We start from the raw sequence: 56,858 nt of genomic DNA on the forward strand, positions 1-56,858 counted from the left end.
TTCATGTAGTACTCGTCGCCGTTGCACGTCGTGTGGTCTCCCAACTGGGCGATCTGCTGGTTGCGCGCGTTGTCGAAGCCGCCCTTGTCGCAGTCGTGCTTCGCGTACGAGTACCAGTTGTACGTGCCGCCGCAGCTGCCCACGTTCTTGCCGCCACACTTCGCGTAGCTGCACAGCATCGTGTAGCCGCGGTTCTGCTCGCCCATCACCGTGCGCTTCAGCGTGACGCTGGTGGGGTTCTGCGCCCACATGCCCACCGCGCGCCGCAGATACATGGCCTCCGGCGTCGCCGCGTCGCCCGCGGGCAGGCCCTGGTTGAGCGCCTGGTAGAAGGCCGCCAGCACGTCGCGGTCCGCGTCCACCACCTGCGTGTCCTGCGCGTTCTGGTCCGCGAAGCCATCCAGCGTGGACACACCCGAAGCGGGGTCCATCAGGCCGGTGAGCGTCAGGCCGTGCGTGCGCACCTCCAGCCGGTACACCCCGGGCTCCACCTCCCGGGAGGAGAAGGACACGTCCTGCCCCCAGGTGCCCCGGGTCAGGCCTGCCTCCGAGCTGAGCGTCAGCCCTTCGGGGGAACCGGGAGCAGCGGACGGGACGTCCGCCCCCGCGCCACCACAGCCCCACAACAGCAACGCCGCGACCGCACCGAGTGCCTTGCGCATCTGTCTGTCAACCTCCGGCCAGGAGACCTGCTTGGACAACGAAGCAGCCGCTGGAGTACCGGGCGGCCGGGCGCCGCTCAAGGCGAGGTGCGTCACGGTGGGGAGGCAGGCTCCAGGACCCACCCCCTGAGGGCAGGCCCGCCGTTCACGGCGGACAGGCGCGCAGGGGCGGGGATGTGGCATGACGGGCCGGCGTTTCGCGTCGTCCCTTTTGGAGGAAGTCCCTTTGAAAATCCCCGCGCTCACCGTCATCGCGGCGCTCGCCGCGACGGGTTGCTCCAACGGCAGCATCAAGAACAACCGCGAGGCCCAGGCCCGCATCGCGGCCAACGCGTCCAAGCCCCAATTGGAGCCCTTCAAGGGCTCCGAGCCGCTGGCCGGCACGCCAGACACCTTCAAGGCCCTGTGCAAGGCGGACCTGGAGCGCGCACAGGCGCAGGTGGTGGCGCTCAAGAAGTTGGACGCGAAGTCGAACGGGCAGGCGGTGCTCAAGGCCTACGACGAAGCGCAGACGGCCATCATGAACGCGGCCAACCGCGCGAGCCTCACCCAATCCGTGCACCCGGATCCCGCCCTGCGCGACGCGTCCCGTGAGTGCGAGCAGCAGGTGGACGCGGCCAACGTGGCGGTGTCCCAGGACCGCGGCGTCTATGACGCGCTGTCGCTGGTGGACCTGTCCAAGGCGGACGCGCCCACGCAGCACTGGGTGAGCCGCGCGCTGCTGGAGTTCCGCCGCGTCGGCGTGGACCGCGACGAGCCCACGCGCCAGAAGGTGAAGGAGCTCAACGAGGAGATCCTCAAGCTGGGCCAGCAGTTCGGCAAGAACATCGCGGAGGACATCCGCAAGGTGGCCTTCACGCCCAAGGAGCTGGACGGGCTGCCGGAGGACTACAAGAAGGCGCACGCGCCGGGCGCGGATGGCAAGGTGGTCATCACCAGCAACTACCCGGACTACTTCCCGTTCATGACGTACGCGAAGAACGCCAAGGCGCGCGAGAAGCTGTGGCGCGCCTACCGGCAGCGCGCGTTCCCGAACAACCAGGCGGTGCTCGCCCAGCTCATCGAGAAGCGCAACGAGCTGGCGACGCTGCTGGGGTACGCGAACTGGGCGGCCTTCACCACCGAGACGCGGATGACGCGCACGCAGCAGGCGGCTGCGGACTTCATCGACCAGTTGGCGCAGTCCACGGAGGCCCGCGCGAAGAAGGAGATGGCGGAGCTGCTGGCGCGCAAGAAGAAGGACGTGAAGGGCGCCACCGTGGTGGAGCCGTGGGACCACGACTACTACGAGGACCGGGTGCGCGCGGAGCGCTTCGGCTTCGACTCGCAGACGGTGCGTCCCTACCTGGAGTACGCCCGGGTGAAGGACGGCGTGATGGGCATCACCTCCAGCCTGTGGGGCGTGACGTTCCAGCCGGTGAAGGACGTGAAGACGTGGCACACGGACGTGGAGGCCTACGACGTGCTGGAGGGCGGCAAGCCCCTGGGCCGCGTCTTCCTGGACATGCACCCGCGCGACGACAAGTACAAGCACGCGGCGCAGTTCGACCTCATCACCGGTGAAGCCGACAGGCGTCTGCCGGAGGCCGTGCTGGTGTGCAACTTCCCGCGCCCCGGCGACCTGATGACGCACGACGAAGTGGAGACGTTCTTCCACGAGTTCGGCCACCTGATGCACACCGTCTTCTCCGGTCACCAGAAGTGGACGCCCATCTCCGGCATCTCCACCGAGCGCGACTTCGTGGAGACGCCGTCCATGCTGCTCCAGCAGTGGGCGCAGCAGCCGGAGGTGCTCAAGAGCTTCGCCAAGCACCATGAGACGAACGAGCCCATCCCCGCGGAGCTGGTGGAGAAGCTGCGCGCGTCGAAGGAGTTCGGCCAGGGCCTGTGGGCACGCCGGCAGTTGTTCCTGTCCGCGGTCAGCCTCCAGTACTACTCGCGCGCGCCGGGCTTCGACACGTCCGCCGTCCTCTCCGAGCTGCAGAAGAAGCTCAGCCCCTTCCGCCACGAGTACCGCGACGGCACCCACTTCGAGGTCGCCTTCGGGCACCTGGATGGGTACTCGGCCGCGTACTACACGTACCTGTGGTCGTACGTCATCGCGAAGGACCTGGAGTCGGAGTTCCAGAAGGCCGGCTACCTGGACCGGGACACGGCGATGAAGTACCGCCACACCGTGTTGGATCCGGGCGGCTCCAAGCCCGCCGCTGACCAGGTGAAGGACTTCCTCGGCCGGCCCTACGCCTTCGATGCCTTCCGCGCCTACCTGGACGGCAGCGCGAAGACGACGGGCACCGCGAAGGACTCGCAGTAGCCGTCGGCCGTGGCGCGGTGGCCTCCTTGGCCACCGCGTCGCCCGCCTGACCCGCCCCGCAGGGCTGGAGTCGGCGCGGCGCCCACGCGACCCACACACCGCCCCTCATCGCGGAACTTCTCTTCCCTTCCGGAACCGCACCGGTCGCGCACCCCTGCCCCGGGGATGGAGCCCGCCGTCGGCCCGTCAACGCCGAGGGGCTGGTGAGGCTTTTGCTTGAAGCGCGCTCGCCACGGACTCGTGGGGAGGCCCGGTTCAGGAGGACGCGACGTGACAGCCTGTCGTCAAAGGCGGAGTCGGAGCTGGCGGGGGATGGGGCTCGCGGTGTTGCTGCTCGCGAGCTGCGACGCCTCCGTGCCCCGGGCACGCGTGCTGCCTGGACCGGACGCAGCGCGCCCGGTGGATCCGCAGGACGTCCTGTGCCGCTCCCAGTCGCGCGACCCGGGTCGCGTCACCCTGCACCGCCTCAACCGCGCCGAATACGACAACACCGTGCGCGACCTGCTGGGCGACACGAGCGCGCCCGCGCGCGACTTCCCACCGGACGACCACGGCTTCGGCTTCGACAACAACGCGGACGTGCTCAGCATGTCCCCGCTGTTGATGGAGAAGTATTCGCACGCGGCGGAGCAGCTGGTGGAGCGCGCGTGGGCGAAGGGCACGCTGCGCACCTGTGCGCTGGACACCGGGGCGCCGGAGGCGTGCGCGCGCGACCTGCTGCGGACCTTCGCGCGGCGCGCCTGGCGAAGGCCTGTGTCCGAGCAGGAGGTGGAGGGGCTCGTCGGCTTCATCGCGGTGGCTCGGCAGCAGGGCGACGCGCCGGAGGTGGGGGTGAAGCTGGCCCTGCGCTCGGTGCTGGTGTCGCCGCACTTCCTCTTCCGCGTGGAGCTGGACCCCGTGTCCCCGTCCCACGCGCAGCACCCCATCAGCGACCTGGAGCTGGCCAGCCGCCTGTCGTACTTCCTCTGGAGCAGCATGCCGGATGAAGCGCTGCTGACGGCAGCGGAGGGCGGTCGGCTGCGCGACCCCGCGGTGCTGGAGGCGCAGGTGCGGCGCATGCTGGCGGACCCCAAGGCCCGGGCGCTGGTGGACAACTTCGCCGGGCAGTGGCTCTACACGCGCGCGCTCGACTTCGCCCAGCCGGAGGCGCGCTACGGCTTCGACGAACCGCTGCGCCAGGCGATGCGGGAGGAGACGAAGCTGCTCTTCCAGGAGTTCATCACCGGAGACCACCGGCTCAAGGACCTGCTGGACGTTCCCTTCACCTACGTGAACGACCGGCTGGCGAAGCACTACGGCCTGCCCCCCGTGGGCACCGACGCGATGACGCGCGTGAGCCTGGAGGGCCACCCGGAGCGCTCGGGCCTCTTCGGCAAGGGCGCGCTGCTCACCGTCACCGCCAACGCGGACCGCACCTCCCCGGTGAAGCGCGGCGTCTGGGTGCTGGAGCAGTTGCTGTGCAAGGGCCCTCCGCCCCCACCGCCTGACGCGGGCGGCCTGGCGCCGGCGGTGGACCCCACGCTCAACATCAAGGAGCGCATGTGGCAGCACCGCGCGGACCCCACGTGCGCGGGGTGCCACACGCTGATGGATCCGCTGGGCTTCGGCATGGAGAACTTCGACCCGGTGGGGCGCTGGCGCGTGAAGGAAGAGGGCGGTGCGATGGTGGACCCCAGCGGGGAGCTGCCCGGAGGCAAGGTGTTCAACGGCGTGGTGGAGATGCGCGCCGTGGTGAAGCAGGACCCGGCCCTGTCCGCGTGCATGACGCGGCACCTGCTGTCCTACGCGCTCGGCCGGGGCGCGGAGCCGGAGGACCACTGCAACGTGCGCGACATCTCCCAGCAGGCCGAAGCCCAGGGCGGCCGACTCACCGACTACATCCTCGCCATCGTCCGCAGCGACGCGTTCCAGAAACGGGGTGGCGAAACGGAAGGTTCCACGCCATGAGCCGCCAGCCTCTCCTGTCTCGTCGGACCCTCTTGCGCGGCATGGGCGCGCTGATGGCGCTGCCCCTGCTGGAGGGCATGCGCCCCGGCGTGGCCCGAGGCGCGGCCGCACCGGCCCCGCGCCGCTTCGCGGTCTTCTACACGCCCTGCGGCATCCACATGCCCAAGTGGACGCCCGCGGGCGTGGGCGCGGACTGGTCCCTGACGCCCACGCTCGCGTCCCTGGCGCCCGTGAAGGACGACGTGCTGGTGCTGAGCGGGCTGGACAACCTGCCGGGCAAGCCCGACGGCGACGGGCACCACGCCGCCGCGACGTCCGCGTTCCTGAGCTGCGTGAAGGCCCTGAAGACGGAGGGCTCCAACATCCGCACCGGCATCTCCATGGATCAGCTGATGGCGAATGCGCTGGGCAAGGCCACGCGCTTTCCGTCGCTGGAGCTGGGCATCGACCAGGGCAAGGGCATTGGCAACTGCGACTCCGGCTACGCGTGCCCGTACGCGAACAACATCGCGTGGGCGGGGCCCTCCACGCCCGTGCCCAAGGAGACGAAGCCCCGCGCCGCCTTCGAGCGGCTGTTCGCGGACTTCGACCCCGACGCCACCCAGGCGGAGCTGGCGAAGCGGCGTGCATATGGCCTGAGCATCATCGACGCCGTGCGCGCCGACGCGAAGGCGCTGGAGGGCCGGCTGGGTACCACCGACCGGCGCAAGCTGGACGAGTACTTCACCGGCGTGCGCGAGCTGGAACTGCGCGTCAACGCGATGGAGGGCGCCGGCCCCACGTGTGGCGCGGGCGTGGCCCCCGTGGACACGATGGACGTGCGCGAGAAGACGAAGGCGATGATGGACCTCATCGTGCTCGCGTTCCAATGCGACCTCACCCGCACGTGCACCTTCATGCTGGGCAACGCGCGCAGCCAACGCGTGTATTCGTTCCTGGGCCTGTCCGGTGAACACCACGCGTACTCGCACCACCAGAAGGCCCAGGCCAACTACGACGCGCTGGCCAAAATCGACAAGTGGGAGGTGGAGCAGTACGCGTACCTCCTCCAGCGCATGAAGGGCGTGCAGGAGGGGGAAGGAACGCTGCTGGACCACAGCGCGGTGTACTTCTCCAGCGAGGTCGCCGACGGCAACATGCACGAGCACAAGAACCTGCCCATCCTCCTCGCGGGACGCGCGGGCGGGGCCCTCTCCCCGGGCCGGCACGTGCAGTACGGGGACGTGCCGCTGGCGAACCTCTACATCTCCCTGCTGAACATGTTCGGCGTGCCCGTGAGCACCTTCGGGGATGGCACGGGACCCCTGACCGGGCTGGGCGGGTAGCGCACGGGAGCAGGCACCCGCTCGGGCACCCCGGGGGCCGCCTGCTCCGTTCACTTCCCCTGCGCGGCGGGGGCGCGGCACGGGATGATGGGGCCCATGCCTCTTCTTGTGCTCCGCCGTGGGCTTGTCGTGGTGTTACTGACCCCGCTGCTCGGCTGTGTCTCCACCGCGACGCCCACGCGTCCCGCGCCTGCCTCCGCGAAGAAGGGCGCGACCACCGCCGCCGCGCGCAAGGTGCCCCCGACCACGACGACACCGACGCCACCGGAGGGCCCCCGCAAGCCCGTGCCGTCCGCCGCCGACCTCAAGCGCGACATGGTGGCCGCGCACAACCAGGCGCGGGCCCAGGCCTCGCGCCCCACGCCGAAGCCCGCGCTGCCCGCGCTCACGTGGTCCGACGAAGCCCTGCGCAAGGCGGAGTCCTACGTGAAGGAGTGCCGCTTCGAGCACAACCCGGACCGGGGCGCGTTCGGAGAGAACCTGGCCGCCGCGACGCCCGACACGTGGACCACCGCGCAGGTGGTGAAGAGCTGGGCGGACGAGTCCGCCGACTACGATTACGCGCGAGGCACCTGCAAGCCGGGGAAGATGTGCGGCCACTACACGCAGGTGGTGTGGCGCAACACGAAGGCGGTGGGCTGCGCGACGCGGCTGTGCACGAAGAATTCGCCCTTCGGGAAGGACGTGGGCACGTGGCAGCTCTGGGTGTGCAACTACGCGCCGCCCGGCAACTGGGTGGGCCAGAAGCCCTACTGACGCCCTGCTGACGCCCTACCGAGCCGCGAGTGTAATCACCTCGATGCCGTCCTTCGTGCCCACCGCGAAGCGACGGTTCGCGGGGTCCATCGCGAACGGCGGAGGGGCCGGCAGGTGGTGGCGGATGCTGCCCAGCGCCACGCCCGTGTCCAGGTCCTCCCAGCGCTGCACGACGCGGCCGGTGGCGCGATCCACCAGCTTCGGATGCTTGAAGAAGTCCACCACATGCGCCGCGTCCACGACCATCAGCGGGCCGGCGGGCTCCTCCAGGGGCACCTCCGACAGCACCTTGCGTTCCGCGAGCGAGTACGTGCCCAGGTGGAAGGTGTCACCGTCTCTGGATTCGTCCACGCGGACGAAGACGAGCGTGTCGCGCGCACCGGAGGCCGCGGACGTGAAGAACAGGCCCCCTTCCTCCGTGTCGGCCAGGAGGTTGCCCTTCTCCAGTGACGTGGGGTCCTCCAGCGCCCGGGACACATCGAACACGGACACCGCGTCCACCGGGTGCCAGATCCACCCCGCGCTCGACAGGTAGCGCCCGTCCGGGCTGAACTGGAGCCGCGAGTGGAAGAAGTCCACTGCGTCATTCGTGCGCTTCGTGAGGCGCTCGCCCGTCGCCACGTCCTCCAGTTCCAGCACGCAGTAGGAGTCCGGACAGTGGGCCAGCAGCGTGCGGCCACTGGGGAGCGTGTGCAGGGCGACGGGGTAGTCGAAGACGTGCGCTTGGTAGAAGTCGCGCTGGAGCTGGCGCATCACCCGGGTGCCCTCCAGCAGCAGCCCCGTCGTGCCCAGCGATTCGTACAGCACGCTGTAGCGCCCGTCCGGGGACACCACCGCGCGGTCGAAGCGGTAGGCGAAGTTCACGTGCGGGTCGAAGCAGGTGCCGTCCAGGTGGTAGCGCACGCCGCCACCCACCGGGTCCACGAGCGCTTCGCCGCTCCAGCACAGGGAGGTCACGGCACAGCGCGTCTTCAGGGTCTGTCTCTGGAAATCCATGGCCCCCGTGACGGGGGCCACCCGAGCACCCTGACGCCCGGCCCCGGAAGGGTTCAGGCCGGGATCATCGTCAGGAGCTGCTGCGCCTGCGCGCGCAGCTCCTTGTCGTCGCCCTTGAGCACCTTCTGGATGTGATACCGGGCCCGCGAGGGGTCGCTCAGGCGCAGGGCCAGCGCCATGTTGAAGTGCGTGGGCGGATCCGCCGGGTGCGCTTCCAGCACCGGGCCGAGCACGCGCGCGGCGAGCGCCGGTCCCTCCCCGGGAACATGCTCCAGGTAGTGCACCGCCAGGTCGTTGGAGGCGCCCGTCTCCGTGGGCGCGAGCGCCACGGCCTCTTCCAGCAGCGCGCGCACCCGGGCGCGCTGGCCCATGACGTCCAGCGCCCGAGCGAGCTGCCGGCGCGTCTCCACCGAACCGGGGTCCAGGCGGAGCACTTCCTCGAAGAGGGGCACGGCCTCCGCAAGCCGGCCGGCGAGCAGCGCGGCCATGGCGTGCAGGCCGATGAAGTCGGGGTTCTCCGGCGCCAGTTCGCGCAGCCGGATCGCGGCGGCCAGGGCGTTCTGCGTCAGGCCGCCGAGCAGCGACAGGTTGAAGACCTCTTCCCAGAGGAACGCGTCGTCCGGCGCCAGCGTCAGCGCGTCGCGCAGCTCCTGCAGGGCCAGCCCCAGGTCGCCCGTCTCCAGATACGCCCGCGAGCGATCCCACTGCGCGCGGTAGGACTCCTTCACCATCGTCACCCTCCGCCGGGGCAGGCCTCCGCCGGAGGACACCCGGATGGGACGCTCAGCCCCGGAACACCTTGTGGAACAGCCGCATGAACATGCCCGACTTGGGCGCGGTCTCCGGGCGGCCGGACTGCTGGTGCTGCGCCTCCGCCTGGAGGTCCAGCTTCATCTTCAGCTTCTTGAGGTCGGGGTCGATGGAAAAGGTGCTGAACTCATCGTTCCCCTCCAGGGCTGTCTGGACCTTGCGCGCGCGGGAATCATTCTGGCTCATGTCACGTCTCCTGACCGAACATCGCACCCTAGCACAGCGGGCCACCCCACCCCACCCTGGCGGCCCACCCCTGTCCGCTTGCCCGCACACCCACCCGCACGCGGATAATCCAGCCCATGCGCCGCCTCCCTCCCTTCCGCGTCCTCTCCGCTGTCGGTCTGCTCACACCGTTTCTCCTGCTCGCCTGCATCCCTGACGGGGACACGACGGATCCCACCTCGGACGCCGGCCTCGACGGTGACGCCGGCACCTCCGGCGACGGGGGCACGACGTCCGACGCGGGGCCCGTGGGGGCCACGCAGTTCGCCACGGACATGCTGGAGGCCCACAACGCGGCCCGGGCCGCCGCGCAGCCCACGCCGTCCCCCGCGCTGTCACCGCTCGTCTGGGACGCCACCGTGGAGGAGGTCGCGCAGAAGTGGGCGAACAACTGCAAGTTCGAACACAACACGGGCCGGGGCAACGCAGGGGAGAACCTCGCCGCCGCCTCGCCGAACAACCTCACCACGAAGGGCGTGGTGAAGGGCTGGGACGACGAGAAGAGCGACTACGACTACGCGAAGAACACCTGCGCGTCGGGCCAGGTCTGCGGCCACTACACGCAGGTGGTGTGGCGCAACACCACCCGGCTGGGGTGCGCCTACAAGCGCTGCACGACCAACTCACCCTTCGGCGCTTCGTTCCCCACGTGGGACCTGTGGGTGTGCAACTACGCGCCGCCGGGCAACTACTCCGGCCAGCGTCCGTACTGACGCGGGCCGGGCCTGGCGCGCGCCTTCAGCGCTTGAGGGTGCGCGCGAGGAACGCGGACGTCTCCGCCCAGGCCGCCGCGGCGGAGCGTTCGTCGTACCGGCCACCGGACGGGTTGGCGAAGGCGTGGTCCGCGTCGTACTCCAGGATGCGGCTTCTCACGCCCGCCTCGTCCAGGGCCTTCTCGAAGGCGCGCACCGTCTCCTGCGGGATGGACTTGTCCTTCGTCCCGAAGACGCCCAGCACCTGCGCCTTGATGGTGGAGAGCTGCTGCGCGTCCGTCACCGGGTGGCCGTAGTAGAGGACCGCCGCGCTCAACTCCGGCACGGCCATGGCGGTGCGCAGCGACCAGCCGCCACCGAAGCACCAGCCGATGCTGCCGGTGCGCGGGGCCTGGATGCGCGGGTCGCCCTTCAGGAACGCGTGCGCTTCCAGCAGCGTCTTCGTCGCCAGTTCGGAGTCCACCGCCTTCACCAGCGCGAGCGCCTCGTCGGGGTTCGCCGCCACCTTGCCGCCGTACAGGTCCACCGCGAGCGCCGCGTAGCCCTCCGCGGCCAGGCGGTCCGTCCAGTGCTGCACGTGCTCGTTGAGGCCCCACCACTCGTGGATGACGATGATGCCGGGCAGCGGGCCCTTGGCGTTCTCCGGCAGGCTCAGGTAACCCTTCGCGCCGCCGGGCAGCGTCACCTCCACGCCCTTGCGCTCGGGCGCGGCGTCCGTGCGCAGGGTGTGCATGGCCTTGAACTCCTCCTCGGAGACGGCGCCCGTCGCGGAGGGCGTGCGGTCCACCTCCGACGGCTTGCCCGTGGCGCAGGCGCCCAGCATCAGCGCCGCCGCCAGCACCCACGTGAGCCTCTTCATGTCCGGCCTCATCGTCGTCGCGTCCTTTCAAGGCCCGGCGGTCTTCGCCTGGGGCCCGTTGCGTGCTCGGGGCCGGGCGTAACGCGGCGGGGGCGGAGGCGCCAGTGCGTCGGGCGTGGAGGTGTCGTCCTGGAACGCGAAGAGGGCCGGCGCGAGGGAGTGTCCCCCACGTCCGGCCCTCGTCTCATCGCTCCGTTACGTGGGAGCGATGGAGGCTGCGGTGATTACTTCGTCGGCGCGGGAGGAGGCTTCGGCTTCGCCTCGGGCTTGCCGCCGGGGGGCGGGCCACCCATGCCGCCGTGCGCTCCAGGCATGCCGGGCATGCCGGGCATGCCACCGGGAGGCGCCTCGGGGGGCTTCACGATCTCGATGAGCTCCACGTCGAACACGAGGGCGGCACCGCCGGGGATGTTCGGGGGCGCGCCGCGGTCGCCGTAGGCGATGTCGGAGGGGCAGGTCAGCTGCGCCTTGCCGCCGACCTTCATCTTCTGGAGGCCCTCGGTCCAGCACTTGATGACGCCCTGGAGCGGGAACTGGGTGGGCTCACCACGCTTGAAGGAGCTGTCGAACTCCTTGCCGTCGGAGAGGGTGCCCTTGTAGTGCACCTTCACGATGTCGGAGGCGACAGGCTGGGCGCCGGTGCCCGCCTGGGTCTCCTTGTAGATGAGACCGGACTCGGTCTTCTGCGCGCCGGGCTCCTTGGCCTTCTCCTCCAGGAACTTGACCGACTTCTCCTTCTCCTGCGTGGCCTTGCGGGTCGAACGCTCGCGGGCGAGTTCCTGGAGCTTGGGACCGTAGGTCTCCAGGTCCACGTCCGTCTTCGCGCCGGACACCTGCGCGCCGAGGCCGGCCTTCACGAACTCCAGCTCCTGCGGGGACATGTCGAACACGCTGATGCTGCGGCCGATGGACAGGCCCAGCGCGTAGAACGTCTTCTGCTCCTCGGTCTGGGGAGCGCCGGCGGTGGCCGCCGTGGTGGAACCCGTCGCGCCGGGCTTCTCGCCCGCGCCGCCCTGACCCTGGCAGGCCGTCAGGCTCAGCATCGCCGCAATCAAGATCGTCTTCTTCATGGTGTAATCGCCTTTCCTTTGGCTCAGCGGCAGCCGACCGCCCGCTGCATGCCCGGGGCGCGGTCTACTACAGAAAATGCCCGTCATCCTCTTGGGAACCGTGCTTTCCCCGGATGGGTGCCCAGGCAGGTAGGACAACCGGCCGCCGGGCCTACAACCGGGGAGGCGGAACGGGATTCCCGGGAAACAGGCCAGGAGCGGGGGTCTGGAGGGTACCCCCTACGGCTTGCGTCCGAAGGCGGCCTGGGACACCAGCAGCAGGACGACGGCGCCCAGGATGGCGCCCAGGAAGCCGGTGGGCTCCGGGTCGCGCCAGTCCGTACCGCGCCAGACGGACGTGAGGAAGCCGCCCACGAACGCGCCCGCCACGCCCAGCAGCGTGGTGCCGATGCAGCCCAGGCGCTGGTTCCCCGGCAGCACGGCCCGGGCGATGAGGCCCGCGAAGAAGCCGAAGATGATCCAGCCCAACAACCCCATGGCACCCCTCCTTCGCGCCCTGGCGCGCGTGCCCCGCAGTCTGGCGCAGGCCACGCGGGGGCGGAAGTCCGGCGTGGGGTCGCATACGCTGACGCGCACCCACCATGAGCCCCCTGCGACGCGCCACCCGGGACGACAACGCCGCGCTGCTGGAGTTGTTCGGCGACGTGCCCATGACGGGCGACCTGGTGCTCAGCACCCAGCGCGCGCCGGACTACTTCGCCCTCTTCGCCATGCAGCGGGGCGAGGCCGAAATCTGGGCCCACGGTGAATCAGCCCGCCTGGACGGCATGGGCGCCATCCACGTGCGCGACGGGTGGCTGGACGGCAGGCCGTGCCGCGTGGGCTATCTGGGCGATCTGCGCACCCGCTTCTCCGCGCGCCGTGCCCGGGGACTCGCCCGCTTCTACGGGCCCGTGCTGGAGGAGACCACCCGGAGCCACGGCGTGGACGTGTTCCTCACCGCCGTCATGGCCTCCAACGCCGCCGCGCTCCAGGCCCTCGTGCGCCGCGCCGCCACGCGCGAAGCCCAGCCGCACTACCACCTGCTGCGCGCCTTCTCCGCCATCTCCATCCAGTTCGTCCTGGGCCGCCGCCCGCGCCCCAGCCGCTTCACCGTGCGCCGCGCCACCGCCGAGGACGTGCCCGCCATGGCCGCGCTGCTGGACGCCGACCACCGCGCCCGGCCATTCGGCTACCGCTACGACACGGGCGAATTGGAGCACCGCTTCGCCCACTGGCCAGGCCTGCGCGTGGAGGATTCGTTCCTCGCGTTCGACGCGAACGGGCGCCTCGTCGGCTGCACCTCCGCGTGGAACCCCGACGCGGTGAAGCGCTACCGGGTGCTCGCCTACCGGGGCGGCATGAAGTGGGTGCGCCGGGGCTTCAACGCACTGGCCACCGTCACGGGCGCGCCCCGCCTGCCGCCTCCCGGTGGGGACTTCCGCTACTTCTACCTGTGCAACACCTGCGTCCCCGGCGAGGACCCGGCCGTCTTCCGCGCGCTGCTGGACGCGGTGTACGCGGCCTTCCACGGCCAGGGCTTCCACTTCTTCACCCTGCAGCAGGACTCCGAGGACGCGCTGGCGCCCGCGCTGAAGGGCTTCCTCCAGCGCCGGCTGGACTTCCACCTGTACGCCGTGACGCCCGCCTCGCGTCCCCCGACCACCTTCGCCCGGGGACGCACCGGCTTCGAAATCTGTCTGCCCTGAGGGGGCTCCCGAGTTAGACGACGCGCGTCTTCCAGCGCCCGCGCCGGAACAGCACGATGCCCGACACGGACATCGCCGCGAACGCCACCGGCACCGCGATGTACGCACCCACCGCGCCCAGGCCAAACGGATGCGCCAGCACCCAGGCCAGCGGCAGTTCCAGCGCCCAGAGGCAGCACAGGTCGATGAGCGTGGGCGTCGTCGTGTCCCCCGCGCCGTTGAACGCGGAGGTGAGCACCATGCCGTACGCGCAGGAGACGAAGCTCAAGGAGAAGATGCGCAGCGCCGTGGCGCCTGATTCCACCACCGCCGCGTCCGTCGTGAACACGCCCATGAGCGGTGTCGCGAAGACGAAGAACACCACGCCGATGGTGCTCAGCACGACGAGGTTGTAGCGGCCCGCCATCCACACCGCCTTCTCACCCCGCGCCACGTCGCCCGCGCCCATGCTCTGGCCCAGCAACGTGGACGCCGCGTTGCCCAGACCCCAAGCGGGAAGCAGCGCGAACAGGACGATGCGGATCGCGATGGTGTAGCCCGCGAGCGCCGTGCTGCCGAACGACGACACGATGCGCACCAGCACCACCCAACTGGACGTGGTCACCAGCGCCTGCACCATGCCCGCGCCCGACAGGCGCACCATCGCCAGCATCGTCCCGGGCTCCAGCGACACGTGCTCCCGCCGCACCTGGAGCCGCCCGTTCGCCTGCACCAGCCGGAAGAGCTGGTAGAGCACGCCCGCGCTGCGGGCAATCGTGGTGGCCCACGCCGCGCCCACCACGCCCATCTCCGGGAAGGGGCCCAGGCCGAAGATGAGACACGGGGCGAGCAGGATGTTGAGGCCGTTGGCCAGCGCCAGCGTGCGCATCGCGATGGCCGCGTCGCCCGCGCCCCGGAAGATGGCGTTGATGAGGAAGAGCAGGAGGATGCTCACCACGCCGCCCATCATCACGCGCGTGTAGCCCACGCCGTGCTCCAGCACCCAGGGCGACCCTCCCAGCGCCGCCAGCAGCGGCCGTGCGAACACGATGCCCGCGATGGCCAGCACCGTGGAGAGCATCACGCCCAGGCCAATCGCTTGCACCGCCGTGCGCGCCGCCCGCTCCGAGTCCTTCTCCCCGATGCGCCGCGCCACCATCGCCGTGGCGCCGATGCTCAAGCCCATGCCGGCCGCGTAGATGATGGTGAGGATGCCCTCCGTGAGGCCCACCGTGGCGACCGCCTCCGCGCCGAGCCTGCCGACGAAGGCGACGTCCACCACGGCGAACACCGACTCCATCAACATCTCCAGCACCATGGGCACGGCCAGCAGGAAGATGGCGCGCCGGAGCGGCAGGCGCGTCAGGTCCATCTCCGTGCCGTGCAGCGCCTCCTTCACCAGCGTCCACAGGCCCTTCGGCGACGCGGACACGGTGGCTTCGGCGACGTCGCGTTCCACCGACGGGGGTGTCTCTTCCACGGGTGCGGGTCTCATGCGTGAGGCCTTCCTACAGGAACGCGGTGGGGGATTGGCGCCCACCGACGCCTACGGCGCTCAACCTCTGACGTCCTGGAGGTGCGGCACCCACCCCTGTCCGTTCAGCGAGCGAGCGTCGGATGCAGGACGGCGGTGTCGCGCTTGGGGGTGACACCCGATGCGAGGGGCGAGGTGTAACTTGCGGCTTCCCGATGAGTCCCTCGATAGCGACCGCTCCCGCCCTGCCCACCGTGGTGGGCCCGCATTTCACGCTGGCCTCGTCCGCGCGCCTGTTGGGCACGCTCCAGGTCGGGCCCGGAGCCGTCATCTCCCGGGGCGCTGTCGTGCGCTCGGTGGGGGGCTCGGTCACGATGGGCGCCTCCTCCACCCTGCGCGAGGACGCCGTGGTGGTGGGCACACCCGAACGCCCGGCCTTCCTGGGGGAGAAGAGCGTACTGGGGCCCCGCTCGCTTGTCATTGGCGCCAGGGTGGGCGCGTTGTGTGACATTGGCGACGGCGCCATCCTGATGCCCGGCGTGACGGTGGGAGACCGCTGCGTGGTGGACGAAGGCTCCGTGCTGCCCCCGGGCATGACGGTGCCGGACGGGTCGGTGGTGTTCGGCCGGCCCGGCCAGGTGCTGCGCGTGCTCTCCGCCGAGGACCTGGCCCGCATGCAACAGCGCCGGGGCGGAAACCTCACCCTTACGGCTCCACCGTTGACCTCTTTTTCCGCGCGGGACCGCGCCGAGGATGCCCCCATGGGCCAGCTCTACGCCTTTCGCGACCGTCACCCCTTCGTCCACCCCACCGCCACCCTCTTCTCCTCCGCGGAGATCTCCGGCGACGTCGTCATCGGCGCGGGCGCCATCATCGGCGCGGGCGTGAAGATCACCGGCGACATGAACGGCCCGGTCCGCATCGGGGCGCGGGTGCAGATATTGGAGAACACCGTGCTGCACCTGCTGCCGGACACCATGCTGGTGCTGGAAGAGGGTGTCGTGGTGGGACCGGGCTGCGTGCTGCACGCGTGCCAGTTGGGCGCGGGCACGGTGGTGGAGCCCGGTGCCATCCTCTGCGAAGGCAGTCACCTGGGCAAAGGCTGCCACGTGAGCGCTGGCAGCTTGGTGAAGGCGCGCGCGGTGTTCCCGGACTACGCGCTGGTGGAGGGCTTCCCCGCGGTGCAGGTGGGCACGCGCACGTCACCGCCGGAGTCGCCGCGCTGGGTGCTGCGCCCGGAGGACCTGCCGGGCCTGCGGCGCATGGGGTGAGGGTGCGGTTGATCCATCGGGTCGGCTCGGGCATCTTCGGAGGCCATGGGCAGGCTTGAGCAGATTGAAGCGATCAGGGCGGTGTTCGAGATCGTGGGGCCGCTGGCCCTGGGGTTGATCGGCGGCACGCTCTTCAAGAAGTTCGTGTTCGCGCGGGTCCTCGGACAGGTGGGGGACCGCGTCGCGGGGGTGGTGACCTCTCCCGCCAACGTCTTCTTCAACGGCCTGAGCATCGGCGTGTTCCTGGGCGTGGCGGCGGCGTGCCATACCTCCAACGCGCCGGAGACCCTGGCGTGGCTCCAGACGCACTTCAGCCTCCAGCCCCCACCGGGGGCGCTGCGAATCGCCTTCTTCGTGGCGACCTTCTTCTGCGGGTACAACCTCGCGACCCTCCCGTCGTCCACCTCCGAGAAGGACGGCGGGCTCCACGTGGATCGGCGCTCGTAGGCAAGCGCGGGGCTACACCCAGAACACCACGTCGCGCTCGGCATCCTCGGGACCCGGGCCCTGCGCGCCTTCACGCAGCCAGCGCCGGTAGGCCTCCACGTCCGCGTGGTGCAGGTCCGCCTCCGTGCCGGAGTACACGCCGCCACCGGGTCCATCCGTGAGGCCCTGGCGCTGCGTCTCCATGATGATGACGTCCTGCTGGATGACCTGCCGCGTGTACCAGCGCACGAAGGGCGTCAGCGCGCGGCCCACCCACGCGCCCGGCAGGTCCACCGGCAACCGGTAGCTGATCGCCGTGTACACGAGCGTGTCCGTGGGCCCGATGGGCGTGCACTGCGAGTTGATGGCGAAGCCGCTGTCACCCCACTGGTAGTCCACGCGGGTGACGTTGGGCACGATGAACTCATCCGTGTGCACCAGTGGCAGGCCGCGCGGGTTGAACAGGCGGCCCAGGCCCGTGAGCGCGTCCTCCTCCTGGAGGTAGGTCATCCGCACGCGGCCCGCGTGACGCTTCACCGTGGAGGGGACGCGCTTGCGCGTGGGGTTGCGGAACCAGCCCCGGTGCACGAAGGACGTGTGCGGCACGTCCATGAAGTTCTCCACTAGGTTCGTCACGCCGTTCGCGAAGCGCGTCACCATGAAGTAGACGGTCCAGCCGCGCTCGCCCCAGTAAGGCACGCGGAAGGGTTCGGCGCGCGCACGCGTCACGTCCGCGCCCAGGTAGACGTAGACGAGCCCGTCCTGCTCCCACGTGGGAAAGCGCGCGAGCCGCCCCAGGTCGCACGGCGCGGGCTTCAGGCCCTCATGCGCGCAGGAGCCCGCGTCCAGCTTCTCTCCGCGCTGCGGTGGTCCCAGCGCCGGAATCTCCACCACCGCGCCGGACGCGTCGTACACCCAGCCGTGGTACGGGCAGCCCAGGCGTCCGTCGAACACGTCGCCCTTCGACAGGCGCGCGTTGCGATGGAGGCAGCGGTCGCGCAGCGCGGTGGGCGCGCCGTCGTGCCCCCGGAAGAGGACGAGCCCCGTGCCGAACACGGTGCGCGCCAGTGGCTTGTTCGCGGGCAGCTCCGTGGACAGACACGCCACGTACCAGAAGTCCTTCAGCGCTCCGCAACGGGCGAGATCCGCCTCTGCCTCCAGATCCACCGCGGGCACCTGGGGACGGTCGTGGGGGTGTCTCATCGGATGACTTCCTTCCGGGTCATGTCGTCGTTCCCCAAGAACCACTCGGACCAGCCCGGTTGACGGTGGAGATCCACGGGCTTGATGTCCCCCGCCCGCTGTCCGAGCGCGATGCACCGCGCTTCATAGCGACGGGCCCCGTGTGTCACGCGCACCGCGCGCACCGGCCCGAGTTGTCCCAGCTCGCGCGCGTAGCGGTAGTGGTGGCCCTCGCACAGCGCTCGCTCTACGGCCGCCGCGATGGCCTCCAGGCGTTCGGTGGGCAGGTCCGTCTCCAGGAAGAGGCGGTAGGACGGCGGCGTCCCCCACTCCGGCGCGAGCATGGCGAAGGCGGGACGGGGTGAGGGCAGTTGAGCGTCCAGCACGGTGCCCACCCGCGCGGCGGAGAGCTTCTCTCCCACCAGGTCCGTCACCGCGTCCGCGCGGCCCAGGAAGCGCAGGCAGGGCGTCGCGTGCACGAAGCCCTCCACGCGGACGAGATCGCCCAGCCGGTAGCGCAGCAGTCCGCCGGACGTGGAGAGCAGTACCGCATAGGTGCGACCCACCGTCAGCTCGTGCGCCAGGAGGGGGCGCGCGTCGGGGCGCGAGGGGTCCATGAACTCGTGGAAGTGGCTGCGCACCGCGAGCACCGGCGCGGGCGCATCGAAGAGCGGGAGGGTGATGACGCCCTCGGTGGCGAGCAGCCCCTTGCCCTGCACCTCCACCCCTTCGAAGCGCCGACAGGCGGAGGCCACCGCGTGCGCGGCCTGCGCGTCCGTCCACATGCTCAACAGCGCGAGTCCTGGCCACAGCGTGCGCGCGGACGACCCACCGTCACGCAGGGCGGCACGCAGCACCTGGGCCCGTGCGGTGTCCCGCGTCCCCTGGAGTCCTCGCAGCAGGGCGTCCCAGCCCGGCGAGTGCTCCGTGTCGGGAAGAGGCCTGCCGTCCGCATCGTGTGCGGGAGGCCGCAACGTGCCGCGCTCCAGGTCTTCCGCCAGCCGCTCCCCGTGCCGCTCCAGTGCGTCCATCAGCAGTGTGAAGAAGCTGGGATTCCACACGCTCACCAGGGACAGGTCCGCGCACCGCACCAGGAACCACAGCGTCACGTAGCGGCACGGCTCCACGTGCGGGGCCTGACCCACCGCACCCGGCACGGCGAAGACTCGGGAGAGCAGTGGCTGCAGGGGACGCGGGAACCACGCGCTGTCCTCGGCGGAACCGACGGGGATGCCTCCTTCGGTCCGGCGCTGCTTGCGGCCCAGGGGGGAGATGGACCAGTAGCTGGGGCCGGCACGCACCGCGGGGCGTCGCAGGAGGACTTCGTGCAGCATGGGCGCGAGCGCACGCTGGAACTCCCCCAGCAGGCCTCGCGTCACCGGCACCGGTTTGGAAGCTCCCGAGGAGCCGCCCGACAGCTCGAAGCGCAGCACGGGTTCGCGCGTGAGCACTCGGACCTCTCCCCGGGCGATGCGCTCCACGTCCGCGGTCATCGCATCCGGCGTGGACACTGGCACCGCGTCCTGGAACTCCCTCGCGGTCCGCACGCGTCCGAAGTGCGCCACCCGGCTTGCCTGGGCCGTGCCTTGCGCTGCTTGGAGCACCCGCGCGAGACACTCCGCCTGTGCCGCTTCAGGTGCTCGGAGCGCATGACGAAAGCGCAGCGCGGACGGCGTCAGCGCCGCGAGCGTCGCGGCCAGCATGGCGCGCGAAGTCAGCACCGGACGGTCCTTGCTCCACACGTCACGTCCCCACGCGGATCCGCGAGGCATCGCGCTCGCGGCGGGCCCAACGGCGAAGCTGTCCCCACACGCTGCGCGCCAACGCCCGCGTCAGGTCCCAGCCACGGATCTCCACCAGGCACACCAGCTCCTCGCCGTCGCCGTGGCCCGGGTTGCGCTCGGCGAAGTAGGCGATGTGCGGATGTCCCGCCGCGTCCCGGTCGATGGGCGAGACACCATCGCGCACGCGGTAGTGCGCCCCGTTGAACCGCAGCGTTCCGCGCCCCGCGTCGTACTGCGCGCCAAACCACCGCGTCGCCAGTCCGTGCAGGAACTCCGAGCGCCCCATGGGTGGCGTCCAGTCCCGTCTCGGGTGCGTGCGCGGGAAGTAGTTCACCGCCAGCAGGTACGTCTTGTATCCGCCCGACAGCAGCAGCCAGTACAGCGGCCGCCACGGCCTGCGCAGCTTGCGCGCGAGCAGCAGCCGGCCGAACACCACCTGCAACGTCTTGTGGCCCCACCAGTCCGGGTGGATGACCGTGTCGCCCGAATACAGCACCTCCGCCCCCTCCTCCTCCGCGAGGCGCACCGTGCTGAACCCCACCAACTCTCCCGTGCGCCGGGCGTGCAGCAGGAACACGTACTGCTTCGCGTCCAGGTCCGCATGGAAGCGCTCCGCGCTCACGCCCACGTAGCAGCACTGCATCAACTCCAGCATCCGCGCCCGTGTGTCGGCGCAGAGGGCCTCGCGCCGCACGGTGGTGCCCTTCATCGCGGAGAGCATCGCGTCAGGGTCCTCCCCTTCGCGCCGAGGGACCAGGCGGCTGGCGCACCTCGTGGTAGCGGTCCGCCTCCAGCGTCACCTCCCGCGGCTCCGCGCCATACCAGTGGACCGTCGCCTTCACCGGCCCCGCGTGGCGGCCCAGGCCGAAGTGCAGTCGAGGATCCGCCGACGCGGAGAAGCCTCCCATCAGCCCCACCTCGCGCACCTGCTCCACGCGCTGGCCGTTCTCTTCGTAGGAGACGACCACCCGCGTGCCCACCGCGCTCCGGTGCGTGCGCTGACCGTCCCCCACCAGCGACAGGCCCACGAAGTGCGCGTCCGGCTTCGCCTCCGTGGCGCTCGCGCGCAGCGTGTTGCGGTACAGCGACACCGGCGCGTGCTGGTTGGTGACGAGCACGTCCAGGTCCCCATCCTCATCCAGGTCCGCCATCAACACACCGCGCGAGTTGTCCGGCGCGTCGATGCCCACCTCCCGCGCCACATCCACGAAGTGTCCCGGCCGCGCATCCCCCAGGTTGAGGTACACGCGCCGCGCCTCGTTCGGATAGAGCACGCGGCCCCGGATGTCGCCCCACTTGTCCGCGTACGTGTGCACCTCCGGCCCTGACTGCATGAGCTTGTGGTTCACGTACCAGTAGTCGTTGCGCTGCCCCTCCGGGATGCGCCACTTCGGCGCGTCCAGGCGCGCGTCCACCATGCCGTTGGCCTGCACCAGGTCCGGCCACCCATCCGCGTCCAGGTCTCCCGCCGCCGCACCCCAGCCGAAGCGCCGCTCGTTGAGCGCACCCCGGAAGGTGGCCTCGTCCTTGAAGGTCGGCACGAAGGCGTCCTCGCCCGGCCCCACCATCCACAGCAGGCTGCCCTCCGCCTGGAGCGAGTGGTGCACGTTGGACACGTACACATCCAACCAACCGTTGCGGTCGAAGTCCGCCACGCTCGCGTTCATGCCCTTGTACGTGTCGCGGCCAACCTCTCCGAAGCGATGGCCCACGAGGTGGCGGAAGTGCCGCCCGCCTTCGTTGAGGTAGACATCGTCCGGGCCGAAGTCGTTGGCCACGTACAGGTCCGTCCACCCGTCGTGGTTCAAGTCCACCGTGCTCACCGCGAGCGACCAGTGCGTCTGCGACAGGCCCAGTGCGTCCACGTCCTGCTTCTCGAACGTGCCGTCACCCCGGCCCCGGTAGAGCGCGTTCTTCCCGCCGTTGTTCGCGTCGTGCCAACCGTCGTGCATGAAGCGCAGCATCCGCCGGTCGCCCGCGGACTCGGGCGCGGGGAGCTGGAAGAGGTTGAGCGGCGTGGGCGTCGGGTAGTCCGGCAGGTGCGTCGTCATCGCGTTGAGCACCAGCAGGTCCAGGTGCCCGTCGCGGTCGTAGTCCAGGAACGTGAGCCCCAGGCTCACCGCGTGGTCCGTCACGCCCGCGGCCTCCGTCACGTCCTCGAAGCCCGCCGTGCCCGTCTCCTTCAGCGTGTTGCGCAGCAGGCGCACCGGCCCGAAGGCCACCGCCACCGCGAGGTCCTGATCCCCGTCCCCATCCCAGTCCACGAAGGTGCCGCCGCCCGCCAGCCCCTCTTGCTTGTAGCGGGTGGCGAAGCGCTCCAGCGCGGGCACCGCGACCCGTTCGAAGCGCAGGTCGCCCAGGTTGCGGTAGAGCCCCGCGTGGTGCTCCGGCGTGCCCAGGGGGTGCGTGAGGAACAGGTCCAGCCGACCGTCCCCGTCGAAGTCCCCGGTGGCCACCGCGTCGCCTACGGCAACCAGCCACTTGGCCACGTGGGCCACGCGCGGATCCAACTCCTCCAGCGTGTGTCCCATCGTGGAGGACAGGCCCGCCTTCGCGACGTCCTGTGAGTCCAGGTGGAACGCGAGCGGCGCGGAGCGCGCTCCAGGCGCGGCCATCACCGCGTGCCCCGTGGCCAGCACCGCTCCCAGGCCGCCCACCACGCCCACGCGCCGGAGCACATCCGGGGACAGGAGCCGTCGCAGGGACTCGCGGCCTCCGGCGCGCCAGGCGGCTCGGGCGTGCATGAACACGAAGCGCGAGGTGGCCACGGTGAGCGCCGCGTAGAAGAACGTGTAGACGCTCTCCTTCAGGTGCAGCACCAGGTCCACGCACGTGATGGCCAGCGCGAGCAACACCTGCGCCCGGGGCGTCCCGGGCGACGTGGCCGGGTCGGTGAGCATGTAGAAGACGAAGATGAAGAACGAGGGCGCGCCCAGCGTGCCCAGGAACAGCACCTCCGGCGGCAGGTGGTGGCGGAGGATGAACGCCCGGAGCGCCGTCTGGAGCGCGTAGAAGGTGAGGAAGCTCACCACCAGCCAGCCCCGGCCCACGCGGAAGAAGAACAGCACCAGCGCCGCCATCACGATGAAGGCCGACAGCGCGACCTCGCCGTTGGCCCACTGGTAGGCGGGCGCGGCGGTGATGAGCTCGCGCGTGACGAGCAGCGACACCGCCACCGCGAACATCGACGGGTTGAAGACGTGCCGCCCCTGGAAGGTCAGCAGGTACTTGGAGCCAATGGCCAGCCACACCGGCAGCCACAACAGCGTGCTCGCGTGCGAGTAGTTGAGCAGCAGCGCCAGCGAGCAGCAGGAGATGTACGCGGAGAGCGGCACCACCTTCTGGCGCTTCAGCACCCAGCCCAGCGCCGCGTCCAGCAGCGTGCCGGAGACGACCAGGAAGGCCATCTGCCCGGGGCTGCGGTTGAAGCCGAAGAAGGTGAAGCCCAGCACGCCGTAGAGTGTGAGCAGCCCCGCGAAGGGCAGCCGAGGGTCGTTCCAACGGGGGAAGACCCAGCCGCCCCATTCCACACGCGTGGCCACAGGGCCCGGCGTCATCGCCACATCCACACTCATGATTGACCGTCCCGGGACACGCGCGGAGCGTGCCGTGCCCGACCCCGGGTGTCCAATCCCCACGAGGCTTGCATCCGACGCCCATGCGTGGAGTCGTAGTCCCCGACAATGTCCCGCACGGTTCCTTCCCTGCCCCGCCGCGCGGCGGTGCCCCGCGAGCTGCTCGTGGCCTCCACTTCGTCCGGGCTGCTTCGCCTGGCCGCCCTGGAGTGGACGGGGATGGCGCTGGGCTGGTTCGTCATGGCGTGGGCTCCCGTGCTCGCGCCGCTGGCGGTGCTCGTCGTCGCGGGGCGACTGCATGCGCTGGGCGTGCTGCTTCATGACGCGGTCCACCTGCCGTCGCGAACAGCGGACTGGAGACTGTGTCCGCTGACGGTCCTGGCGGGCTACCCGGTGGCGTCCACGCTGGAGGCCATGCGCTACCACCACCTGCGCCATCACCGGGACGCGGGCCTGCCGACGGATCCCTACCGCAAGCCGCCGGATGGAGGCCCCTTGCGTACGGCGTGGCGGTGGCTGCTGCTGCTGGGCGTGATTCCGGGCTGGGTGCTGCGAGGCCCGGTGGGACTCTGTGCCTGGGCCATCCCCGCGCTGCGCACGCCTTATGCTCGCGTGTTCCTGCAGGACCGCTCCGGACGCGTGCTGACTCAGGACGCGGAGGTGCTCGCGTGTGCTCGCGCGGAAGTCGGTCAGGTGCTCTTCCACGTGGGGGTGCTGATGCTGGCGCTGCGGTGGCCATCCCAGGTCGCATGGGGGTATGGGCTTCCGCTGCTGGTGGCTTCGGGGTTCAACGCGCACCGGCTGCTCGCGGAGCACACCGCCGCGCCTGCGCACGGCCGGTCGCTGGAGGATGTGCTCGCGTGCACGCGCGACCATGGACTCGGGTGGCTGGGGCGGTGGGGCCTGGCGCCGCACCATGTGGGCTTGCACGTGGTGCATCACCTGCACCCGCACGTGTCGCTCACGCACCTGCCTCGGCTGCGGGCGTGGTACGTGGCTCGCTTTGCTGAGCAGTACCCCCGGCCCCGTCCCTACTGATGCTCTCTGCTTCGACCTGTGTGTTGTTGGTGGTGTTCCTGCTCGCGATCGCGGGCGCGGCGGCGTTCTTCCGGCACCGGCAGAACGCACGAGGAGGAAGGGGTGGGCGCATCTCCGGGCCCAAGCTGGCGTGGCTCCTCTACGCGGTCTTCCTCTGGTTCCTGGTGTGCCCGCTGGTGGCGATGGATGCGTCCGTCCCTTTCGAGGCGCGCATCGTGCTGGGGGCCTTCGCGGTGTCCATGTGGCTGCGGGGCGCGGCGGAGCTCTACATGCTGTACGTGTCGCGCAACTGGCGGCCTCCGTACGGCGTGGGGCATGACCTGGGGTGCATCGCGCTCGTGGGGGCGGGGCTCGTGTACACGGGGGAGAAGTGGGCGGGGGCGCTCGATGGGCGCGATGTGTGGGCGCTGGCGCTCGTGGGACTGGTGCTGGTGAGTCTGGGGGTGGAGGTGGCCTACGCGGCGCTGTTCCACCAGGCCGTCGAGGGACGCACCACCGGCGAGGACGGGGTGTGGTTCGCGGACGCGGAGCAGGAGCGCTTCCGGCGCATCAACCGGCTCACGCTCGCGCTCAACGTGCCGCTGTATGCGGTGCTCGCCGTGCTGCTCGCGGTGGGAATCGGCGGGTGAGGCGTCACACCACGGGCTGACGCCAGGCGCGGGACAGGTGGCTGGGGCCTCGTTCGTTGAAGCGGCGGATGAGTTCCTCACGGCCGTTCTTGCCGTGCGACAGCAGGTACGTGAGCTCCGCGGGCATCAGCGCCTTGACGGTGACGAGTCGGACTTCTCCGTCGGGCATCGTGAAGTGGGCGGGGAGCGTCGGCGTCTCCATGCCCAGCAGCACGCCCACCCGGCCGTCCTTCGTCAGGAGGGTTTCGGGCATCCGCTGCCCGTCCACCTCCATGGACAGCAAGCCCGTCCTCACCTTCTCGCGCACGCCTTCGTGCTCCGCGAGTTCGTTGCCGATGTGCTCCAGGAGCAGTTGCTGCCAGCAGCTCGCCACGTCGGCGACGGGCTCGTCTGTTTCCAGCGCGAGTTCCAGGCCGAAGCCCACGGAGGGTTCCTCCCGGGCCACGTAGAAGTCGGACAGGCCGTCCGTGACGAAGAGGGTGCGGCCCTCTGGCCGGCGGATGACGCGCCAGACCTGACGTCGTGCGGGCCAGCCTCCTCCGACGACGATGGGGATGATGGCTTCCTCATCTAACGTGCCCAGCGTGCGCCAGAAGCTCTCACGAGCCGTCCCCGTCCGCTCGTAGAGTGCTCGGAGCTTGCGACTGTGTTCGCGCTCCTCGGGTGTGACTGAACTGGGACCGGTGACTTCCTCGAACTTCGTCCCCGTGACGCCCGCGTGCTCCAAAGCGTCCTTGATGTCCTCGGAGACAACGATGGCACGCGTCCATCCCCAGGTGCGGAACACCTTCGCGTCTCCCACCTTCGTCGGGTCGATGCGCATGTCATAGATCGACCGGTAGAAGCCGGTCTTCTCGGGGCGCCCGTCCTCCGGCTTCCAGTACGAAACCTCCGCAGACTGTTGATCATCAATGCATTGGATGATCTTCGTGACAACGAGGATGCAGTACGGCTCGGCTTGTCCGTCGACATCCACTGGAATCACCTGCACGGCATCAGGCGCCAACTTTGTGAAGATGTTCGCCACTCGCTGATGGACGATGGGGGCGTTACCGACGCTCGTCACAGAGAATTCGAGTGGAGCGCCAGGATGATAGACAGGAATCCTGAGCCGTTCCTCGGCGACCTGAACTGGGCAACCATCCGCGAACTGCCAGATGTCATCGATCTCCTGTCCCTGGGGGTTCGTCGCCTCGTCCAGGAACCAGCGCGACGGGCTGCTCATGTCATCGAGGAGTTTGAAGTACCGCATCGACATGAATCTTCCCTCGCATCACTGCCGGGTTACCAACGAGTTGAGCAAGGTATCAGCCGTGGAGATCTCCGCGCCCAGAGTCTTGAGTTCCCTCACGAGCGCCTCCCTGCATACCTGAAGACTTCTGCATCTTCCCAGGGCATCGCTCAATCGAGCGTATACCGTTTCATGGTATTGCTTGGGATGAGGTCCTTTGTGGCCAGCAACGCGGACCTTGTTCGCGGGGTCGTCCAGCGACATCCCGGCCCGGTCGAAGAGCTTCTGGAACGGCGGTGACCACGGCCCTCCGTTATGCGTCGCCTCCCACCACTTGTTCGTCGCGATGTGGTGCTCGTAGACCTCCAGCGCCCCTGACGTCGGCCCCTGCGCCGCCATCGCCACCGCGCCCGGTGACAACTCAATCGTCACCACACCGCTCGACGACACCGCCACCGCTCGCACCTGCTCCGCCGCCGCGAGGATGAAGCCTCCCTGCTCCGCCCCCACCACCGCCGCCTGCCCCGCCCCCGGCAGCGTCGTCATCCGCGCCGCCAGCGTCTGCGCCGTGCCTCCCAGCGCCGCCATCATCAGCATCACGAAGGCCCTCGCCGCCTGCTTCCCCATCACCTTCCCGTACCGCTCTCCCGCATCCCGGATGCCTTCGAAGTCCTCCGCCTCCCTCACCTGCTCCGCCAGCAACCTCCACCCCTGGATGAGGCTCCACACCGTGTCCCAGCCCAGGTACCCAATCAGCCCCACCGTCAGCACCGCCGCGATTCCCTTCGACAGCAGCGGCTCCGGCACCATCCACAGTCCCAGGTACACCGCGCCCGTCGTCGCCAGCATCACCACCATTGCTTCAGGGTCCGTCATCCCCTCCAGCGCCGCGGCCGTCTCCTCCCACACCGAGTCCAACGCGATGCGGAAGGCCAGCGTCCGCTTGCCCTCCTCCCCCAGCCTCACCCCCTCCTCCAGGAGGTGCAGGCAGTCTCCCGTCAGCTTCTTGCGCACGCACCAGCGCCCGTACGCCGCTTCCAGCGCAGTGCCTTGCTCCGGCGCCTCCACCACGCGCACGTGCCCCCGCCTCGGGTCCTCCAGCGCCACGAGTCCCAAGGACGCACGTGCACGTGGACGCCGCGTCTCCGGACTCAACAACCGGAGTGCCTCCGTCCTGGGATGCGACGTCACCGGCGCACCGGGGGCCAATCTCCGGACGGCATCCGCGAAGGCCTCGCCGTCCAGCGCCACTGGCGCCGTCTCCTTGCGCGGCGTGTACTCACGGGGCTGTCCCTCTCCCGTGTCCAACCGCCACGTCCGCGACGTCGCACACCCCGTCGCGCACACCACCCACACCAGCACTGCCACCCAGCGCGGCATCATCCTGGTCCTTCCTTGTTCGACGGTCACACCACGGGCTGACGCCAGGCGCGGGACAGGTGGCTGGGGCCTCGTTCGTTGAAGCGGCGGATGAGTTCCTCACGGCCGTTCTTGCCGTGCGACAGCAGGTACGTGAGCTCCGCGGGCATCAGCGCCTTGACCGTGACGAGTCGGACTTCGCCGTCGGGCATCGTGAAGTGGGTGGGGAGCGTCGGCGTCTCCATGCCCAGCAGCACGCCCACCCGGCCGTCCTTCGTCAGCAGCGTTTCGGGCATCCGCTGCCCGTCCACCTCCATGGACAGCAAGCCCGTCTTCACCTTCTCGCGCACACCTTCGTGCTCCGCGAGCTCGTTGCCGATGTGCTCCAGCACCCACTGTTGCCAGCAGTTCGCCACGTCCGCGACGGGCTCGTCCGTTTCCAGCGCGAGTTCCAGGCCGAAGCCTACGGAGGGCTCCTCCCGGGCAACGTAGAAGTCGGACAGGCCGTCTGTGACGAAGAGGGTGCGGCCCTCGGGTCGGCGGATGACGCGCCAGACCTGGCGTCGCGCGGGCCAGCCTCCTCCGACGACCGAGGGAATGATGGCATCCCCATCCAGAAAACCCAGGGTGCGCCAGAAGGCCTCGCGGGCTGTTTCCGTCCGGTCGTAAAGCATCCGGAGTTTGCGACTGCGCTCGCGCTCCTCGGGCGTGACTGAACTGGGACCGGTGACTTCCTGGAACTTCGCCCCCGTGACATCCGCGCACTCCAGGGCGTCCTTGATGTCCTCGGAGACGATGAGCGAACCGGTCCATCCCCAGGTACGGAACACCTTCGCGTTCTCCACTTTCGCAGGATCGATGCGCATGTCGGAGACGGCCCGATACTCACCGGTCATCTCCGGGCGCTTGTCCTCTGGCTGCCAATACTGGACCTCCGCTGACCGCTCATCATCGATGCACCGGATGTTCCGCGTCGCGACGAGGATGAAGTACGGCTCCGACTGACCAGCAACATCGACTGGAATGATCTGCACGTCGTCAGGCGCCAGCTTCGTAAAGAGGTTCGCCACCCGTTGGTGAACAACGGGAGTGGCACATACGCCCGCCTGGGAGAATTCGCGCGGACTTCCCGGATGGTAGATGGGGAATCGGAGTCGTTCCCCGACGCGCACAGGACGTCCGTCGGTGAATTGCCAGGGCTCATCCAACTCACGCCCTTGGAGATCCCTTGGGTCAGCCAGATGCCAACCTCCCCCCGGGTAACCCATGTCCTCGTGAAGCTCGAAGTACCGCCCCGCCATTTTGGGTTCCTCGCGTCACTCGGTTCGGGTGATCCACTTGTGAAGCTGAGTGCCCTCGGTCCGAAGCTCCGAAGCCAACTGCTTGAGCCGCGCGGTCAGAGCCTCTCGACACTGGGCCATGCTTCTGCATCGGCCCAATGCCTGCCGCAAGCGACTCAGTACCTCTTGGTGGTACGCCTCGGGATGAGGCCCCTTGTGGCCCTGGATTCCAACCCTGTTCGCAGCATCGTCCAGCGACATCCCCGCGCGGTCGAAGAGTTCCTGGAACTGGGGCGACCACGGGCCCCCGTTGTGCGTCGCCTCCCACCACTTGTTCGTCGCGATGTGGTGCTCATAAACCGTGAGCGCACCTGACGTCGGCCCCTGCGCCGCCATCGCCACCGCGCCCGGTGACAGTTCAATCGTCACCACGCCGCTCGACGACACGGCCACGGCTCGCACCTGCTCCGCCGCCGCGAGGATGAAGCCTCCCTGCTCCGCCCCCACCACCGCCGCCTGCCCTGCCCCAGGCAACGTCGTCATCCTCGCCGCCAGCGTCTGCGCCGTCCCTCCCAGCGCCGCCATCGTCAGCGTCACGAAGGCCCTCGCCGACTGCTTCCCCATCACCTCCCCGTACCTCTCTCCCGCCTCCCGGATGCCCTCGAAGTCCTCCGCCTCCCTCACCTGCTCCGTCAGCAACCTCCACCCCTGGATGAGGCTCCACACCGTGTCCCAGCCCAGGTACCCAATCAGCCCCACCGTCAGCACCGCCGCGATTCCCTTCGACAGCAGCGGCTCCGGCACCATCCACAGTCCCAGGTACACCGCGCCCGTCGTCGCCAGCATCACCACCGTCGCTTCCGCGTCCACCATCCCCTCCAGCGCCGCGGCCGTCTCCTCCCACACCGAGTCCAGCGCGATGCGGAAGGCCAGCGTGCGCTTGCCCTCCTCTTCCAGCCTCGCCCCCTCCTCCAACAGGTGCAGGCAGTCTCCCGTCAGCTTCTTGCGCACGCACCAGCGCCCGTAGGCCGCTTCCAGCGCCGTGCCTTCCTCCCGCGCATGCGTCACCCGCACGCGGCCTCGCCTCGGGTCCTCCAGCGCAACGAGTCCCAAGGACGCACGTGCACGCGGACGCCGCGTCTCCGGACTCAACAACCGGAGTGCCTCCGTCCTGGGGTGTGACGCCATTGGCGCGCTGGGGGCCAGCCTCCGGACCGCTTCTCCGAAGGCCTCGCCGTCCAGCGCCACTGGCGTCGTCTCCTTGCGCGGCGTGTACTCACGGGGCTGTCCCTCTCCCGTGTCCAACCGCCACGTCCGCGACGTCGCACACCCCGTCGCGCACACCACCCACACCAGCACTGCCACCCAGCGCGGCATCATTCACGTCCCGAGCTCTGCGCCCCTTGTCTCAAGAGCGGAGCCCGGGAGTATGAAGACGCTCAGCCCTGGAGCACCACACCCCGCTCCGCGTCTCCGTGCCGCAACCACAAGCGCGCGGCGGACTCCTGCCAGAACCGACGGAGGATCTTGTCCGTCCCACTCCCCGACGCCACGCGGTTGAGTTGCAGCGCGACGATCTCGTTCTGCACCAGCTCCGCCACCCGCGTCACCCCGGAGCGCAGGCCATACTCCTGCACCCGGCGGATGAGGTCCGCGGCCTCCGGCGACGCGGGCCGGAACGTGCGCAGGTCCGCTTCGATCTTGATCGCCTGCCCCGCGACCGTGTCCGTCGCGGCCTTCAGCTCCACCACGAAGCGCTTCATCTCCTCCAGCCGGATATAGCCCTCCAGCGCGAAGCTCACGATGGACTCAGCGCGATTCACGTCGATTCGATACATCAGGCGCTCCCTTCGTGTGGACTTCATCACCCATCCGGCGCGCGACCGCCAACGGTCCACGGGACGAGCCAGACATTCAGGACTCCACGGACAGCTCCTCCAGAAGGAGGGCGAGCCCCCTCGCCGCCGCGGCCTGACGTACCTCCCGCCGGTCTCCCGTGAACAGATGGCGCTCCACCACCGCGGGCCTGCCCCGCCGCTGCACCGCCACGAACACCAGGCCCACCGGCTTCTCCTGCGTCCCACCCCCGGGCCCCGCGATGCCCGTCTCCGCCACACCCCAGTCCGCCAGCGAGCGCTCCAGCGCCCCCGTCACCATCGCGCCCACTGACTCCACGCTCACCGACCCATGCCTTTGCAATAAATCCAGCGGCACCCCCAACTGCGTCCCCTTCGACTCGTTCGAATACGGCACGAAGCCCCGCTCCACCACCGCGGACGCCCCCGGCACGTCCGTCAGCGCCGCCGTGATGAGCCCTCCCGTGCACGCCTCCGCGAGCACCAGCCGCACCTTCAACTCCCGGCAGCGCGCAATCACTCGCGGCGCCAAGGCCTCCAGGTCGCTGCTCATGCACCCTCCCTCGGCACCGCCGCCAGCACCGCCACCAGCACGTCGTCGCGGAAGGTGATGCCCACCGTGCCCTCCTCCGCGCGCAGCCCCACCGCGGGGTGCACGCCTGGCGGACACACCGCCTCCATCGCGCCCTTCGGCCCCAAGCCCGCCTTGCGCAACCGCTCCCACCAGACGAGCGACGTCTCGTGGCGCTCGCACCGCTCCGACTCGTTCACCGTGCCCACGATGTCATCCACCTCCCGGCCGAAGAACCGCTTGATGGCGCGGCGCTCTCCGGCTGGCACCGCCAGCGTATCCAGCAACTGGAACACGCGGGAGAAGTGATGCCACGCATTGGCCAGCCGCTCGCGCGCCGGGGCCCGGTGGTGATCCACGTGGGGCTCGCACAACACCACCCCCACCGGCCCCAACGCCGCGATCCTCCCGAGCACCACGTCGCGCGGCTCGGGCCCTCCCGGCGCACCGTCCACCACGTGGTGCAGCGCGAACGCCGCGTTCACCACCAGCGGCCGGCGCACCCCTCGCAACGCCGACCACACCGCCGCGTCCAGGTCCTCCACCGGCGACTCCAACCCCACGAACGCCAGCGACACCCCCACCTCCTGCGCCACCGACATCAGCGCGCCGTGCGCCTCCCGCAGGCTCGCCCCGCAGGGGTCCACGCCCACCACCGACAGGTGCTTTGGCAGGGCGCCCGCCTTCGCCAGCATGCGCAGCAGGTTGCACTCCTGCCGTCCCTGGCCGATGCCCACGTCCAGCAGCGTCGCCTCTTCGTGGCCTCGCAGGAACCCCGCGAGCAGCGTGTTCGCCACCGCGTCCGCCGCCGACGCCAGCGGCAGGTGCTCCATCAACTGACGGAACAGGTCGATCTGCCTCCCGCCGCCATCCACCTCCGAAGCCCGGTACGGGTGCAGCGCCCCCGCCGCGCCCTCCAACCGCCGCGTCAGCGCCGTGGCGAACACCCCGTAGTTCTCGTCCTCCGAACACCGCTCCACGTCCAGCAGCCGGTACAGCGCCGCCAGGGTCTCCACCGTTTCCATCGTCCGTGCGGACAACGCATGGTCCATCGCCTGGAGCAGCAGTTCATCCTTCGGCGTGCGCATGCGTCCTCCCATGGGAAGCCCTGGCCGTGGCTTCCGCTCGACTTGAAAAACTGTAACGACCCCCCTGTTGCTCCCTCCAGGGGCACGCACCGCGGGCGCATCCCGCCGTGTCCGCGTTCACATCCCGCCAACCCTCGTGGGCGGACTGGCGGGAGCCCGTGGGAGTGGAGGGACGCAGCAGCACGATGGCAACCCTGGGACCGAGGTCCCCTAGCGTTCGCACGAGATTTCATTGCCGAAACTGCCCGGCCGGGCCGTATGAACTTCACGGGCCACCCGCCAACCAGGGCCGGGAGGGCAGCCCGGACACGTGTCGCTGGAGTCCCATGGATGCCTGCGGTGGCAGTTCCGGGAGGGCCCGGTGTTGAATCGGCCACCCATGTTCCTCCGTCGGGCCGTCCTGCTGTCACAAGCCCTCCTGCTTTTTGCCGGCACGCGTGCGCACGCACAGGGCGTCCCGTCCGCCACCAGCGAGCCGCGCACGGTGGAGGTGGACGTCCACGGGGGTCGGACCCTCTCCGCCGAGGACGCCGCCCGCCTGGGCCTCTCCCCCGACGCGGGTGACACCGCGCTCATCCCCCCCACCCTCACCGCCGACGCGCCCGCCGCATGGCCGCATGGGCTGGAGGGCACCGCCGGCGAGGTGGAGCTGGAGCTGCTGGTGGACGTGGAGGGCCGCGTCGCGGAGGCGAAGGTGACGCGCGCTGGCGCCGAGCCGCGCCTCACCGACGCGGCGCTCACCGCCGCCCCGGGCCTGCGCTTCACCCCGGCCACGCTGGGCGGCACGCCCGTCGCGGTACGCCTGCCGTTCCTCTACCGCTTCGCCCCGCCCGTGCAGGTCCCCGCATCAACGACGCACCTCACCGGCGAGGTGCGCGCGCGAGGCACCCGCAAGCCGCTGGCCGACGCGGCCCTGTTCGTCGACGGGGCGCAGGAGCCCACCGGCACCACCGACCCGCGCGGCCTCTTCACGCTGGACGTGACGCCGGGCGCGCACCGCATCGAGGTCCGCGCTCCGGGCCACGCGACGACGGTGTTCGAGGAGAAGCTGGAGGCCGGCCAGACGCTCCAGGTCGTCTACCGGCTCCAGCCGCGCGAGGTGAACCCCTACGAGACCGTGGTGCGCGACGAGCGCCCGCGCACGGAGGTCACCCGCATCAGCCTGCACGAGCAGGAGATCCGCGAGGTGCCCGGCACGCTCGGCGACCCGTTCCGCGTGGTGATGCTGATGCCGGGCGTGGGCAGCCTCGCGTCCGGCATCAGCTACCCGGTGGTGCGCGGCAGCCAGCCGGCCGCCACCGGCTTCTTCCTGGATGGCGTGCGCATCCCGATGCTGTACCACCTGCTGCTCGGGCCCGCGGTGGTGCACCCGGACTTCATCGACACCGTGGACTTCTACCCGGGCACGCCGCCGGTGCAGTACGGCCGCGTGCTGGGCGGCGCGGTGGAAGGAAGGCTCAGCCGGCCGCGCGAGGACCGGCTGCACTTCACCGCGTACGCGGACCTGCTCAACGCGGGCGGCTTCATCGAGCAGCCCTTCGAATCCACCGGCACCAGCGTCAGCGTGGCCGGCCGCTTCAGCTACTCCGCGCTGCTCATCTCGCTCACCGCCAACGCGCTCAACCGTCCGGAAGCGGAGCAGGTGCGCGCGGGCTTCTGGGACTACCAGGCGCGCGTCGAACAGAAGGTGGGCCAGGGCCGCCTGCGCCTGTTCGCGCTGGGCAGCTCCGACGACGTGGGCCTCTCGCCCGAGCAGCTCGAAAGCTCGGAAGGTGGCGGCGTCACCTCGCGCTTCCACCGCATCGACCTGCGCGGCACGCACCCGCTGGCGGGCGGCGAGGGCGAGGTTGGCGTCACGCTGGGCTGGGACGGCCTGGGCCTCACCGGCGAGCAGACCCAGCGCGTCGGAACCGCCCTCGTCATCCAGCCCGTGGGCGAGTACGGCCTGGAGCAGACGAGCGTCTCCGCGCGCGCCGGGTGGAAGCGGGTGCTCACCGACACGCTGGAGGTGGCCGTGGGCACGGACGTGGAGCACCGCCGCTCCGCCACCACGCTCACCGGCACCGCGCGGCCTCCCGGCTGGCGCCCGTCCGACGACGCGGATCCGCTCAAGAAGCCCTCGGCCATCGCCACCTTCTCCGGCGCGTATGCGTCCGTCACCTGGAAGCCGTCGGAGAAGTGGGTGGTGTCCCCGGGCCTGCGCGTGGACGCGTACCACCTGGTGCCGGGCCTCACGTTCACCGCGGTGGAGCCGCGCCTGTCCGTGCGCCACACGCTCACGGACACCCTCACGCTCAAGGGCGGCGCGGGCCTGTTCCACCAGCCACCCACCGTGCTGCTGCACCTGCCCGCCGTGGACACCGCCAGCCTGCGCTACGGCCTCCAGTCCGGCGCGCAGTTCGACGTGGGCGCGGAATGGAAGGCATTGGACGGGCTGGAGTTGAGCGCGGACGCGTACTTCAACCCGCTGTCCCGCGCGGTGGAGTTCGACCTGGTGGACGTGGCGGAGAACCGCCGACGCCGGGGCAGCCTGGGACAGGACCCGGCCACCACCGGCTACGCCTACGGCCTGGACCTGATGGCGCGCCACCCGCTGGGCAACCACTGGTTCGGCTGGGTGTCCTACAGCTTCCTGCAGAGCAGGCGGAAGACGCGCTTCGCCCGCATCGGCGACGACAACCGGGTGCTGGAGATGGTGGAGGGCCACCTGCCCTTCGCCTTCGAACAGGTGCACGTGTTCAACGCGGCGCTCAGCTACAAGTTTGGAAACAACTGGACGGTGGGCACGGTGGTGCACTTCAACACCGGCCGTCCGGAGTCAGGGCAGATCACCTCCCAGACGCAGCGCTGGGTGACGGAGGCGGGCGGCGAGGGCCGCTGGGTGCGCCAGGACTTGGACCGCGCGGGCCGGCTGCCGCCGTTCTTCCGCGTGGACGCGCGCATCGCGAAGTCATGGGCCTACCAGGACTTCACCCTGGATGCGTCGCTCGACGTGCTCAACCTCTCCGCGCAGCAGGAGGTCATCGCCTACAACCACTACGCCGAGGGCCACCCGGATGAGACCGGCCTCTTCCCCGTCCGCGAGCCCGTCCAGATTCCCGTCATCCTCCCCCTGTTCGGCCTCAAGGCGACCTACTGACATGCGCCACGCCTCCCTCACCTTCCTGGGCCTGGGACTCCTGGCCCTCACCCACGCCGGCTGCGAGCGCTATCCGGAGGACCCCCTCTTCGCGTACGGCCGCGCGCGCCAGTGGGACGGCACCCCGCTGGCCGGCGCGCCGCTGACCCTCGAGCGTCGGCGCGATGGCGTCTATTCCCCCCTGAGCACCGCCACCACCGAGGCCAGTGGGGACATCACCTTCGAGCTGCTCTCCGGCGACGTGGTGAACTGGCACGACATCAATGAACAGCAGTCCCGGCTGCGCCTGACGCTGCCGCTGGATGCGACCGGGCGGGGAGTGTTCGTCCTGCTCACGATGCAGGACGACGTTGAGCTCCCCACGCTGCAACCGTGGGATGCCCATCCGCGCGTGGACGTGGGGCCCCAGGGAAGCGCCATCGCCTTCCCGCCCCCGCCACCACCGCTGGAGGTGCCGGAGACGGCGAACCTGCCGGAGGTCCTCTCCATGGAGGACAACATCCCCGTCCCCATCCCTCCCACGCCTCCGGTCCCCCTGCTGTGGCTCACCTCGGGGGAGGCCCCCGTGTGGCGGCGGACGGGCACGACGTCGCCCTGGACGCCGTCCCCGTACGTGCTGGAGGACTTCGCCTCGCCCCAGGTGCAGTTGCGCGCCATCAGCGTGGGCAACTGGGGGTTCTCGCCCCTGGGCGGAGAGTCCAGCAGCCTGCACTTCCGGGTGGAGTGGAGGACCGGGCACGCCCCCCTGCCCGAAGGCACCCTGCGCCCGGTGAGCCGGGGCGCGACGTGTGAGCCGCCCTTCCCGGAGGCCTGTCCCTGGACGGACGGACGGCTGGAGTCCGTGCCGCTGGCCGACCCGAAGACGGACCCGCCCGTGCATGGCCTCGTCATCTCCCTGCCCCAGCCCACCCGCCTCCGCCATGCGGTGGTGCGGGGCCTGCGCCACGCGAACAGCTACGAGGGCAAGGAATGGCTCGTCCTGGAGGGCAGCCCGGACGGAGAGCACTGGCAGCAGCTCAACCGCACCGTGCTGCGGGAGCTCGATTCGCTCAACCAGACCCTGAACTTCTTCCTGCACAGCAACTTCGCCGACCTCACCGAGCAGGAATCGCCCTACGGGGATTCCCCCATCCTCCTTGGGGACGCGGAGCCCGCCTTCGTCGAGTTGCCCCTCGCCGACGCGGCGTCCACCCGCTACGTCCGGCTCTCCGTGGAGCTGCTGGAATACAGCGGCGGCACGGTCCCCGGGGCGCTCCTCTCCCTCTCCGAATTGTCCGTCTTTGAATAGCACTGGCGCGTGTCTGACCATGCAAACCATTGGGATTGCTTGTGTGGGATGAAACCCGGGAGGCCCTTCCAACCGCATAAATCAAGAAATAAAGGCCACACCGTTCAAGACATGGGGCACCAAGCCCACCGCGCCCGGGGAGGGACCAATGATTGCGCTGACCTGGACGTACGGGCAGCTCCTCAGGGGCGTGGCGGACCTGGCGCGACGGGTGTTGCTGGTGCAGTTGCTCATCCTGGCCCCGTGCTTCTGGTTGCTGGAGCTGTCCCAGAACGTGGCCTTCCGGTGGATGAACGGGGACTGGGGCTGGGTGTATCCGGAGTCGCCGCACCGCGGGTTCTCCGTCGTCAGCCTGGGATTGTGGAGCGGCGCGGTGGTCGCGCTGTGGGCCATGAACACGCTCTGGTTCCGGCCCGCCCGGATGGCCCTGTGGCAGCGCGTGCTGTGGACCACCGCGCTGTGCTGGCCTGGCCAGTGGCTTTGCGGCTTCATCGCGGCGGAGGTGTTCCACCACCCGTTCCAGGTGTGGCCCGGCACCCGGCTGCTCTACGTGAGCTTCAGCAGCCTGTTCTTCTGGGCGGCCAACGCGCTGCTGTACCAGTGGGTCGTGAGGGATCCCCAGCCCGTCCCGCCCAGGACGTCCGAGCCGGCGTCCGAGCCCCTCCAGGTGCCCGTCACGCGCGCGGAGCGTCCAGCGGGAGCTTGAGCCGCGCGCGGCAGCCGCGCCCGTCGGTGCGGTTCTCCAATCTCAGACCGCCGCCGTGGGCCTCGGCGATTTGCCGGCTGAGCGCCAGTCCAATGCCACTGCCCCGCGGCTTGGTGGTGAAGAAGGGCACGAAGAGGTTCGCGGTGTCGGACAGGCCCGGGCCCTCGTCCTCCACCCAGACCTCCACCGCGCCGGGCGCGTGCACCGCCCAGGAGACCCAGACACCGCCCTGGCCCCCGGCCTCCGACAGGACGGCGTCCACCGCGTTGCGCACCAGGTTGATGAGCACCTGCTCCAGTTGGTCCGCATCTCCGGGCACCGTCAGCGCGGGGCCGGGGCGCACCGCCACCGGACGGCGCGGCTCCAGCGCCACCACGCGCCGCACCCAGGCCTCCACTTCCACCGTGCCCGGCGTGGGCGGGGGCAGGCGGGCCAGCCGCGCGTGGGCGGACATGAAGCGCGCCAGGGCCTCCGCGCGGCGGGCGATGATGCCCAGCCCGTGCCGCGTGTCCTCCTCCCAGTCCGCGGGCCGGGGCACCTGGGCCACTAGGTCCCGGAGCGCGTCCGCGATGGATTGGATGGGCGTGAGCGAGTTGTTGATTTCGTGGCTGAGCACGCGCACCAGCCGGCGCCATGCTTCGCGCTCCTCCTCGCGCAATGCCAGACGCAGGTCGGTGAGCACCACCAACTGGTGCGGCTGGCCTCCCTCGCGGAACGTGCCCCGCCACAGTTCATAGGGGCCGCCCTCCCGGGCAAAGGCTTGCGTCAGCCGGCGTGGGGCGGGACCCTCCAGCAATTCCTGCCATCCCAACGCTTCCGCCCGCTGCCCCACGAGCTGCGCGCGCGGCAGGCCCACCAACTGGACGCCCGCGCGGTTCACCAGCTTCAGCTTGCCCTCCGAGTCGAAGGCCAGCACCGCCACGTCGATGGCCTCCATCACCTGCTCCAGCAGGGCGCCCGCCTCCATCGCGCCCAGCCGCTGTTCGCGCAGCGTGTCCCCCAGCGCGTTGACCTCCAGCAGCACCTCGCCCAGCGCGTCGCCCGCGCGTTCGCCCCGCCCGCGCACGGAGTAGTCACCCTCGCGCAGCGCGGCCAGCAGGCCCGCCACCGTGTGCAGCGGCCGCACCACGCGCTCGCGCAAGGCCAGACACGCCCCGGCGGGGACGACCAGCACCAGCACGGACAGCGTCCAGCGCACCTTGGCGCTGAAGTCCCCGGTCCACAGCAGCGCGAGCGACACGACGACGGCGGGCAGCGCCGCGAGGACCGCGAGCCCCATGACGCGCAGGTCGTGCGGCCAGGACTTCGGCCGGAGGTTCAGCCCGAGCTTCAGCTCGAGCCTCGACCCGAGCCATGGCCGGAGCTTCAACGGGCGCCCTTGATGCCGTAGTACTGGAGGCGCCGGTAGAGCGCGCTGCGCGACAGGCCCAGGGCCTTCGCCGCATCGCTCACGTTGCCGTCCTGACGGCCGAGGGCGCGCTCGATGAGGTAGCGCTCCACCTCCTCCAGCGTCATCTCCTCCAGCCGCGCGGCGCCTCCAGGGTTCTGCCCCGCGCGCTTGAGCAGCAGGTCCTCCGCCTCCACCCGGTCCCCCGTCGCCATCAGCAGGGAGCGCTCCACGGCGTGCTCCAGCTCGCGCACGTTGCCCGGCCACGGATAGGCCATCAGGGCCTCCAGCGCGTCTGGCGCCAGGTGGACGCCGGGGCGGCCGTAGCGCTGGCCCTGGAGCGCGAGGAAGTGCGCGGCGAGCAGCGGGATGTCCTCGCGCCGCTCGCGCAGGGGCGGCAGCTGCACCTCCACGGTGTTGAGCCGGTAGAGCAGGTCCTCGCGGAAGCGGCCCTCCGTCACCGCCCGGCCCAGGTCCACGTTGGTCGCGCTCACCACGCGCACGTCCACCTTGCGCATGCGCGACGAGCCCACCGGGTGCAGCTCTCCCGTCTGGAGCACGCGCAGCAGCTTCGCCTGCTGCGCGAGCGGCATGTTGCCAATCTCATCCAGGAAGAGCGTGCCGCCGTCCGCCAGTTCGAAGCAGCCGATGCGGTCCGCCTTCGCGTCGGTGAAGGCGCCCTTCACGTGGCCGAACAGCTCGCTTTCGAAGACGCCCTCGGACAGGCCACCGGAGTTCACCGCGACGAAGGGCCGGTCCGCGCGGGGACTGGCCGCATGGAGCAGGCGCGCCACCACCTCCTTGCCGGTGCCGTGCTCCCCGGTGACGAGCACCGGCGCGGCGGACGGCGCCACGCGTTCGATGAGCCGGCGCACCGGCAGCATGGCGCGCGACTCGCCCACCAGCGGGGAGCGTCCGCCCTGTTCGCGGCGCAGGTGCTGGTTCTCTCCCTCCAGCCGCCGGGTGCGCCGCAGCGCGCGGGCCAGCTCCAACTGCGTGCGCAGCGTGGCGAGCAGGCGCGTGTTGTCCCAGGGCTTCTGCACGTAGTCCCGAGCCCCCGCGCGCATCGCCTCCACCGCGCCCTCGACGCTGCCCCACGCGGTCATCACCACCACGGGCAGCAGGGCATCCCGCGCTCGGAGCTGGCCGAGCAGGTCCAGGCCCTCGCGCCCGGACGTCGTGTCGCGCGCGTAGTTGAGGTCCATCAGCACCAGCTCCACGTCCTCGGCGTCCAGCGTGGCGAGCACGCCCGAGGGCGACTGGGCGCTCACCACGGTGTAGCCGTCGCGCTTGAGCAGCAGCCGCAGCGCCTCCAGCACGTCCGGCTGGTCGTCGGCCACGAGGATGCGGGTGGGGCGCGGAGCGCTGGGGGACGCGGCGGGTTCGGACACAGGGGACACCACGGCACGGGACTGTGCCAGAAACCAACAGGGGTTAGTCGGCGCGCAACGCGATGATGGGGTCCACGCGCGTGGCCCGCCGGGCAGGCAACCACGACGCGCCCAGCGCCACCCCGGTCAGCAGCAGCGCCACGCCCCCGAAGGTCCACGGGTCGTCCACCGACACGCCATACAGCAGCGACCCCAACAACCGCGTCAGCGCCAGGGACAGGACGAGCCCCACGCCCACGCCCGTCAGCGACAGCCGCAGGCCCTGTCCCAACACCAACCGCAGCACGTCCCCCCGCGCCGCGCCCAGCGCCATGCGGATGCCCAGCTCCCGCGTGCGCTGCGCCACCGAGAAGGCGATGACGCCCGACAGCCCCAGCGCCGCGAGCAGCAACGCACCGCCCGCGAACAGGCCCAGCAACAGCGCCGACAGCCGCCGCGAACCGATGGCGTCGTCCATCCGCCGCGTGAGGGGCGACACGTCGAACAGCGGCAGGTCCGGGTCCACCGCGCGCAGCTCCGACTCCACCGCGGCGCGCAGCGCCTCCGGGTCACCCGACTTCACGCGCAACGCCAGGCCCAGGTGGTCGGACGGACGCTGCGACAGGGAGTAGTACGCGGCGGGGCGCACGGGAACGTCCAGCCCCCACTCGCGCAGGTCGTCCACCACGCCCACCACCGTGGCCCATTGGTTCTCCGGACCGTGCAGCTTCATCCGCTGTCCCAACGCGTCCCCCTTCGGCCAGAAGATGTTCGCGCAGGACTGGTTGATGACCACCGCCCAGGGCGCATCCGGACCGTCCCGGTCCTCCAGCAACCGGCCCTGTCGGAGCGTGGCGCGCAGGGCTTGCAGGTAGCCAGGCGTGGCGGCGCGATACTCCACCGCCCTCCACAGCTCGCCCGGCTGCTGCACGCGCCCCTCGATGTCGAAGCTGTGGTCGATGCCGCCCCCCAGGGGGAGCAGGTTCACGAGCCCCACGGACTGCACCCCGGGCAGCGCCTGGAGGCGTGGCATCAGGGCTTGCTGGAGGGCCACCTGCCGGGCCTTGTCCGGATACGACACCTCCGGCAACGCCAGGTGGGCGGTGAGCACGCCCTCGGAGGTGAAGCCCGCGTCCACGCCCTGGAGCGCGAGGAAGCTCTTCACGAACAGGCCCGCGCCCACCAACAGCACCAGCGCGAGCGACACCTGCGACACCACCAGCGCCGAGCGCAACCGGCCCGTGCGGTGGCCTCCCGTCGCCCGTGAACCCTCGCGCATCGCCGCATGCAGGTCCGCACGGCTGGCCTGGAGCGCGGGCACCAGTCCGAAGAGCACGCCGGTGGACACCGACACCGCCAGCGTGAAGAGCACGGAGGGCACGTCCAGCCGCACCTCACGGGCGCGCGGCAATCCCTCTCCCACCACCGCGACCAGCGCATCCGTGCCCCACATCGCGAGCAGCAGGCCCACCGCGCCCGCCACCAGCGACAGCACCACGCTCTCCGTGAGGAACTGCGCGACCAGCCGCCCGCGCCCCGCCCCCAGCGCCGCGCGGATGGACACCTCGCGGCCCCGCGCCACCGCCCGCGCGAGCAGCAGGTTGGCCACGCTGGAGCACGCCACCAGCAACACGAACCCCACCGAACCCCACAGGAGCCACAGCGTCTCCCGCACGCCGCCCACCACCTGTTCCTCCAGCGTCTTCACGCCCATGGACCAGCCCGCCTCCCGGTACCGCTCCACCAGGTCGGGCGTGCGCTCGGAGCCCACGCGCACCAGGTCCGCGCGCACCGCGTCCAGCGTCACGCCAGGCTTGAGCCGCGCCAGCACCTTCAGGTAGCGGTTGAACCGCTTGGACTCCCCCGTCTGCTCCGCTTTGGGCGCGAACGGCAGGTACAGCTCCGTGTCCTCCGGATAGGCCACTCCCGGAGGCAGCACGCCCACCACCGTGCGCGACTCGCCGTCCAGCCGCAGCGTGCGGCCCAGCACGTCCGGATCCTTCGCGAACTGCGTGCGCCACGTGGCATCCGTGAGGATGACGACCTTGTCCCGGCCCGGCATCTCCTCCTCCTCCGTGAAGTCGCGGCCGAGCACCGGCGCGGTGCCCAGCGTGCGCAGGAAGGAGGCCGTGCCGATGACGACGTGGAAGCGCCGGGGGGAGTCCTGCCCGGTGAGCGTCACGTTGTCGCTCCAGAAGGCCGCCAGCGACGAGAAGGTCCGCGCATGCGTGACGAAGTCCCGGTACTCCGGAATGGAGTGGGACACATCCGTCAGCCCGAAGGCGGCGAAGTTGGGGGACAGGTGTACCAGCCGCTCCGGCTGGAAGAAGGGCGGCGGCGTCAGGAGCACGCCCTTCACCACGCTGAACACGGCGCTGTTCGCGCCGATGCCCAGCGCCAGCGTCAGCACCGCCACCACGGCGAAGCCCGGGGCGTTGCGCAGGGTCCGCAGGGCGTAGCGCAAGTCATTGAGCAGGCGTTCCATGGGCATCCTCCTCAACGAAGCTGTTCGTCCTGCACCACGCGACCGTCGAAGAGGCTCACCGTGCGCGTGGCGATGCGCGCCTGCGCCGGGTCGTGCGTCACCATGCACAGCGTGGAGCCCGCCTTGTGCAGGTCCGACAGCAGCTGCATCACCGCCTCGCCATTCTTCGAGTCCAGGTTGCCCGTGGGCTCGTCCGCCAGGAGGATGAGCGGGTCTCCGGCCACGGCGCGCGCCACCGCCACGCGCTGCTGCTGACCACCGGAGAGCTGGCCCGGCAGGTGCCGCGCCCGGTGCGCCATGCCCACGCGCTCCAGGGCCCGCTCCACACGCTGCTTGCGGTCGGCGGCGGGCAGGCCCCGGTAGGTGAGCGGCAGCTCCACGTTCTCGAAGACGGTGAGGTCACCGATGAGGTTGAAGCTCTGGAAGATGAAGCCGATGTGCTGGTTGCGCACCTTCGCCCGGTCCGACGGCGACAGCTCCAGCACGCTCTTGCCATCCAGCAGGTAGCTGCCGCGCGTGGCGGTGTCGAGCAGTCCCAGCACCGCCAGCAGCGTGGACTTGCCGGAGCCGGAGGGGCCCACGATGGCCACCCATTCGTTCTGGCGGATGGTGAGGTGGATGTTGGACAGGGCGTGCGTCTCCACCTCCTCCGTCTCGAACACCTTGGTGAGGCCGTCAAGCTGGAGCAGCGCCTTGCCCGGCACCACGCCCGCGCCTGGAATCAGGGCACCGCTGTCGTTCGTCATCGTCGTCATCATCGCAGCCTCACGCGTTCCACCGCATCCCATGCGGTCATGTCCGACAGCACCACCTGGTCGCCTTCCGCCAGCCCCTGCACCACCTCCACCGCGTTCACCGAACCCCGGCCCAGCGTCACCGGGATGCGCACCGCCTCGTCTCCGCCCGGCAGCAGTCGGAAGAGCGCCAGCCTGCTCTCCGCCTGCGCCCCGGCGGGACGGCCCACGGACAGCACGTCGTCCAGCCGCTCCAGCTCCACCGTGCCCTCCACGGTGAGGTCGGGACGGGCACCCTTCGGCAGCGCGGCCGGCAGGGTGATTTCCACGCGCACCGTGCCCTGGCTCGCGGCGGGCGCGACGCGGGCCACGGTGCCTTCAATGACGCCGTTGCGCGTGTCCACCAGCGCCTTGAGGCCCGGCAGGATGTCGCGCGCCTGCGTCTCCGCGATTCGCAGCTCCGCCTTCAAACGCTCGGGCTTCACCACCTTGGCCAGCAGCACGCCGGGCGTCACCCATTGCCCCAATTCCAATGGCAGCTCCTGGAGCACGCCGTCCTCGCCCGCGAGCACCTTCATGGACTCCACCTGCTGGCGGCGGAAGCGGGCCACGGCCTTCAGGCGCTCCACCTGCTCCTGCTGGGAGGCCAGGCGATGGCGCAGGCTCTGGGCCATGACATCCAGACGCTGGCGCTCCAATTCCAGACGCTGGCGGACCTCCTCCGCCTTCTCCGTGGCCTGCCGCGTCTCCAGGTCGCCGACGTAGGCCTTCTCGAACAGCGCCGTGTTGGCTCGCGAGCGGCGGGCGGCGTCGGCGGCCTCGGCGGTGAGGCTGGCCACCGCGGCCTGCTGGGACAGCCGCTGCGTCTGGAGCACCTCGCGCAGCTCCAGGAAGTCACCCTCCGCGCTCGCCAACTGGCGTTCGGCCTCCAGCGCCTGGAGTTGCACGTCCGGGTTGGACAGCTCCATCAGGAGCGTGCCCGCCGTGACGGTGGCGCCGGGACGCACGTGGATGCGCTCCACGCGGCCAGCGGTGTCAGCGGTGAGCCAGCGGATGGACTCCGGCACCAGCGTGCCGGCGCCCTTCACCTGACGCACCAGCGGACCGCGCTTCACCGTGTCCAACCACACCGAGGCCCGCTCCACCGTGGGCGCGGCGGGCCGCAGCCGGGCGAGGCCCACCGTCACCGCCACGAGCACGGCGAGTCCCAGTCCGACCAGGAGATAGGGTTTGCGACGAGGGGGGCGGGCCTTCGGGATGTCCACGGTCCGAGGACATAGCGAGACGCGTGCCAGCGCTGAGGGCTGGGACAAGCGCCTGGAATCAGGGGGACAGGGCACGGGTTGGGGGCCGAGCTGACCGCTTGCGCGAAAGGCGCGTCCCAGGAACGGACACGCGCGAACTGTCCGCTGGCAGTGAATAGAAACAGCGTCTGGCCGTCTGGTAGCTCGATTCACATCCCACACAACTTCGAGGACCTGTCCCATGCGCCCCACCGCTCTCCGGGTGCGTACCAGCATGCTGCTGGCCGCAACCCTTCTGCCCCTGTCTTCCCTGGCCGACCCCGTCTACTTCCAGCTCACCGACGTGGGCAGCGAGGTGGACGCGCCTGGATTGAGCGCGGGCACCGTGGCGGCGAAGACGCGGTATGGCATCGCGGAGGCGGTGAAGGCGGCGGGGTCGGAGTCCATCCTGATGGATCCGCAGCATGAGGGGTCCTCCGACGTGAACGTCACCGCGAAGGTGTCGCGCGTGGGGGAGAAGTACCGGCTGACGTATCAATTGCAGACGACCGCGCAGCCCGTACGCACCAAGACGCTGGCGTATGACTTCGTCAATCCCAGCCTGAGCGACAAGGGCGCGGTGGTGATGGCGCAGTCCGTGCTCGCGGAAGCCGAGAAGCTGGGCGCCGCGAGCCAGGAGGTGCCGACGTCCGCGCCTTCGGAGGAGCGCCCCGCCAACGACTTCGTCCCCGTGACGCAGGAGGAGTCCGGAGCGCTGGAGTCGCGGAGCCCGTCCGGTTCGACGCTGGCGGTGGATGCGCCGACGTCGGGGAGCATGGGCCAGGACTCGATGGGCCGCGATGCGTCCGAGGCGGCGGTGAAGCGCTCCTTCCGCTCCGGCATGACGACGCTGGACCTGGGCGTGGCGCTGGGCTTCAACAGCCCGTCCGGCATCTTCGGCGGCGAGGTGGAGTACCGGCTGAAGCCGTGGCTGGGCCTCAACGTGAGCGGCGGCGCGGGCGCGTGGGGCCTGCGCGTGGGTCCCCTGGTCCGGTTCTATCCGCTGGGTGAGGTGCCCACGAGTCCCTTCTTCGAAGCGGGCACGAGCTTCAACTTCGGCGGGGAGTCCTGGTCGGAGGTGAACGGCGGCGAGCGGCGGTACGCGGACTTGATGCTTACCCCCGTGGCGACGGTGGGCGTGGGCGTGCGCCGCTCGCTGGGGCCCCTCTACCTGGGCACGCGCGTGGGCTGGGGCTTCCGGCTGCGCGAGGACAACTGGGAGATGCGTGACGGCGGCCAGAAGGACTTCCTCACCGCCACCGCCGTGGACCTGACCCAGCACGGCGGCTTCCTGTTCAGCATCACCGCCGGCGTGGCGGTGTTCTGAGCCAGGCGAAGTGGAGGGGCGCGCCCGTCAGGGCACGGGCGCCCCATCCTCCAGGAGCCGTGCGACGGCGCGGTCCCGGGTCCGGCTGTAGCGCAGCACCCAGTAGAACATCGCCCACGACGCCTGCGCCTCCGAAGGCCACGGGGCGAGCAATGCCCGACCTCCCATCAGCAGTCTGGCCATCGCCTCGTGACCCGCGTTGGTCCCGTAGGCCAGTCCTTCGTGCAGGACATATTCCCAGCGGCCCGGCTCCAGGACCTTGTCCGAACGGACGCAATAGGCATACGCGTGAGGGGACTCCATCTCCACGCGCAGGTGCTGATGCACCGGGATGTGTGGAGCACCTGGGACGGCATAGGGCCCCTTCTCATCCCACCCGTGCAGATACTTCTCCTTCGCCGGCAACCAGCGCCAGTGCAGGTGAAGACAGTCATGGATGCAGAAGGGCGCCATCGTGATGTCGTCCAGGTGCAGCTCCGCGTTGGGATAGACGTCGCGGACGCTCTTGGGTGCGCGCATGGGCGGCGCCACGTGGATGTTGTCGAAGTACCCCTGGCGCGGCATCAGCTCCTCCTGATGCTGCTCGTACCGTCCCGCCGCGTCGTTCCAGCGGTGTGAGAGGAAACCCGGTCCTCCCGTGGCGTCCGGCGAGGCCATCAGGTAGCCCGCGCCCGCCGGGAGGTTCGTCTTCACGCGGGAGAAGATGGAGGACCAGACCGGCGGAATCGAAACGGTGAACAGCTTCTCCCAGGCGCTCTCCGACGAGTTCGAGTCCGACCACATCCCCGCCGCCATCCCGTGCGACATCCCATCCTCGTCGTCCGCGGGGGGTCCGCCCTCATGCGCCATGGTGGACATGGAGGGGCGGCGGACGCTGATCTTCGCGGCCAGCTTCTCCAACGGCCGGTTGCTCATGAGCATCAGGTGCGGCCGGAGCCGCGACGTGCGCGCCTGGGCGCCCGGCACGTAGTCGTTGCGGTCCTGGCAACAGACGAACTCCGCGCACACCAGCACCCGCATGGGCACGAGCTGGAGGGTCCCCGTCTCCGTGCGCGTCACCTTCATGACGGGCGTCTTGGGCGGCTTCGCGCCGGGCCTGGGCATGAAGTCGTCCTGCTCCAGCACATCCAGGGGGATGGGCTCCAGCGAGAAGGTCTTGGACTTCGCGCGCAGGTTCAACTGGAAGCCGAAGACGAGCAGCATGCTCCGGTCGAGCTCCGCGGGAAGCCAGTAGGCGGATTGTTCCTTGGCGACGGTTCCACTGGAGGTCTCGTATTTGCGCACCAGGAACTTCTTGGTGAGCTCCAGCGTCAGGGGCAGGCCGCGATAGCCCACCTCGATGGGATGCCAGAGGAGTTCCTCCAGGACGGTGGGGGTCTGTTCGACGTACCAGGGCGTCCGGGGCAGGTGGTGGGTCACCCCGCTCACGCGCCCGGGCTTGCGGACATCGTGGGACCAGTTCCAGCGGCCCGGGGTGCCCGGGTCCGCCGCGGCGGCTTCCATGGTGCCCGGGCTCGCGCCATAGGACTTCCACGGTGCGTCGGGGGCGGCGGTGAGCAGCAGCGTGTCCTTCAACAGCGCTTCAAGATTCGGCATGGGGCTGGAGGTGTCGGACGGGAAGAAGGTTCAGGGCAGGTCCGGCATCGATTCGACGGTCCATTCGCCCAGGAGCGCGCCGGCCAGGGGCAACTCGTCCTGGACGACGCCGAGCAGGGTGTAGACCTCGTCGCCGGTGCGGGGGATGAAGACCTCCCCCTGCGCGTCGGTCTCGAACTCCTGCTCCTGGCGGTCCGGGCCCCGGACGCGGATGCGACAGTTTGGAATGGGGTTCTGCTCCACGGAGTCATCCACGATGCGAAAGGCCGGGATGCCGGGCGTGAGCCGCAGGACACCGGAAATCTCCGGGCGCTCGCAAGTCAACCGACAGCAGTCGATGGAGTCCATGCTCTTGCCGGAGGTTCCATCGAAGCGCAGCTCGCCTGGCGTTTCCGGAATCTTCCATTCGCCCATGGCGAAGACGACCCTGAACTCCTTCACGGAGTGTTCTTGCTCGGTGTTGTTCAGGTTGGTGGATGCGATCTTCCTCACCTCATGGACCTGCATCGCGACGATGGGCTCACGACCGTCAGCCCCTGTCTTGAACACCACTTGATGGTCGCGCTCAGGATGGATGCTCAGGGAGACCGTGTTCGGCGTGGTGACTCCAGAGATGAGCATCGTGGTCTTCACGTCCTGTCGGAAACCCGGCTGGGCGTGGAACCAGGCATCCACACACCGACCCTGGACCCGAAACACCGCAGAGTCGTTGAAGAAGTAGGGGCCCAGGACACTGTGGCCCGCACGAAGCCGGAACGCCCCCGCGATGACCACCTGCGCGTCGTGCGTTGAAACGCCGTGCTCCTTCTTCACGCGCACCGAATGCGAGACGAGCATCCGGAAGCGGCAATACAGGAAGGGGACGTTGAACCAGGGGCTGGACATGTCGAGATGACCCTTGCGTGGGCGCCGCACGGAGGAGGCTCGAATGTATCAGCCTCCTCCCCAGGGCCCTTGCCCTGCCCGGCTCCATCGACGCCGTGTTCCGGGGCACGACTCAGGGGGTGGGAGCAGGGACCTGAGACCCCGCGTCCTGCCAGGAGGAGGGCAGGAACGGCGAGGGCCCTTCTCCCAACGAACCCGGAGAGGCGGCCCCAGGCTCTCCTGGCGTGGTGTTCACCCCCGAATCCGCAGGGGCCGTCATGTCGGCTGCGCCGTCCATGACCCGGCGAAGGATGCGACCGTCACGATGGATGGCATAGCTCGCACCTGAATCGAGGGCGGGGTGCGTGCGGCCGCACGCCCTGGGGTCCTCGTCGATGCGGATGAAGAAGAGGTCTCCCTGACGGACCACCCGGTATTGCTGGGACTCCAATCGGCTGCCACACGGGAGAGACCTGTCCTGGGGAGGCAGCAGATCCTGGGTGGCGATGGAGAGCGCACGCAGCGTGTCGCCATCCAGTTCGTACACCGTCCCTTCCATGCCTGGGGAGACCGCGGGCTGCGCGAAGAACGCAGGGAAGACGATGGAAGGGTCCTCTTCGAGCTTCGCGGGAAGGGTCGAGGAAGGGCGAAGGCAACTCGCGAGAAGGAACGCGAGCACCAGGATGGGATGGAGCCGCTTCATGGGTCGTTCCTGGCAGGGCGATGGCGGGGGCGCACGCTATTTCTCATCGATCCGGTAGTGCTCTTCGTCCTGCCATGTGACGGTGCCAAGCAGCTCCTGACGCCACCCACCGGAGCCATCCCCGGTCCACTTCTTCAATTCACCATTCACGGGAATGTACTGGAAGAACCCATCGCATGACGGCTGGCCCAGGTCGTCGGAGTTCGAGAAGAACGCGACGACGGAGAGGGGCACCTTCTTCCCACCCACCTCCACGATCCATTCATGGGTCCGCCCCATGGAAACAATCATCCGGATGTCCCCGTCCGAGAGCCGTCCCTCGTAGGGATGGTTGTGCAGGGCAAAGACATATTTGATGCTCCCCGTGGGGAACCGGGCATCATCAACTGTCTCGGGGAGCAGACAGCTTTTCCTGCGATCCAGCTCATCCTGCTCCGACTGATCCGTGAGCATGCTCATCTCGTACTTGCCGGCCGGCGTGTAATACAGCCATGCGCAGTACTCCTTCGAGACGCGCCAACGAACTCGGAAGTCCTGGGCCCTCTCGCGTCCAGCGGTCGCGTGGGGCTTGGAGAGAATCAGGGGACACGCCGCGATCAACGCGTCGGAGAAGGTGTCGAACGGTCCGAAGCCGGGCATCGGCCCGGGGAGGCTCTTGAGTCGCTCGCCAGGAGTTCCCCGCACAACACCTGGAACGGGCTGTGGCGATGAACAGGCCAAGCCCACGCACAACACCAGCGCCTGAACCGCCTGCCGACGCACGGACATGCGCGCACCCTACCACACCACGTCCCAGCTAGGCTCGGGCGCACCATGCCGGCCTCCCTGCTCGAAGTCTTCCTCGACCATGCCCGTCACGCGCCCTCGCGCCCGCTGCTCTCCTTCGAGGGCACCACCTTCACGCGCGGACAGCTCGCGGAGCGCGTCACCGCGTTCGCTCGCGGGCTCAAGGCCCGGGGGCTCGCTCCCGGTGAGCGCGTGGCCCTCTTCCTGGAGAACAGTGACGCGTTCGTCATCACGTGGCTCGGCGTGCAGGCCGCCGGCTGCGTCGCCGTGCTCGTCAACACCGCGTACCGCCAGGTGGAACTGGCCCACATCCTCTCCGACGCGGAGGTGAAGGTCTGTGTCACAGGCACCTCGGGCGCCTCCGAACTCTCACCCCTGCGCGACCAGCTCCCCGCGCTGCAATGGCTCATCACCGTGGAGCCGCCGCCCCAGGACATCCCCGCGTCCCTGCCCACCGTGGCTTTCGACGCCATCCTCGCGCAGGGCGCCGCCTCCCATGTCTCCCTGCCGCTGCCCGGCGCGGAGGACCTCGCGGTGCTGGGCTACACGTCCGGCACCACCGGCCGCTCCAAGGGCGCCATGCTCCAGCACCGGCAACTGCTCGCCAACGTGCGCGCCGTCACCGAGGCGTGGCGCTGGACGGACGCGGACCGGCTGCTGCTCACCCTCCCGCTCTTCCACACCCACGGCCTCATGGTCGGCCTGCACGGCACCCTCTTCACCGGCGCCAGCGTGGACCTGCGCCGCCGCTTCGTCGCCTCCGAAGCCCTCTCCTCCCTCCACGACGATGCGTCCCTCACCCTCTTCTTCGGCGTGCCCACCATGTACGGGCGCCTGCTGGAAGAGTCGCGCCGCACCGGCGTGAAGCCCCGCGCCTTGCGCCTGTGGGTCTCAGGCTCCGCGCCGCTGAGTCCCCAACTGTGCCTGGACATCGAAGGCCAGTTCGGCGCCCGCATCCTGGAGCGCTACGGCATGACCGAGACGCTCATGAACACCACCCAGCCCTACGACGGCGAACGCCGCCCCGGCACCGTGGGCATGCCCTTCCCCGGCCAGGAGGCCCGCATCGTGGACGTGCGCTCGCGCGCGGTGCTACCTCGCGGCGAGACGGGCGAAATCGAGGTGCGCGGGCCCCACGTCTTCACCGGCTACTGGCGCCGCCCCGATGCCACCACCGGGGCCTTCGCCGCCGACGGCTGGTTCCGCACCGGCGACCTGGGCGAGTACGACCCCGACGGCTTCCTGCGCATCACCGGCCGCGCCCGCGAGCTCATCATCAGCGGCGGCTTCAACATCTACCCCCGCGAGGTCGAAGAGGTCCTCACCGGCCACCCCTCCGTCGCCGAAGCCGCCGTGCTGGGCCTGCCCGACCCCGACTTCGGCGAACAGGTCGTCGCCGTCATCGTCTCCACTCCCGGTGCGCCCCAGGACGCCCAGGCCCTGGTCGACTGGTGCCGCGAACGCCTGGCCGCCTTCAAGAAGCCACGCCGCGTCGTCTTCACCGACGCCCTGCCCCGCAACGCCCTGGGAAAGGTCCAGAAACACGTCCTCCGGGACCGCTTGTCCACTCCCTAGGCACGAATCCGGAGCGAAAGCCCGGTTCGAGTGGAGGCCTCCGAGGTCAATCAACAGGCGCTCCTGCGTTGGGAGAGCCCTTCCGCGCACGAAGCGTCCCAACCTGTCCGACAGTCGGACAGGTTTCCCAGGACGGAGCCCGGCACTCCCCTCCGGCGCTCTTCTCGCCGGACTCGCGGGTGTTGGAACCCAGGGTGGCTGGAACCCGGAGCGCCCCGGAGTCCCCAGCGGCTCGCGCTCCATGAGCCATGGGGTGATGGCGGGTGGGCGCCCACCCGTGCGTAAGATCGTGGCTCCGACTCCCATGAAACCCACGAAGACCGCCCCTGGTTTCCTTCGCAGCTACGTGCTGCCCGCCCTCTGGCTCTTTGCCCTTCCGCTCTTCGGCCTGTGGTTCACCGGCCACGCCACGTCCAGCCTCGACGGGAAGGTGCTCGCATCCATCGAGCAGCAGATTGCCCAGGACACCGGACTCGATGAGCAGCAGCGGGAAGAGGCCCTGAGCTTCTTCCGCGCGGTTCCCGCCTCGGAGGCCTGCCTCGGTACGGACGAGGGGCTGGCGAACTTCCGGAACAACCTGGGGGAGGTGTGTTCGGACGCGCGGCAGTTCGGATGGATGCACAGCCTGTCGCTGGGCCTGTTCGTGCTGGGGCTCGCCACCACCGCGCTGGTCCTGCTGTGTGGCCTGGCCGCGTTCGTCTCACGGCCGTTCCAGTACGGCAGCTTCGTCGTGGGCTGGAACGTGCTCCGCGTCACCGGGGCCCTCCAGACGATGGGCCAGGGTGGCCTGCTCGTGTGGTTGTCCTACTGGATGACCGCGCTCTGGTTCAATCGCTACTCCCCCAAGCTCATCGGGGTGATGGGGTTGCTGGCCGCGATGGCCATCTTCCTCGTGGTGGTGGGCATCTTCCGCCGCCCGCCCATGGACTTCGAGGTGGAGGCGGAGGTGCTCGAGGAGCCGAAGGCACCGGAGCTCTGGGCCCACGTGCGCCGGCTGTGCACGCGCATCCAGACACCTCCTCCCGACCACATCCTCGCGGGCATCGACGCCAACTTCTTCGTCACCGAAAGCGACGTGCGCGTCGGGGACAGGACCCTCCGCGGCCGGACGCTCTATGTGAGCCTGTCCCTGCTGCGCCTGCTGGAGCAGTCCGAGGCCGACGCGGTGCTCGCGCATGAAATGGGACACCTGCTGGGCGGAGACACGGGCCACGGCAAGCGACTGGCGCCGGTGCTCGCGCACTTCGGCCACTACCTCCAGACGTTGCATGACGGCGGCCTGACGCGGCCCATCTACCACTTCATGGCGGCCTATCGCGGGCTCTTCGAGCTGTCGCTGGGGCGCAGCCGGCGCGCGAGTGAGCTCGCCGCGGATCGCCTCGCGGCGGGTCTCACGTCGGGCCGGGACATCGCCCGCTCGCTGGTGAAGGTGGGCGCGTATTCGGGCTTTCGTGAGCGCGTGGAGGCGGAGCTCTTCTCCCGTGATGAGCGGCAGCAGTCCGTGGCCATCTCCCAGCGGGTCGCCCTCGGCTTCGCCGACTACGCGCGGTCGGAGGCCGTGCATGGCGACCTGCACGGGACCGTGACACCCCATCCGTTCGACTCACACCCGCCCCTCTCCGCGCGGATGGAGAACGTGGATGCGCGGCTCACGCCGTCCGACATGGCGCAGGTGTTGCTGGAGCCCGTGACGTTCTCCTGGGTGAGCACCATCAAGGAGGCGGAGGCCATCGAGGCGCGACTGTGGGGCGCCTACGAAGCGCGCTTCTCCCAGGCGCACGACCTGGTGCTCGCGTACCGCTACGTGCCGTCCAACGAGGCGGAGCGGCAGCACGTGGAGCGGCACTTCCCGCCGCTGACCTTCGAAGGCAAGGAGGTCGGACTGGAGGCCCGGCTCGACTTCGCGCAGGTGAACTCCACGGAGTGGGAGGAGCCCGTGCTGCTCGAACAGGTGACACACGCCAGCAAGGAGGACCGCATGTTCAAGAAGTACCTGGACCTGCAGGTGGCGGGGCCGGGGCGGTCCAAGCAGAAGCGCTCCATCTGCTTGAGCAAGCTGAAGGATCCGGACGCGCTGCTGCGCGCCTTCGAGCACTACCTGGGGCGTTGCAGGACCATGCAGGAGCACCGCGCACGCGCTCAGCAGGCGGCCTGAGCCCAGGCCTCCTGGATTCCAGGCAGCCTCCGGTTCAGGACACACCTGCCGCCACCTGCCCAACAAAACCCACATCAGCCCCTGGCCGAAGTCACGGGGCGACCTAACTTGTTCGGCACATGCTTCCGGAGCCCTCACGTGATGCCCACGTTTCTCTCACACCGACTGCCGCACCCCTGCGCCTTCTTCCGGGAGGAGCGCAGGAGGGGCATCCAGGCGGTGAAGGCCCGGGGCGCATGAAGCGACTGCTCATCGTCGACGACGAGCTCGCCATCGTGGAGGCGCTCCAGGACATCCTGTCCCTGGAGGGGTACGACATCGACACCGCCTACAACGGTGACGAGGGCCTCCAGCGGCTGATGGCCGCGAAGCCCGACCTGGTGCTCCTGGACCTGATGATGCCGGTGATGGACGGCGGCGAGCTCCTGCGCCGCATCCGCGCCCACCCCGACCTGCGCCACATCCCCGTGGTGGTGATGAGCGCCGGCCGCCTCACCGAGGAAGAGCGCCGCGCCAGCTCGCACTTCCTCGCCAAGCCCTTCGAACTGGACGACCTGCTGGGCACCATCGCCCGGCAGCTCCCGTCCGAAGGCGCCCGCGTCTAAAGGCTCGGGGCTGTGACTAGCCCGGCGTCGCGCGGAAGAGGATGTCCCGGTAGTACTGCAGCTCCGTGAGGCTGGAGCGCAGGTCCGCGAGCGCGGTGTGCCCACTGGGCGGCTTGCGCGGCTCCACCAGCGCCGGGTACCACGCGCGCACCAGCACCTTCAGGCTCGTCACGTCCACCATGCGGTAGTGCAGGTAGCGGTCCAGCATGGGCATGTGGCTGATGAGGAAGCGCCGGTCGGTGTGGATGGAGTTGCCCGCGAGGATGCCCTCGCCCAATTCACAATGGTCCGCGACGAAGGACGTCACCTCGCGTTCGGCCACGCGCAGGGACACGTTGGAGGCGCGGACCTTCTCGCTGAGGCCGTTCTTCGTGTGCATGTCGCGCACGACGGGCTCCATGCGCTGGAGCATCTCCTCCGGCTGCCAGATGACCCGCTCGAACTCCGCGATGGGGCGCAGGTCCGGCCCGGTGATGATGACACCCACCTCGATGATGCCGCAGGACTCTGGGTCAAGCCCGGTCATCTCCAGGTCGAGCCACACAAGGCGGGGTTCACGGGGCATGTACGAACATCCTGAGGCGAAGAGGAAGAAAGCAACGCCCCCTATACCAGCCCCCGGCCCCGGAGCACTCACTCCGTGGATGAATCGTCCCACCGCGTCCGCACGTCCACCATGGATTCGAGCGTGCGGTGCACCGGGCACAGGTCCGCGATGTGCATCAGCCGGGCCCGCTGTTCGTCCGTCAGGGGTCCCTCCAACTGGACGAGCCGCTCCAGCCGATCCACCCGGCCCACCCGCGACTCGCACTCCGCGCAATCCTTCGCATGCACCTTGTCGTGTTCCAGCCGCACCCGTACCCGGGTGAGCGGCCAACCGTGCCGGTCCGCGTACATCCGCACCGTCATCGACGTGCACGCCCCCAGCGCCGCCCCCAGCAACCCATACGGCGTGGGCCCCGAGTCCTGCCCGCCCAGCGCCAGCGGTTCGTCCGCGCGCAGCCAGTGCGTGCCCACGCGGATGTCCTGGGCGAACCCCCCTTCCGGCGCTTCGCGCACCTCCACCTGTCCTTCCGGCAGCGGTTTCTCGCGCTCACGCACCGGCGCCACGTGCCGCGCGGCCCACGGCCCCAACACGTCCGCCGCATAGGCCGCGTCCTCCGGGCGCGAGAGGAAGTGATCCGCCCCGTCCAGCATCACGAGGCTCGCGGGCCGGCGCGCACCCGTCACCAGCCGGCGCGCGCTGTCCAGGCCCACGTACCGGTCCTCCGACGCATGCAGCACCAGCAGCGCGCCCGGAAACGCCCCCAGCGCCTTGGACACCGCCGCGCCTTCGATGGCGGTGAGGAAGTCGCGCGTGAGGCGCAGCCGGCCGGGCCCCAGCGCGAACAACCGCTCCGCCTCGTCGCGCTCGGCGGGAGGCAGCAACGTGCGCACGTCGTCCGCCCCCGCGGGCGCGTTCACCAGCGCCACCGCCGCCACCTCCGGCAGCCGGGGCAGCGCCGCCACCACCGCCGGGCCCCCGAGGCTGTGGCCCACCAGGAGCCGGGGCACCTGCGCGTGCGTGGCGAGAAAGGCCGAGGCGGCCACCACCGCGTCCACGCTCGGCACGGTGTCCAGGCGCTCCTCTGCTCCCACGTCCGGGCCTTGCGTGAAGTCCAGGCGCAGCACCGCGAAGCCCCGCGTCACCAGCGCGCGCGCCAGCCGCTCCGGCCCGGGCGAGTGGCCCACGCACGCGAAGCATGACACCAGCACGGCGCTCGCCTCGGGCGCCGCCGGGGGCAGCTCCAACCACCCTCCGCCTCCCGGAAAGGACACGGCCCGGGGGGACATCTAGAAGTCCACCAGCGCCTCGGCCGTCCACACCCCACCGGGGCCCTGCCGCACGGACACCTGGGTGAGCGACGCGCCCGTCACCGCCACGCTGGCACCGTGGCGCTCGGCTCCCGCGCGCTCGCCGAAGCCGTGGCCGAAGAGGTTCAGCCCGTCCAGGCGCACCGCGAAGCACTGGAAGCGCAGGCGCCGTCCCGCCATCGCGCCCACCACCTCGCGCAGCCAATCCGCGAGCAGCTCGTCATGGTCCACGGACTGGCAGGCCACCTCCAGTTCCTCGTGGATCTCCACGCGCTTCGGGTCCGTCACCAGCGCGCAGAGGGACAGCGCCGCCATCTCGAAGGCCTGCTCCATGGAGCGGCCCACGCCCCGCACCCCGAGTTGTTCGTCGCGCGTGAAGTGTTCCCAGTGGGCCCGGGGCCTGCCTTCCTCCGAATGCACCGCTTCGACGTCCATACGGCCTCCTGTTCCTTCCATCGGTTGCTGTTGAATTCCCGGAAGCCCGCCCCCACTCCAGGCGCCTGTCGCCGCTCAGAACCACCACCCGCCGCCCACGTCCGGAGCCACCCCGGAGGCCCGCGCCGGGGACGAATCCCGGGCGCGCGTGAGCCACCGCCGCAGCTCGTCTTCGTTCAGCGAGGGGAACGTGTCGTAGACCTCCGCCACCTCGCGCAGCCCGGCCTTGAGCGTCAGCGCGTGCACCGCGTCCGCCCGGCCCCGGATGAGCTCCAGCGCGGCCGGGGTCGCCACGCCCACCGCCACGATGCGCTGACGGGCCCCCCGCTGCTGGAGCGCCAGGAGCGCCGCCGCCACGGTGGCCCCCGTCACCATCCCGTCGTCCACCAGCAGCACCACGCGGTCCCGCACATCCGGCGTCGGCCCGCCCCTGAGCTGCCGCGCCTGCTTCTCCACGC

Annotated in this window: 49 protein-coding genes (2 of these 49 running past the window's edge); 17 read left to right on the top strand and 32 right to left on the bottom strand. The window is 70.1% G+C overall.

The features are described 5' to 3' along the window. Positions 1-662: the 5' portion of a hypothetical protein gene (locus OV208_RS36025; protein WP_267578462.1), read on the bottom strand. It extends 229 nt beyond the left edge of the window; 662 of the gene's 891 nt are visible here — the first part of the coding sequence; it begins with the start codon at positions 660-662; the stop codon falls past the left edge of the window. 181 nt (positions 663-843) lie between these two features. Between OV208_RS36025 and OV208_RS36030 the strand changes: the two genes are divergently transcribed. The 4 genes from OV208_RS36030 (at position 844) to OV208_RS36045 (ending at position 7,004) form a co-directional block, all read left to right on the top strand. After that, positions 844-2,976: a M3 family metallopeptidase gene (locus tag OV208_RS36030; protein WP_267578463.1), complete on the top strand. Its 2,133-nt coding sequence runs from the start codon at positions 844-846 to the stop codon at positions 2,974-2,976. Positions 2,977-3,288: 312 nt separating this feature from the next. Then, positions 3,289-4,923 (top strand): DUF1592 domain-containing protein, encoded by a 1,635-nt coding sequence (locus tag OV208_RS36035; RefSeq protein ID WP_267578464.1) that lies wholly within the window; start codon positions 3,289-3,291, stop codon positions 4,921-4,923. Beyond that, a complete protein-coding gene (locus tag OV208_RS36040) occupies positions 4,920-6,248 on the top strand; it encodes a DUF1552 domain-containing protein (protein WP_267578465.1) in 1,329 nt (442 codons plus the stop codon). Before OV208_RS36035 ends, OV208_RS36040 begins: the two co-directional genes overlap by 4 nt. 96 nt (positions 6,249-6,344) lie before the next feature. Beyond that, the gene (locus OV208_RS36045; protein ID WP_267578466.1) at positions 6,345-7,004 is read left to right on the top strand and encodes a CAP domain-containing protein; all 660 of its coding nucleotides are present in this window, start codon (positions 6,345-6,347) and stop codon (positions 7,002-7,004) included. 15 nt (positions 7,005-7,019) lie between these two features. On the opposite strand, the gene OV208_RS36050 is transcribed toward OV208_RS36045, so the two are convergent. The 3 genes from OV208_RS36050 to OV208_RS36060 form a co-directional block, all read right to left on the bottom strand. Further along, entirely contained in the window at positions 7,020-7,961 is a 942-nt protein-coding gene (locus tag OV208_RS36050) for a hypothetical protein (protein ID WP_267578467.1), read from the bottom strand. Positions 7,962-8,053: 92 nt separating this feature from the next. Next, positions 8,054-8,731 (bottom strand): tetratricopeptide repeat protein, encoded by a 678-nt coding sequence (locus tag OV208_RS36055; RefSeq protein ID WP_267578468.1) that lies wholly within the window; start codon positions 8,729-8,731, stop codon positions 8,054-8,056. Between the two features lie 52 nt (positions 8,732-8,783). Next, a complete protein-coding gene (locus OV208_RS36060; RefSeq protein WP_267578469.1) occupies positions 8,784-8,996 on the bottom strand; it encodes a hypothetical protein in 213 nt (70 codons plus the stop codon). 116 nt (positions 8,997-9,112) lie between these two features. Here OV208_RS36060 and OV208_RS36065 point away from each other — a divergent pair, with 116 nt between their 5' ends. After that, positions 9,113-9,748, top strand: coding sequence for a CAP domain-containing protein (locus OV208_RS36065; RefSeq protein WP_267578470.1), 636 nt, complete (start codon positions 9,113-9,115; stop codon positions 9,746-9,748). 25 nt (positions 9,749-9,773) lie between these two features. On the opposite strand, the gene OV208_RS36070 is transcribed toward OV208_RS36065, so the two are convergent. From OV208_RS36070 to OV208_RS36080, 3 genes are all read right to left on the bottom strand, one after another. After that, positions 9,774-10,607 carry a dienelactone hydrolase family protein gene (locus OV208_RS36070; protein WP_267578471.1) on the bottom strand — a complete coding sequence of 278 codons (834 nt, stop codon included), beginning with the start codon at positions 10,605-10,607 and terminating at the stop codon, positions 9,774-9,776. Between the two features lie 224 nt (positions 10,608-10,831). Continuing rightward, positions 10,832-11,677, bottom strand: a complete 846-nt coding sequence (locus OV208_RS36075; protein ID WP_267578472.1) for an FKBP-type peptidyl-prolyl cis-trans isomerase — start codon at positions 11,675-11,677, stop codon at positions 10,832-10,834. A 219-nt stretch (positions 11,678-11,896) separates the two neighbouring features. After that, positions 11,897-12,154, bottom strand: coding sequence for a GlsB/YeaQ/YmgE family stress response membrane protein (locus tag OV208_RS36080; protein ID WP_120533858.1), 258 nt, complete (start codon positions 12,152-12,154; stop codon positions 11,897-11,899). A 104-nt stretch (positions 12,155-12,258) separates the two neighbouring features. Here OV208_RS36080 and OV208_RS36085 point away from each other — a divergent pair, with 104 nt between their 5' ends. After that, complete coding sequence (locus OV208_RS36085; protein WP_267578473.1) at positions 12,259-13,365, top strand: GNAT family N-acetyltransferase; 1,107 nt, start codon at positions 12,259-12,261, stop codon at positions 13,363-13,365. A gap of 13 nt (positions 13,366-13,378) precedes the next feature. Here OV208_RS36085 and OV208_RS36090 read toward each other — a convergent pair whose 3' ends face one another. Next, on the bottom strand, positions 13,379-14,839 hold the full coding sequence (locus OV208_RS36090; protein WP_267578474.1) for an MATE family efflux transporter: 1,461 nt from the start codon (positions 14,837-14,839) through the stop codon (positions 13,379-13,381). A gap of 194 nt (positions 14,840-15,033) precedes the next feature. Here OV208_RS36090 and OV208_RS36095 point away from each other — a divergent pair, with 194 nt between their 5' ends. Further along, positions 15,034-16,089, top strand: coding sequence for a UDP-3-O-(3-hydroxymyristoyl) glucosamine N-acyltransferase (locus tag OV208_RS36095; RefSeq protein ID WP_267578475.1), 1,056 nt, complete (start codon positions 15,034-15,036; stop codon positions 16,087-16,089). 45 nt (positions 16,090-16,134) lie between these two features. Beyond that, positions 16,135-16,536, top strand: a complete 402-nt coding sequence (locus tag OV208_RS36100) for a hypothetical protein (RefSeq protein WP_267578476.1) — start codon at positions 16,135-16,137, stop codon at positions 16,534-16,536. Positions 16,537-16,548: 12 nt separating this feature from the next. On the opposite strand, the gene OV208_RS36105 is transcribed toward OV208_RS36100, so the two are convergent. Genes OV208_RS36105 through OV208_RS36120 form a run of 4 tightly spaced genes read right to left on the bottom strand, consistent with a single transcriptional unit; the run spans position 16,549 to position 23,056 of the window. After that, complete coding sequence (locus OV208_RS36105) at positions 16,549-17,718, bottom strand: aromatic ring-hydroxylating oxygenase subunit alpha (RefSeq protein ID WP_267578477.1); 1,170 nt, start codon at positions 17,716-17,718, stop codon at positions 16,549-16,551. After that, a complete protein-coding gene (locus OV208_RS36110; protein WP_420715080.1) occupies positions 17,715-19,400 on the bottom strand; it encodes a GH3 family domain-containing protein in 1,686 nt (561 codons plus the stop codon). The genes OV208_RS36105 and OV208_RS36110 overlap by 4 nt, the downstream gene beginning before the upstream one ends. A 40-nt stretch (positions 19,401-19,440) precedes the next feature. Then, the gene (locus OV208_RS36115) at positions 19,441-20,202 is read right to left on the bottom strand and encodes a hypothetical protein (RefSeq protein WP_267578479.1); all 762 of its coding nucleotides are present in this window, start codon (positions 20,200-20,202) and stop codon (positions 19,441-19,443) included. A gap of 4 nt (positions 20,203-20,206) precedes the next feature. Next, entirely contained in the window at positions 20,207-23,056 is a 2,850-nt protein-coding gene (locus tag OV208_RS36120; RefSeq protein ID WP_267578480.1) for an FG-GAP-like repeat-containing protein, read from the bottom strand. Between the two features lie 108 nt (positions 23,057-23,164). Between OV208_RS36120 and OV208_RS36125 the strand changes: the two genes are divergently transcribed. Together OV208_RS36125 and OV208_RS36130 are read left to right on the top strand one after the other, a co-directional pair. Then, the gene (locus OV208_RS36125; RefSeq protein ID WP_267578481.1) at positions 23,165-24,094 is read left to right on the top strand and encodes a fatty acid desaturase family protein; all 930 of its coding nucleotides are present in this window, start codon (positions 23,165-23,167) and stop codon (positions 24,092-24,094) included. Next, positions 24,094-24,723, top strand: a complete 630-nt coding sequence (locus OV208_RS36130; protein ID WP_267578482.1) for a hypothetical protein — start codon at positions 24,094-24,096, stop codon at positions 24,721-24,723. The genes OV208_RS36125 and OV208_RS36130 overlap by 1 nt, the downstream gene beginning before the upstream one ends. 4 nt (positions 24,724-24,727) lie before the next feature. Here OV208_RS36130 and OV208_RS36135 read toward each other — a convergent pair whose 3' ends face one another. The 7 genes from OV208_RS36135 to OV208_RS36165 are packed head-to-tail and all read right to left on the bottom strand — an operon-like array spanning position 24,728 to position 32,108. Continuing rightward, entirely contained in the window at positions 24,728-25,981 is a 1,254-nt protein-coding gene (locus tag OV208_RS36135; protein WP_324291444.1) for an imm11 family protein, read from the bottom strand. 15 nt (positions 25,982-25,996) lie between these two features. Further along, positions 25,997-27,337, bottom strand: coding sequence for an AHH domain-containing protein (locus OV208_RS36140; protein WP_267578483.1), 1,341 nt, complete (start codon positions 27,335-27,337; stop codon positions 25,997-25,999). Between the two features lie 23 nt (positions 27,338-27,360). After that, on the bottom strand, positions 27,361-28,614 hold the full coding sequence (locus OV208_RS36145; RefSeq protein ID WP_324291445.1) for an imm11 family protein: 1,254 nt from the start codon (positions 28,612-28,614) through the stop codon (positions 27,361-27,363). A 15-nt stretch (positions 28,615-28,629) separates the two neighbouring features. After that, positions 28,630-29,973, bottom strand: a complete 1,344-nt coding sequence (locus tag OV208_RS36150; protein ID WP_267578485.1) for an AHH domain-containing protein — start codon at positions 29,971-29,973, stop codon at positions 28,630-28,632. Between the two features lie 59 nt (positions 29,974-30,032). Further along, complete coding sequence (locus OV208_RS36155) at positions 30,033-30,458, bottom strand: hypothetical protein (RefSeq protein ID WP_267578486.1); 426 nt, start codon at positions 30,456-30,458, stop codon at positions 30,033-30,035. A gap of 49 nt (positions 30,459-30,507) precedes the next feature. Next, a complete protein-coding gene (locus OV208_RS36160) occupies positions 30,508-31,002 on the bottom strand; it encodes a CinA family protein (RefSeq protein WP_267578487.1) in 495 nt (164 codons plus the stop codon). Further along, a complete protein-coding gene (locus OV208_RS36165; RefSeq protein WP_267578488.1) occupies positions 30,999-32,108 on the bottom strand; it encodes a GRAS family protein in 1,110 nt (369 codons plus the stop codon). Before OV208_RS36165 ends, OV208_RS36160 begins: the two co-directional genes overlap by 4 nt. A 379-nt stretch (positions 32,109-32,487) precedes the next feature. Between OV208_RS36165 and OV208_RS36170 the strand changes: the two genes are divergently transcribed. The 3 genes from OV208_RS36170 to OV208_RS36180 all read left to right on the top strand — a co-directional run bounded on the left by OV208_RS36170 (position 32,488) and on the right by OV208_RS36180 (position 37,241). Next, positions 32,488-35,247, top strand: a complete 2,760-nt coding sequence (locus OV208_RS36170; protein WP_267578489.1) for a TonB-dependent receptor domain-containing protein — start codon at positions 32,488-32,490, stop codon at positions 35,245-35,247. Position 35,248: 1 nt separating this feature from the next. Then, positions 35,249-36,535: a hypothetical protein gene (locus OV208_RS36175; RefSeq protein WP_267578490.1), complete on the top strand. Its 1,287-nt coding sequence runs from the start codon at positions 35,249-35,251 to the stop codon at positions 36,533-36,535. A 148-nt stretch (positions 36,536-36,683) separates the two neighbouring features. Further along, complete coding sequence (locus OV208_RS36180) at positions 36,684-37,241, top strand: hypothetical protein (protein ID WP_267578491.1); 558 nt, start codon at positions 36,684-36,686, stop codon at positions 37,239-37,241. Here OV208_RS36180 and OV208_RS36185 read toward each other — a convergent pair. From OV208_RS36185 to OV208_RS36205, 5 genes are read right to left on the bottom strand one after another with little or no spacing between them, the layout of a single operon-like run. Next, complete coding sequence (locus OV208_RS36185; protein WP_267578492.1) at positions 37,210-38,610, bottom strand: sensor histidine kinase; 1,401 nt, start codon at positions 38,608-38,610, stop codon at positions 37,210-37,212. The two genes, OV208_RS36180 and OV208_RS36185, sit on opposite strands and share 32 nt — an antisense overlap. Next, positions 38,607-40,019 (bottom strand): sigma-54-dependent transcriptional regulator, encoded by a 1,413-nt coding sequence (locus OV208_RS36190; protein WP_267578493.1) that lies wholly within the window; start codon positions 40,017-40,019, stop codon positions 38,607-38,609. Before OV208_RS36190 ends, OV208_RS36185 begins: the two co-directional genes overlap by 4 nt. Positions 40,020-40,062: 43 nt before the next feature. Beyond that, on the bottom strand, positions 40,063-42,483 hold the full coding sequence (locus OV208_RS36195) for an ABC transporter permease (protein WP_267578494.1): 2,421 nt from the start codon (positions 42,481-42,483) through the stop codon (positions 40,063-40,065). Between the two features lie 11 nt (positions 42,484-42,494). Then, positions 42,495-43,238 (bottom strand): ABC transporter ATP-binding protein, encoded by a 744-nt coding sequence (locus OV208_RS36200; protein ID WP_420715081.1) that lies wholly within the window; start codon positions 43,236-43,238, stop codon positions 42,495-42,497. Next, complete coding sequence (locus OV208_RS36205; protein WP_267578495.1) at positions 43,238-44,482, bottom strand: efflux RND transporter periplasmic adaptor subunit; 1,245 nt, start codon at positions 44,480-44,482, stop codon at positions 43,238-43,240. The genes OV208_RS36200 and OV208_RS36205 overlap by 1 nt, the downstream gene beginning before the upstream one ends. A 220-nt stretch (positions 44,483-44,702) precedes the next feature. On the opposite strand from OV208_RS36205, the gene OV208_RS36210 reads away from it, so the two are divergent. Continuing rightward, positions 44,703-45,827: a hypothetical protein gene (locus OV208_RS36210; RefSeq protein ID WP_267578496.1), complete on the top strand. Its 1,125-nt coding sequence runs from the start codon at positions 44,703-44,705 to the stop codon at positions 45,825-45,827. A gap of 27 nt (positions 45,828-45,854) precedes the next feature. On the opposite strand, the gene OV208_RS36215 is transcribed toward OV208_RS36210, so the two are convergent. The 4 genes from OV208_RS36215 to OV208_RS36230 all read right to left on the bottom strand — a co-directional run bounded on the left by OV208_RS36215 (position 45,855) and on the right by OV208_RS36230 (position 49,758). Then, entirely contained in the window at positions 45,855-47,423 is a 1,569-nt protein-coding gene (locus OV208_RS36215) for a hypothetical protein (protein ID WP_267578497.1), read from the bottom strand. 30 nt (positions 47,424-47,453) lie between these two features. Continuing rightward, entirely contained in the window at positions 47,454-48,308 is an 855-nt protein-coding gene (locus OV208_RS36220; RefSeq protein WP_267578498.1) for a hypothetical protein, read from the bottom strand. Positions 48,309-48,420: 112 nt separating this feature from the next. Then, positions 48,421-48,990, bottom strand: a complete 570-nt coding sequence (locus OV208_RS36225; protein ID WP_267578499.1) for a hypothetical protein — start codon at positions 48,988-48,990, stop codon at positions 48,421-48,423. A gap of 36 nt (positions 48,991-49,026) precedes the next feature. Next, positions 49,027-49,758 carry a hypothetical protein gene (locus tag OV208_RS36230; protein WP_267578500.1) on the bottom strand — a complete coding sequence of 244 codons (732 nt, stop codon included), beginning with the start codon at positions 49,756-49,758 and terminating at the stop codon, positions 49,027-49,029. A 45-nt stretch (positions 49,759-49,803) separates the two neighbouring features. On the opposite strand from OV208_RS36230, the gene OV208_RS36235 reads away from it, so the two are divergent. The 3 genes from OV208_RS36235 (at position 49,804) to OV208_RS36245 (ending at position 54,111) form a co-directional block, all read left to right on the top strand. Continuing rightward, positions 49,804-51,351 carry an AMP-binding protein gene (locus OV208_RS36235; RefSeq protein ID WP_267578501.1) on the top strand — a complete coding sequence of 516 codons (1,548 nt, stop codon included), beginning with the start codon at positions 49,804-49,806 and terminating at the stop codon, positions 51,349-51,351. Positions 51,352-51,655: 304 nt separating this feature from the next. Further along, entirely contained in the window at positions 51,656-53,506 is a 1,851-nt protein-coding gene (locus tag OV208_RS36240) for a M48 family metallopeptidase (protein ID WP_267578502.1), read from the top strand. Between the two features lie 236 nt (positions 53,507-53,742). Next, positions 53,743-54,111 (top strand): response regulator, encoded by a 369-nt coding sequence (locus tag OV208_RS36245; protein WP_267578503.1) that lies wholly within the window; start codon positions 53,743-53,745, stop codon positions 54,109-54,111. 16 nt (positions 54,112-54,127) lie between these two features. Here OV208_RS36245 and orn read toward each other — a convergent pair whose 3' ends face one another. The 4 genes from orn to OV208_RS36265 form a co-directional block, all read right to left on the bottom strand. Beyond that, the gene (gene orn, locus OV208_RS36250; RefSeq protein ID WP_267578504.1) at positions 54,128-54,676 is read right to left on the bottom strand and encodes an oligoribonuclease; all 549 of its coding nucleotides are present in this window, start codon (positions 54,674-54,676) and stop codon (positions 54,128-54,130) included. A 68-nt stretch (positions 54,677-54,744) separates the two neighbouring features. Then, the gene (locus OV208_RS36255; RefSeq protein WP_267578505.1) at positions 54,745-55,944 is read right to left on the bottom strand and encodes a bifunctional alpha/beta hydrolase/OsmC family protein; all 1,200 of its coding nucleotides are present in this window, start codon (positions 55,942-55,944) and stop codon (positions 54,745-54,747) included. Beyond that, positions 55,945-56,400, bottom strand: coding sequence for an archease (locus OV208_RS36260; RefSeq protein WP_267578506.1), 456 nt, complete (start codon positions 56,398-56,400; stop codon positions 55,945-55,947). Positions 56,401-56,475: 75 nt separating this feature from the next. Beyond that, a protein-coding gene (locus OV208_RS36265; protein WP_267578507.1) for a phosphoribosyltransferase crosses the window boundary here: on the bottom strand, positions 56,476-56,858 show its 3' portion. The gene runs 307 nt beyond the window's last position; 383 of the gene's 690 nt are visible here — the last part of the coding sequence; its start codon lies off the right edge, out of view; its stop codon occupies positions 56,476-56,478.

The sequence above is a fragment of the Corallococcus sp. bb12-1 genome, assembly GCF_026626765.1.
In the GTDB taxonomy this organism is placed as follows: Bacteria; Myxococcota; Myxococcia; order Myxococcales; family Myxococcaceae; genus Corallococcus; species Corallococcus terminator.

Bases quoted from the DNA above. Each gene is read 5' to 3' on its own strand.
- OV208_RS36090 (WP_267578474.1), bottom strand. From the start codon at position 14,839: ATGAGACCCGCACCCGTGGAAGAGACACCCCCGTCGGTGGAACGCGAC.
- OV208_RS36150 (WP_267578485.1), bottom strand. From the start codon at position 29,973: ATGATGCCGCGCTGGGTGGCAGTGCTGGTGTGGGTGGTGTGCGCGACG.
- OV208_RS36195 (WP_267578494.1), bottom strand. From the start codon at position 42,483: ATGGAACGCCTGCTCAATGACTTGCGCTACGCCCTGCGGACCCTGCGC.
- OV208_RS36230 (WP_267578500.1), bottom strand. From the start codon at position 49,758: ATGTCCGTGCGTCGGCAGGCGGTTCAGGCGCTGGTGTTGTGCGTGGGC.
- OV208_RS36095 (WP_267578475.1), top strand. From the start codon at position 15,034: ATGAGTCCCTCGATAGCGACCGCTCCCGCCCTGCCCACCGTGGTGGGC.
- OV208_RS36115 (WP_267578479.1), bottom strand. From the start codon at position 20,202: ATGCTCTCCGCGATGAAGGGCACCACCGTGCGGCGCGAGGCCCTCTGC.
- OV208_RS36040 (WP_267578465.1), top strand. From the start codon at position 4,920: ATGAGCCGCCAGCCTCTCCTGTCTCGTCGGACCCTCTTGCGCGGCATG.
- OV208_RS36135 (WP_324291444.1), bottom strand. From the start codon at position 25,981: ATGTCGATGCGGTACTTCAAACTCCTCGATGACATGAGCAGCCCGTCG.
- OV208_RS36235 (WP_267578501.1), top strand. From the start codon at position 49,804: ATGCCGGCCTCCCTGCTCGAAGTCTTCCTCGACCATGCCCGTCACGCG.
- OV208_RS36260 (WP_267578506.1), bottom strand. From the start codon at position 56,400: ATGGACGTCGAAGCGGTGCATTCGGAGGAAGGCAGGCCCCGGGCCCAC.
- OV208_RS36045 (WP_267578466.1), top strand. From the start codon at position 6,345: ATGCCTCTTCTTGTGCTCCGCCGTGGGCTTGTCGTGGTGTTACTGACC.
- OV208_RS36070 (WP_267578471.1), bottom strand. From the start codon at position 10,607: ATGAAGAGGCTCACGTGGGTGCTGGCGGCGGCGCTGATGCTGGGCGCC.
- OV208_RS36100 (WP_267578476.1), top strand. From the start codon at position 16,135: ATGGGCAGGCTTGAGCAGATTGAAGCGATCAGGGCGGTGTTCGAGATC.
- OV208_RS36180 (WP_267578491.1), top strand. From the start codon at position 36,684: ATGATTGCGCTGACCTGGACGTACGGGCAGCTCCTCAGGGGCGTGGCG.
- OV208_RS36175 (WP_267578490.1), top strand. From the start codon at position 35,249: ATGCGCCACGCCTCCCTCACCTTCCTGGGCCTGGGACTCCTGGCCCTC.
- OV208_RS36130 (WP_267578482.1), top strand. From the start codon at position 24,094: ATGCTCTCTGCTTCGACCTGTGTGTTGTTGGTGGTGTTCCTGCTCGCG.
- OV208_RS36165 (WP_267578488.1), bottom strand. From the start codon at position 32,108: ATGCGCACGCCGAAGGATGAACTGCTGCTCCAGGCGATGGACCATGCG.
- OV208_RS36170 (WP_267578489.1), top strand. From the start codon at position 32,488: ATGTTCCTCCGTCGGGCCGTCCTGCTGTCACAAGCCCTCCTGCTTTTT.
- OV208_RS36200 (WP_420715081.1), bottom strand. From the start codon at position 43,238: ATGACGACGATGACGAACGACAGCGGTGCCCTGATTCCAGGCGCGGGC.
- OV208_RS36245 (WP_267578503.1), top strand. From the start codon at position 53,743: ATGAAGCGACTGCTCATCGTCGACGACGAGCTCGCCATCGTGGAGGCG.
- OV208_RS36075 (WP_267578472.1), bottom strand. From the start codon at position 11,677: ATGAAGAAGACGATCTTGATTGCGGCGATGCTGAGCCTGACGGCCTGC.
- OV208_RS36220 (WP_267578498.1), bottom strand. From the start codon at position 48,308: ATGTCCAGCCCCTGGTTCAACGTCCCCTTCCTGTATTGCCGCTTCCGG.
- OV208_RS36225 (WP_267578499.1), bottom strand. From the start codon at position 48,990: ATGAAGCGGCTCCATCCCATCCTGGTGCTCGCGTTCCTTCTCGCGAGT.
- OV208_RS36155 (WP_267578486.1), bottom strand. From the start codon at position 30,458: ATGAAGTCCACACGAAGGGAGCGCCTGATGTATCGAATCGACGTGAAT.
- OV208_RS36055 (WP_267578468.1), bottom strand. From the start codon at position 8,731: ATGGTGAAGGAGTCCTACCGCGCGCAGTGGGATCGCTCGCGGGCGTAT.
- OV208_RS36145 (WP_324291445.1), bottom strand. From the start codon at position 28,614: ATGGCGGGGCGGTACTTCGAGCTTCACGAGGACATGGGTTACCCGGGG.
- OV208_RS36210 (WP_267578496.1), top strand. From the start codon at position 44,703: ATGCGCCCCACCGCTCTCCGGGTGCGTACCAGCATGCTGCTGGCCGCA.
- OV208_RS36110 (WP_420715080.1), bottom strand. From the start codon at position 19,400: ATGCTGGCCGCGACGCTCGCGGCGCTGACGCCGTCCGCGCTGCGCTTT.
- OV208_RS36120 (WP_267578480.1), bottom strand. From the start codon at position 23,056: ATGAGTGTGGATGTGGCGATGACGCCGGGCCCTGTGGCCACGCGTGTG.
- OV208_RS36085 (WP_267578473.1), top strand. From the start codon at position 12,259: ATGAGCCCCCTGCGACGCGCCACCCGGGACGACAACGCCGCGCTGCTG.
- OV208_RS36035 (WP_267578464.1), top strand. From the start codon at position 3,289: ATGGGGCTCGCGGTGTTGCTGCTCGCGAGCTGCGACGCCTCCGTGCCC.
- OV208_RS36030 (WP_267578463.1), top strand. From the start codon at position 844: ATGACGGGCCGGCGTTTCGCGTCGTCCCTTTTGGAGGAAGTCCCTTTG.
- orn (WP_267578504.1), bottom strand. From the start codon at position 54,676: ATGCCCCGTGAACCCCGCCTTGTGTGGCTCGACCTGGAGATGACCGGG.
- OV208_RS36140 (WP_267578483.1), bottom strand. From the start codon at position 27,337: ATGATGCCGCGCTGGGTGGCAGTGCTGGTGTGGGTGGTGTGCGCGACG.
- OV208_RS36255 (WP_267578505.1), bottom strand. From the start codon at position 55,944: ATGTCCCCCCGGGCCGTGTCCTTTCCGGGAGGCGGAGGGTGGTTGGAG.
- OV208_RS36065 (WP_267578470.1), top strand. From the start codon at position 9,113: ATGCGCCGCCTCCCTCCCTTCCGCGTCCTCTCCGCTGTCGGTCTGCTC.
- OV208_RS36215 (WP_267578497.1), bottom strand. From the start codon at position 47,423: ATGCCGAATCTTGAAGCGCTGTTGAAGGACACGCTGCTGCTCACCGCC.
- OV208_RS36240 (WP_267578502.1), top strand. From the start codon at position 51,656: ATGAAACCCACGAAGACCGCCCCTGGTTTCCTTCGCAGCTACGTGCTG.
- OV208_RS36105 (WP_267578477.1), bottom strand. From the start codon at position 17,718: ATGAGACACCCCCACGACCGTCCCCAGGTGCCCGCGGTGGATCTGGAG.
- OV208_RS36125 (WP_267578481.1), top strand. From the start codon at position 23,165: ATGTCCCGCACGGTTCCTTCCCTGCCCCGCCGCGCGGCGGTGCCCCGC.
- OV208_RS36160 (WP_267578487.1), bottom strand. From the start codon at position 31,002: ATGAGCAGCGACCTGGAGGCCTTGGCGCCGCGAGTGATTGCGCGCTGC.
- OV208_RS36080 (WP_120533858.1), bottom strand. From the start codon at position 12,154: ATGGGGTTGTTGGGCTGGATCATCTTCGGCTTCTTCGCGGGCCTCATC.
- OV208_RS36060 (WP_267578469.1), bottom strand. From the start codon at position 8,996: ATGAGCCAGAATGATTCCCGCGCGCGCAAGGTCCAGACAGCCCTGGAG.